General features: G+C 68.6%; 52 protein-coding genes and 1 pseudogene (1 of these 53 only partly in view). 23 read left to right on the top strand and 30 right to left on the bottom strand.

The window, feature by feature from the left end; all coding sequences use genetic code 11:
- From DWB05_RS01845 to DWB05_RS01815, 7 genes are all read right to left on the bottom strand, one after another.
- Window positions 1-472, bottom strand: partial view of a ferritin-like domain-containing protein gene (locus DWB05_RS01845; protein ID WP_114374467.1) — the 5' portion only. It extends 392 nt beyond the left edge of the window; 472 of the gene's 864 nt are visible here — the first part of the coding sequence; it begins with the start codon at window positions 470-472; its stop codon lies off the left edge, out of view.
- A gap of 127 nt (window positions 473-599) precedes the next feature.
- Complete coding sequence (gene atpC / locus DWB05_RS01840) at window positions 600-1,001, bottom strand: ATP synthase F1 subunit epsilon (protein ID WP_114374465.1); 402 nt, start codon at window positions 999-1,001, stop codon at window positions 600-602.
- 17 nt (window positions 1,002-1,018) lie between these two features.
- Window positions 1,019-2,443 (bottom strand): F0F1 ATP synthase subunit beta, encoded by a 1,425-nt coding sequence (gene atpD / locus DWB05_RS01835; RefSeq protein ID WP_114374463.1) that lies wholly within the window; start codon window positions 2,441-2,443, stop codon window positions 1,019-1,021.
- Between the two features lie 53 nt (window positions 2,444-2,496).
- Entirely contained in the window at window positions 2,497-3,384 is an 888-nt protein-coding gene (locus tag DWB05_RS01830) for a F0F1 ATP synthase subunit gamma (protein ID WP_114374461.1), read from the bottom strand.
- 24 nt (window positions 3,385-3,408) lie between these two features.
- A complete protein-coding gene (atpA, locus tag DWB05_RS01825) occupies window positions 3,409-4,941 on the bottom strand; it encodes a F0F1 ATP synthase subunit alpha (RefSeq protein WP_114374459.1) in 1,533 nt (510 codons plus the stop codon).
- 1 nt (window position 4,942) lies between these two features.
- Window positions 4,943-5,584 carry an ATP synthase F1 subunit delta gene (gene atpH, locus DWB05_RS01820; RefSeq protein WP_232818353.1) on the bottom strand — a complete coding sequence of 214 codons (642 nt, stop codon included), beginning with the start codon at window positions 5,582-5,584 and terminating at the stop codon, window positions 4,943-4,945.
- Window positions 5,585-5,718: 134 nt separating this feature from the next.
- Window positions 5,719-6,837 (bottom strand): M20/M25/M40 family metallo-hydrolase, encoded by a 1,119-nt coding sequence (locus DWB05_RS01815; protein WP_114374456.1) that lies wholly within the window; start codon window positions 6,835-6,837, stop codon window positions 5,719-5,721.
- Between the two features lie 57 nt (window positions 6,838-6,894).
- Between DWB05_RS01815 and DWB05_RS01810 the strand changes: the two genes are divergently transcribed.
- Together DWB05_RS01810 and DWB05_RS01805 are read left to right on the top strand one after the other, a co-directional pair.
- Complete coding sequence (locus DWB05_RS01810) at window positions 6,895-8,034, top strand: threonine synthase (RefSeq protein ID WP_198669028.1); 1,140 nt, start codon at window positions 6,895-6,897, stop codon at window positions 8,032-8,034.
- Entirely contained in the window at window positions 8,031-9,146 is a 1,116-nt protein-coding gene (locus DWB05_RS01805) for an alanine racemase (RefSeq protein WP_114374452.1), read from the top strand. The genes DWB05_RS01810 and DWB05_RS01805 overlap by 4 nt, the downstream gene beginning before the upstream one ends.
- Window positions 9,147-9,152: 6 nt before the next feature.
- Here the strand turns inward: DWB05_RS01805 and DWB05_RS01800 are convergent, their stop codons facing one another.
- Both DWB05_RS01800 and DWB05_RS01795 read right to left on the bottom strand, forming a co-directional pair.
- Entirely contained in the window at window positions 9,153-10,364 is a 1,212-nt protein-coding gene (locus DWB05_RS01800; protein WP_114374450.1) for an MFS transporter, read from the bottom strand.
- Window positions 10,365-10,439: 75 nt separating this feature from the next.
- Window positions 10,440-10,964, bottom strand: a complete 525-nt coding sequence (locus DWB05_RS01795) for a DUF2076 domain-containing protein (RefSeq protein ID WP_114374448.1) — start codon at window positions 10,962-10,964, stop codon at window positions 10,440-10,442.
- 108 nt (window positions 10,965-11,072) lie between these two features.
- Between DWB05_RS01795 and DWB05_RS01790 the strand changes: the two genes are divergently transcribed.
- From DWB05_RS01790 to ppdK, 5 genes are all read left to right on the top strand, one after another.
- Window positions 11,073-11,909, top strand: coding sequence for a S49 family peptidase (locus DWB05_RS01790; protein ID WP_232818352.1), 837 nt, complete (start codon window positions 11,073-11,075; stop codon window positions 11,907-11,909).
- A 71-nt stretch (window positions 11,910-11,980) separates the two neighbouring features.
- A complete protein-coding gene (locus DWB05_RS01785) occupies window positions 11,981-12,286 on the top strand; it encodes a hypothetical protein (protein ID WP_114374444.1) in 306 nt (101 codons plus the stop codon).
- Between the two features lie 59 nt (window positions 12,287-12,345).
- Complete coding sequence (locus DWB05_RS01780; protein WP_114374442.1) at window positions 12,346-13,260, top strand: glycine--tRNA ligase subunit alpha; 915 nt, start codon at window positions 12,346-12,348, stop codon at window positions 13,258-13,260.
- A 7-nt stretch (window positions 13,261-13,267) separates the two neighbouring features.
- Window positions 13,268-15,283 (top strand): glycine--tRNA ligase subunit beta, encoded by a 2,016-nt coding sequence (glyS, locus tag DWB05_RS01775; RefSeq protein WP_114374439.1) that lies wholly within the window; start codon window positions 13,268-13,270, stop codon window positions 15,281-15,283.
- 5 nt (window positions 15,284-15,288) lie between these two features.
- Complete coding sequence (gene ppdK / locus DWB05_RS01770; protein ID WP_114374437.1) at window positions 15,289-17,976, top strand: pyruvate, phosphate dikinase; 2,688 nt, start codon at window positions 15,289-15,291, stop codon at window positions 17,974-17,976.
- A 60-nt stretch (window positions 17,977-18,036) separates the two neighbouring features.
- On the opposite strand, the gene DWB05_RS01765 is transcribed toward ppdK, so the two are convergent.
- Both DWB05_RS01765 and ygfZ read right to left on the bottom strand, forming a co-directional pair.
- The gene (locus DWB05_RS01765) at window positions 18,037-18,588 is read right to left on the bottom strand and encodes a methyltransferase family protein (RefSeq protein ID WP_114374435.1); all 552 of its coding nucleotides are present in this window, start codon (window positions 18,586-18,588) and stop codon (window positions 18,037-18,039) included.
- A complete protein-coding gene (ygfZ, locus tag DWB05_RS01760; protein ID WP_114374432.1) occupies window positions 18,585-19,412 on the bottom strand; it encodes a CAF17-like 4Fe-4S cluster assembly/insertion protein YgfZ in 828 nt (275 codons plus the stop codon). The genes DWB05_RS01765 and ygfZ overlap by 4 nt, the downstream gene beginning before the upstream one ends.
- 65 nt (window positions 19,413-19,477) lie before the next feature.
- On the opposite strand from ygfZ, the gene DWB05_RS01755 reads away from it, so the two are divergent.
- Genes DWB05_RS01755 through DWB05_RS01730 form a run of 6 tightly spaced genes read left to right on the top strand, consistent with a single transcriptional unit; the run spans window position 19,478 to window position 26,766 of the window.
- Window positions 19,478-20,455, top strand: a complete 978-nt coding sequence (locus DWB05_RS01755; RefSeq protein WP_114374430.1) for a glycosyltransferase family 9 protein — start codon at window positions 19,478-19,480, stop codon at window positions 20,453-20,455.
- Window positions 20,452-21,303, top strand: coding sequence for a glycosyltransferase family 2 protein (locus tag DWB05_RS01750; protein ID WP_114374428.1), 852 nt, complete (start codon window positions 20,452-20,454; stop codon window positions 21,301-21,303). The genes DWB05_RS01755 and DWB05_RS01750 overlap by 4 nt, the downstream gene beginning before the upstream one ends.
- Window positions 21,300-22,604, top strand: a complete 1,305-nt coding sequence (locus tag DWB05_RS01745; protein ID WP_114374426.1) for an O-antigen ligase family protein — start codon at window positions 21,300-21,302, stop codon at window positions 22,602-22,604. The genes DWB05_RS01750 and DWB05_RS01745 overlap by 4 nt, the downstream gene beginning before the upstream one ends.
- Window positions 22,605-22,621: 17 nt before the next feature.
- Window positions 22,622-23,629: a glycosyltransferase gene (locus DWB05_RS01740; protein ID WP_114374479.1), complete on the top strand. Its 1,008-nt coding sequence runs from the start codon at window positions 22,622-22,624 to the stop codon at window positions 23,627-23,629.
- Entirely contained in the window at window positions 23,629-25,395 is a 1,767-nt protein-coding gene (gene asnB, locus DWB05_RS01735) for an asparagine synthase (glutamine-hydrolyzing) (protein ID WP_114374424.1), read from the top strand. The genes DWB05_RS01740 and asnB overlap by 1 nt, the downstream gene beginning before the upstream one ends.
- 21 nt (window positions 25,396-25,416) lie before the next feature.
- Window positions 25,417-26,766, top strand: a complete 1,350-nt coding sequence (locus DWB05_RS01730; RefSeq protein WP_114374422.1) for a dihydroorotase — start codon at window positions 25,417-25,419, stop codon at window positions 26,764-26,766.
- Between the two features lie 10 nt (window positions 26,767-26,776).
- On the opposite strand, the gene DWB05_RS01725 is transcribed toward DWB05_RS01730, so the two are convergent.
- The 3 genes from DWB05_RS01725 to metX form a co-directional block, all read right to left on the bottom strand.
- Complete coding sequence (locus tag DWB05_RS01725; protein ID WP_114374420.1) at window positions 26,777-27,604, bottom strand: exodeoxyribonuclease III; 828 nt, start codon at window positions 27,602-27,604, stop codon at window positions 26,777-26,779.
- A gap of 1,498 nt (window positions 27,605-29,102) precedes the next feature.
- A complete protein-coding gene (gene metW, locus DWB05_RS01720; protein ID WP_114374418.1) occupies window positions 29,103-29,759 on the bottom strand; it encodes a methionine biosynthesis protein MetW in 657 nt (218 codons plus the stop codon).
- Window positions 29,759-30,898 carry a homoserine O-acetyltransferase MetX gene (gene metX / locus DWB05_RS01715; RefSeq protein WP_114374477.1) on the bottom strand — a complete coding sequence of 380 codons (1,140 nt, stop codon included), beginning with the start codon at window positions 30,896-30,898 and terminating at the stop codon, window positions 29,759-29,761. The genes metW and metX overlap by 1 nt, the downstream gene beginning before the upstream one ends.
- A gap of 162 nt (window positions 30,899-31,060) precedes the next feature.
- Between metX and pheA the strand changes: the two genes are divergently transcribed.
- The 3 genes from pheA to DWB05_RS01700 are packed head-to-tail and all read left to right on the top strand — an operon-like array spanning window position 31,061 to window position 33,916.
- Window positions 31,061-31,930, top strand: coding sequence for a chorismate mutase (pheA, locus tag DWB05_RS01710; RefSeq protein WP_157967035.1), 870 nt, complete (start codon window positions 31,061-31,063; stop codon window positions 31,928-31,930).
- A complete protein-coding gene (gene hisC, locus DWB05_RS01705) occupies window positions 31,927-33,036 on the top strand; it encodes a histidinol-phosphate transaminase (RefSeq protein WP_114374413.1) in 1,110 nt (369 codons plus the stop codon). Before pheA ends, hisC begins: the two co-directional genes overlap by 4 nt.
- Window positions 33,029-33,916 carry a prephenate/arogenate dehydrogenase family protein gene (locus DWB05_RS01700; protein ID WP_114374411.1) on the top strand — a complete coding sequence of 296 codons (888 nt, stop codon included), beginning with the start codon at window positions 33,029-33,031 and terminating at the stop codon, window positions 33,914-33,916. Before hisC ends, DWB05_RS01700 begins: the two co-directional genes overlap by 8 nt.
- A 207-nt stretch (window positions 33,917-34,123) precedes the next feature.
- On the opposite strand, the gene DWB05_RS14555 is transcribed toward DWB05_RS01700, so the two are convergent.
- The 5 genes and pseudogenes from DWB05_RS14555 to DWB05_RS01675 all read right to left on the bottom strand — a co-directional run bounded on the left by DWB05_RS14555 (window position 34,124) and on the right by DWB05_RS01675 (window position 41,557).
- Window positions 34,124-34,483 carry a hypothetical protein gene (locus tag DWB05_RS14555; protein ID WP_157967034.1) on the bottom strand — a complete coding sequence of 120 codons (360 nt, stop codon included), beginning with the start codon at window positions 34,481-34,483 and terminating at the stop codon, window positions 34,124-34,126.
- A gap of 1,461 nt (window positions 34,484-35,944) precedes the next feature.
- Window positions 35,945-37,122, bottom strand: a pseudogene (locus DWB05_RS01695) (IS256 family transposase).
- A gap of 1,461 nt (window positions 37,123-38,583) precedes the next feature.
- Window positions 38,584-39,090 (bottom strand): RNA pyrophosphohydrolase, encoded by a 507-nt coding sequence (locus DWB05_RS01685; RefSeq protein WP_114374407.1) that lies wholly within the window; start codon window positions 39,088-39,090, stop codon window positions 38,584-38,586.
- Between the two features lie 12 nt (window positions 39,091-39,102).
- Window positions 39,103-40,044 (bottom strand): divergent polysaccharide deacetylase family protein, encoded by a 942-nt coding sequence (locus tag DWB05_RS01680; protein ID WP_269815550.1) that lies wholly within the window; start codon window positions 40,042-40,044, stop codon window positions 39,103-39,105.
- A gap of 112 nt (window positions 40,045-40,156) precedes the next feature.
- The gene (locus DWB05_RS01675) at window positions 40,157-41,557 is read right to left on the bottom strand and encodes a S41 family peptidase (protein ID WP_114374403.1); all 1,401 of its coding nucleotides are present in this window, start codon (window positions 41,555-41,557) and stop codon (window positions 40,157-40,159) included.
- 203 nt (window positions 41,558-41,760) lie between these two features.
- Here DWB05_RS01675 and DWB05_RS01670 point away from each other — a divergent pair, with 203 nt between their 5' ends.
- Complete coding sequence (locus DWB05_RS01670) at window positions 41,761-42,015, top strand: hypothetical protein (protein WP_114374400.1); 255 nt, start codon at window positions 41,761-41,763, stop codon at window positions 42,013-42,015.
- 162 nt (window positions 42,016-42,177) lie between these two features.
- On the opposite strand, the gene DWB05_RS01665 is transcribed toward DWB05_RS01670, so the two are convergent.
- Both DWB05_RS01665 and DWB05_RS01660 read right to left on the bottom strand, forming a co-directional pair.
- Window positions 42,178-43,155, bottom strand: coding sequence for a Bug family tripartite tricarboxylate transporter substrate binding protein (locus DWB05_RS01665; protein ID WP_114374398.1), 978 nt, complete (start codon window positions 43,153-43,155; stop codon window positions 42,178-42,180).
- The gene (locus DWB05_RS01660; RefSeq protein WP_232818350.1) at window positions 43,152-43,436 is read right to left on the bottom strand and encodes a cupin domain-containing protein; all 285 of its coding nucleotides are present in this window, start codon (window positions 43,434-43,436) and stop codon (window positions 43,152-43,154) included. Before DWB05_RS01660 ends, DWB05_RS01665 begins: the two co-directional genes overlap by 4 nt.
- Before the next feature lie 308 nt (window positions 43,437-43,744).
- Here DWB05_RS01660 and DWB05_RS01655 point away from each other — a divergent pair, with 308 nt between their 5' ends.
- Together DWB05_RS01655 and DWB05_RS01650 are read left to right on the top strand one after the other, a co-directional pair.
- Entirely contained in the window at window positions 43,745-43,987 is a 243-nt protein-coding gene (locus DWB05_RS01655) for a hypothetical protein (protein WP_114374393.1), read from the top strand.
- Window positions 43,988-44,058: 71 nt separating this feature from the next.
- On the top strand, window positions 44,059-44,463 hold the full coding sequence (locus tag DWB05_RS01650; RefSeq protein ID WP_332871696.1) for a DUF6683 family protein: 405 nt from the start codon (window positions 44,059-44,061) through the stop codon (window positions 44,461-44,463).
- 57 nt (window positions 44,464-44,520) lie between these two features.
- Here the strand turns inward: DWB05_RS01650 and gpmI are convergent, their stop codons facing one another.
- From gpmI to DWB05_RS01625, 5 genes are all read right to left on the bottom strand, one after another.
- Window positions 44,521-46,038, bottom strand: a complete 1,518-nt coding sequence (gpmI, locus tag DWB05_RS01645; protein WP_114374389.1) for a 2,3-bisphosphoglycerate-independent phosphoglycerate mutase — start codon at window positions 46,036-46,038, stop codon at window positions 44,521-44,523.
- A 64-nt stretch (window positions 46,039-46,102) separates the two neighbouring features.
- Entirely contained in the window at window positions 46,103-46,975 is an 873-nt protein-coding gene (locus DWB05_RS01640; RefSeq protein WP_114374387.1) for an ion transporter, read from the bottom strand.
- Window positions 46,976-47,054: 79 nt separating this feature from the next.
- On the bottom strand, window positions 47,055-47,522 hold the full coding sequence (locus DWB05_RS01635; RefSeq protein ID WP_198669027.1) for a 23S rRNA (pseudouridine(1915)-N(3))-methyltransferase RlmH: 468 nt from the start codon (window positions 47,520-47,522) through the stop codon (window positions 47,055-47,057).
- Window positions 47,519-48,577, bottom strand: coding sequence for a nicotinate-nucleotide adenylyltransferase (locus DWB05_RS15320; RefSeq protein WP_157967032.1), 1,059 nt, complete (start codon window positions 48,575-48,577; stop codon window positions 47,519-47,521). The genes DWB05_RS01635 and DWB05_RS15320 overlap by 4 nt, the downstream gene beginning before the upstream one ends.
- A complete protein-coding gene (locus tag DWB05_RS01625; protein WP_114374385.1) occupies window positions 48,574-49,872 on the bottom strand; it encodes a glutamate-5-semialdehyde dehydrogenase in 1,299 nt (432 codons plus the stop codon). The genes DWB05_RS15320 and DWB05_RS01625 overlap by 4 nt, the downstream gene beginning before the upstream one ends.
- A gap of 160 nt (window positions 49,873-50,032) precedes the next feature.
- On the opposite strand from DWB05_RS01625, the gene DWB05_RS01620 reads away from it, so the two are divergent.
- From DWB05_RS01620 to DWB05_RS01605, 4 genes are all read left to right on the top strand, one after another.
- Entirely contained in the window at window positions 50,033-51,052 is a 1,020-nt protein-coding gene (locus tag DWB05_RS01620; RefSeq protein ID WP_114374383.1) for an amino acid ABC transporter substrate-binding protein, read from the top strand.
- A 66-nt stretch (window positions 51,053-51,118) separates the two neighbouring features.
- The gene (locus DWB05_RS01615; RefSeq protein WP_114374381.1) at window positions 51,119-52,324 is read left to right on the top strand and encodes an amino acid ABC transporter permease; all 1,206 of its coding nucleotides are present in this window, start codon (window positions 51,119-51,121) and stop codon (window positions 52,322-52,324) included.
- Window positions 52,325-52,355: 31 nt separating this feature from the next.
- Window positions 52,356-53,504, top strand: coding sequence for an amino acid ABC transporter permease (locus DWB05_RS01610; RefSeq protein WP_114374379.1), 1,149 nt, complete (start codon window positions 52,356-52,358; stop codon window positions 53,502-53,504).
- Between the two features lie 29 nt (window positions 53,505-53,533).
- The gene (locus DWB05_RS01605) at window positions 53,534-54,328 is read left to right on the top strand and encodes an amino acid ABC transporter ATP-binding protein (protein WP_456298220.1); all 795 of its coding nucleotides are present in this window, start codon (window positions 53,534-53,536) and stop codon (window positions 54,326-54,328) included.
- Window positions 54,329-54,422: 94 nt separating this feature from the next.
- Here DWB05_RS01605 and DWB05_RS01600 read toward each other — a convergent pair whose 3' ends face one another.
- The 4 genes from DWB05_RS01600 to DWB05_RS01585 form a co-directional block, all read right to left on the bottom strand.
- Window positions 54,423-54,977, bottom strand: coding sequence for a YqhA family protein (locus tag DWB05_RS01600; RefSeq protein WP_114374377.1), 555 nt, complete (start codon window positions 54,975-54,977; stop codon window positions 54,423-54,425).
- A gap of 81 nt (window positions 54,978-55,058) precedes the next feature.
- Window positions 55,059-55,328: an acylphosphatase gene (locus tag DWB05_RS01595; protein WP_114374375.1), complete on the bottom strand. Its 270-nt coding sequence runs from the start codon at window positions 55,326-55,328 to the stop codon at window positions 55,059-55,061.
- A complete protein-coding gene (locus DWB05_RS01590; RefSeq protein WP_114374373.1) occupies window positions 55,325-56,041 on the bottom strand; it encodes an ATP12 family protein in 717 nt (238 codons plus the stop codon). Before DWB05_RS01590 ends, DWB05_RS01595 begins: the two co-directional genes overlap by 4 nt.
- A partial coding sequence (locus tag DWB05_RS01585; RefSeq protein WP_198669026.1) for a hypothetical protein occupies window positions 56,038-56,283 on the bottom strand: 246 nt, incomplete at its 5' end. The genes DWB05_RS01590 and DWB05_RS01585, both read right to left, overlap by 4 nt.

The raw sequence follows: 56,283 nt of genomic DNA, 5'->3' as shown, positions 1-56,283 counted from the left end.
ATAATTTAAAATGACGATATTCGTCGGCGGCGATCAACGCGCAGATCTCGCGCAGGACGGGCTCCTCCGACCCCTCCTTCAGGGACGTATAGTAGGAGGACGTACCCGTCTCTACCATGCATCGCGCGATGAGTTCCCCTGTCCGGCTGCCGCGAACGGATTCCTTCGCCTCGAGCGGAATCCGGTAGCCAGCCCGGAAGCGGTCGAAGGCGGCCCTGTAGTCCCATCCAGGATCCGCCAGCATGGCCCAACGCCCGAGCGCCTCTCCGTGTTGAACCTCTTCCACCGCCCAGTTCCGGGCCGCTTGCTGGAAGTCGGGATCGTCGTGGAACACGTTGCAGAGGTAGGTCGCATAGTCGTCGCCGTTGCGCTCGACCATTGCCGCCGCCTTGACCAGAGGCACGATCGCCGGATCGACCCTGCTCGGGTCGAATTTGTCCCAGGCGACCTGATCGATGTGCCAGTGCTTCATGGCCTCGCGATCCGTCCCCGTGTTCGTCCTGATGCCGTTGCCGAACCCCGAGGAGGTAGGAGCCGACTCGCCAGCGGTTCAAGACCGCGGCCGTCCCCGACGGCTCGACACCGTCGGACCGATCCGCTCAGCTGCGGCGAAGCGCGGCGAGCTGGGTCTGCCGGAGGGCATCCTCGCGCGCTTCGACTTCGGCGGTCATCGCGGTGCGGGCATAGGCCGCCTCCGCCGCGCGCACGCGCTCCCCGATCCATTCCGCCGTCGCGTTCTCCGCCGGGACGGCTTCCGTCGCGACCACCGTGCAGCGATCGGGCATGATCTCGGCAAAGCCGCCGACGACGACGAATTCGTGCGCGCTCGCGCCGTTCACCTGCGCGCGCACCACCCCCGGCCGCAGCGACACGATCATCGGTGCGTGCCCCGGAAGGGCGCCGATGTCGCCCTCCACCGCCGGAATGATCGCCATGTCCACCTTCTCCGAGAGCAGGAGCTCCTCGGGGCTGACGATCTCGAGGGTGAGCCCATTGGCCATGGCGGCGACGGCTCGCGTCAGGCCGCTTCGGCCGCGAGACGCTCGGCCTTGGCGACCGCGTCCTCGATCGTGCCGACCATGTAGAACGCCGCCTCCGGCAAGTGGTCGTACTCGCCTTCGCAGATCGCCTTGAAGCTGCGGATGGTGTCGGGCAGCTCAACGAACACGCCGGGCTGGCCGGTGAACACTTCCGCGACGTGGAAGGGCTGGCTCAGGAAGCGCTGGATCTTGCGCGCGCGCGCCACGATCAGCTTGTCCTCCTCCGAGAGCTCGTCCATGCCAAGGATGGCGATGATGTCCTGCAGCGACTTGTAGGTCTGCAGAATGCGCTGCACCTCGCGCGCCACCTGGTAGTGCTCCTCGCCGACGATGCGCGGGTCGAGCGCGCGCGAGGTCGAGTCCAGCGGATCGACCGCCGGATAGATGCCGATCTCGGTCAGCGCCCGCGACAGCACCGTGGTGGCGTCGAGGTGCGAGAAGGAGGTGGCGGGGGCGGGGTCAGTCAGGTCGTCGGCCGGCACGTAGATCGCCTGCACCGAGGTGATCGAGCCCTTCTTGGTCGAGGTGATCCGCTCCTGCAGCGCCCCCATGTCGGTCGCGAGCGTGGGCTGGTAGCCGACCGCGGACGGGATGCGGCCGAGCAGGGCCGACACCTCCGAGCCCGCCTGGGTGAAGCGGAAGATGTTGTCGATGAAGAGCAGCACGTCCTGGCCTTCCTCGTCGCGGAAGTACTCCGCGATGGTCAGGCCCGTGAGGCCGACGCGCATACGCGCACCCGGCGGCTCGTTCATCTGACCGTACACGAGGGCCGCCTTCGAGCCGGGACCGTCGAGCTTGATCACGCCCGATTCGATCATCTCGTGATAGAGGTCGTTCCCTTCGCGCGTCCGCTCGCCCACGCCGGCGAAGACCGAGAAGCCCCCGTGCTTCTTGGCAACGTTGTTGATCAGTTCCATGATCGTGACGGTCTTGCCGACGCCCGCGCCGCCGAACAGGCCGATCTTGCCGCCCTTCAGGTAGGGAGCGAGCAGGTCGATCACCTTGATCCCGGTGACGAGGATCTGCGCCTCGGTCGCCTGGTCGACGAATTTCGGCGCATCGCGATGGATGGGCAGCCGCCGCGTCGTCGGCACGGGTCCGCGCTCGTCGATCGGCTCGCCGACCACATTGAGGATGCGGCCAAGCGTCTCGGGCCCGACGGGAACCGTGATCGGGCCGCCCGTGTCGACCACCTCGTTGCCGCGCACGAGCCCGTCCGTCGAGTCCATCGCGATCGTGCGCACCGTGTTCTCGCCGAGGTGCTGCGCGACCTCGAGGACGAGGGTGCGATCGCCGATCTTCGTGTGCAGGGCGCTGAGGATGGTCGGCAGTTCGCCATCGAACCGCACGTCGACGACGGGGCCGAGCACCTGCGTCACCTTTCCGACCTTGTTCGTTGCCATCGTCGTGCTCCTTCGTCCTCAGTCGTGCGCTGCCGTCGTCCTCGCCTGCGGCATCAGACCGCCTCGGCGCCCGAGATGATCTCGATCAGTTCCTTGGTGATGTTCGCCTGGCGCTGGCGGTTGTAGGCCAGCGTCAGCTTGGCGATCATCTGCCCCGCGTTGCGGGTGGCGTTGTCCATTGCTGCCATACGTGCGCCCTGCTCTCCGGCGGCACTGTCGAGCAGCGCGCGGTAGATCTGCACGGAGAGATTTTCCGGCAACAGGCGGGCGAGGATTTCCTCCTCGGAGGGTTCGTACTCGTAGATCGCGGCCGGATCCTTGCCGCTGGAGTCCTCAGACGCCGCGGGTATCGAGGCCGGAATGAGGGTCTGCTCCATCGGCACCTGCACGATCACGCTCTTGAAGCGGTTGTAGATCAGCGTGCAGACGTCGAAGGCGTCCTGCTCAAGCAGGTCGCGCACCTTGCCCGCGATCGCCTGCGCGTCGGCGAAACCGATCCGCGGCTTGCCGATGAAGGTCACGCTGTCCACGATCAGCTTGCCGTGGTCACGCCGCAGGAGGTCGCGGGCGCGGCGTCCGACCGTGATGATCCGCACCTCCTTGCCTTCGGCGAGCAGGGTCCGGATGCGGGAGCGCGCGAAACGAACGAGGCTCGAGTTGAAGGCGCCGCACAGGCCGCGATCGGCGGCCATCACGATCAGCAAGTGGCGCTCGCTGCGGCCCGTGCCGACGAGGAGGCGCGGCGCATCGGGTCGGCCGGCGATGGAGGCGGCGAGCGAGCCGAGCATGCGCTCCATCCGCTCCGCGTAGGGCCGCGCCGCCTGGGCCTGCGCCTGCGCGCGCTTCAGCTTCGACGCGGCGACCATCTTCATCGCCTGCGTGATCTTGCGCGTCGACTTGACGCTGTTGATCCGCGTGCGGAGCGACTTGAGGCTCGGCATGACGGGCGCCGCGAACGAGGCTGATCAGGCGAAGGTCTTGGCGAAGCCGTCGAGGAAGGCCTTGAGCTTCTCCTCGGTCGCCGGCTTGATCTCCTTGTCGGTGCGGATCGCCTCCAGGATCTCGGGCGCCTTGGCGCGCAGTTCGGACAGCATCAGCCGCTCGAATCGGTTCACGTCCGACACCTTGATCGCGTCGAGATAGCCGCGCGTGCCGGCGAAGATGGACACCACCTGCTCCTCGACCGGCATCGGCTCGTACTGCGGCTGCTTGAGCAGTTCGGTGAGGCGCGAGCCGCGCGCGAGCAGGCGCTGGGTGGCGGCGTCGAGATCGGAGGCGAACTGGGCGAAGGCCGCCATCTCGCGGTACTGCGCGAGCTCGAGCTTGATGCGGCCGGCCACTTGCTTCATCGCCTTGATCTGCGCCGCCGAACCGACGCGGCTGACCGAGATGCCGACGTTCACCGCCGGCCGGATGCCCTTGTAGAAGAGATCCGTCTCCAGGAAGATCTGACCATCCGTGATCGAGATCACGTTGGTCGGGATGTAGGCCGAGACGTCGCCCGCCTGGGTCTCGATCACCGGCAGCGCGGTGAGCGAGCCCGAACCGTAGTCCTTGTTCAGCTTCGCCGCCCGCTCGAGCAGCCGCGAATGCAGGTAGAACACGTCGCCGGGATAGGCCTCGCGCCCCGGCGGCCGACGCAGCAGCAGCGACATCTGACGGTAGGCGACGGCCTGCTTGGAGAGGTCGTCGTAGAAGATCACCGCATGCATGCCGTTGTCGCGGAAATACTCCCCCATCGCACAACCGGCGTAGGGCGCGAGGTATTGCAAAGGCGCCGGTTCGGAGGCGGTGGCCGCGACCACGATGGTGTACTCGAGCGCGCCGTACTCCTCGAGCGTCTTGATCAGCTGCGCGACCGAAGAGCGCTTCTGCCCGATTGCGACATAGATGCAGTAGAGCTTCTGACTCTCGTCGCCGGTCGCGTTGATCTTGCGCTGGTTGAGGATGGTGTCGACGATCACCGCCGTCTTGCCGGTCTGGCGGTCGCCGATGATCAGTTCGCGCTGGCCGCGCCCGATCGGGATCAGCGCGTCGATCGCCTTGATGCCCGTCTGCATCGGTTCGTGCACGGAACGGCGCGGTACGATGCCCGGCGCCTTGACGTCGACGATGCGGCGTTCGGTGGCCTGGATCGGCCCCTTGCCGTCGATCGGGTTGCCTAGCGGGTCGACGACGCGGCCCAGCAGCCCCTTGCCGACGGGCACGTCGACGATGGCGCGCGTGCGCTGCACCATGTCGCCCTCGCGGATCGCCGTGTCGTCGCCGAAGATGACGACGCCCACGTTGTCCACCTCGAGGTTGAGCGCCATGCCCTTCAGCCCCGAGGCCGGGAACTCGACGAGCTCGCCAGCCATCACGTTGGCGAGGCCATAGACGCGGGCGATGCCGTCGCCGACGGACAGCACCTGGCCGACCTCGGCGACATCCGCCTCGGTCTCGAAGCTCTCGATCTGCTGCTTCAGGATCTGCGAGATCTCTGCCGGGCGGATCTCCATCTCAGGCGGCCCCCTTCATGGCATGCGCGAGCCGCTGCAGGCGGCTCCTGATCGAACTGTCGTAGAGGCGGGAGCCGATCTTCACCACGAGGCCCCCGAGGATGGTCGGATCGACGCGCTCAACAAGCCGAACGCGCGCGTGGCCGGCGCGGTTCAGCGCGGCGAGGATCTGCGCCCGCTGCGTGTCGTCAAGCGGTACCGCGGAGACGACCTCGGCCGTCTCCTCGCCGCGACGTTCGGAATCGAGGGCGCGGTAGGCGGCGATGATGCGCTCAAGCAGGGCGGCGCGACGGTTCTTCACCACCACGCCGACGAAGTTGCGCACCTCGCGCGGCACGCCGATGCCCTGCTGCGGGTCGTCAAGCGCGGCCAGCATAAGGGCAAGCTGCCGCTCGGCCGGCAGACGCGGGTCCTCGAGCAGGCGACGGAACCAGGGCTTCGTCTCGATCGCGCGCGACAGGGCGGCCAGCCCGTCGAGGATGCGGTCATGGATGCCGGCGTCGCCCCTCTCGTACGCATCCCGCGCCAGTGCCATCAGACCCGAGGCATAGCGCGAGGGGATCGCGTCCACGGCGGCGCGGGCTTCGCGGGCAAGGCGCAGCGCGGCGGCGACGTCTTCGACGATCGGATTCGATTCCGGCACCCGAACTCGGCCCCTGACAGGAACGCCGCCCGCGAGCGGGGCGGCAAACACGCCTCATCTCGCGGCGAAGCCCCGACGCGAGCGCGCGAGCGGGTAACACAGGCGTCCCTGCGGCGCAACAGGCCCCGGGCCCGTCAGGGCAGAGCCGCGACCCGCTCGGCGAGGCGCAGCAGGAGGGCAGGAGCGGCGGCGAGGTCGGCGATCGCGACCCTTTCCTCGGCGGTGTGCGCGGTCATCAGCTCGCCGGGACCGAGCACGATCGTCGGTGCGATCCGCTGCAGGTGCACCGCATCGGTGCCGAAAGGCGCGGTGACGGCGTCCCGTCCCGTCTCCGCCACGGCGGCGCGCACGAGAGGATGCTCCGAGGGGAGCTCGGGCGGCTCACCCTCCCAGCGTTCCGCGAGCTCCACCCGGGCGCGCTCCGCCGCCGCCCGCACGGCGGCGACGATCGGGCTCGGATCGGTGCGCCGCCCATAGCGGAACTTGACGTGCGCAGTGGCCAGTCCGACCGCGACGTTCGGTGCCGCCCCGTGGTTGTCGATGACGATGTTGAAGTCGCAGAACGGCGGGTCGTAGGCCGCATCGAGGAAGGCGGGATCCTCGCGCAGCCGGGCATGGATCGGCAGCAGCTCGGCGAGGAAGGGGATGAGCCTGAGATTCGCGTTCTCGCCGCGGCCGGAGGCGGAGTGCGCCTGCACGCCGCGCGCGGTGGCGGTGAACTGCACGTGCACGCGGTGGCCGCGCACGCAGCGCATCCCGGTCGGCTCCGCGACGACGATCCCCTTCGGCCGCGCGCGCCGCACGAGCTCCGAGCGTTCCGCGATCAGCCTCGCCCCGTCCTTCGTCGTCTCCTCGTCGAAGGTGAGGAGCAGGGTCACGGCGAGATCACGCGGTGCGGCGCGCGCGGCGACGATCGCGGCGGCGAGCGGGCCCTTCATGTCCACCGCGCCGAGGCCGTGCAGGAAGCCGTTTTCGATGACGGGGCGGAAGGGATCCCGCAACCAGCCGGCAGGCGGCACGGTATCCATGTGCGCGGCGAAGGCCACGCCGCCCTCCCCCGGGCCGCGATGCGCGACCAGCGCGCGCTTGGGCACGCCATTCGGGTCGGTCCAGTCCAGCCGCTCGACTTCGAAACCCGCGAGTTCCGACTCGATCCGCTCCGCCACGGCGAGGTTGGACACGCTCGATCGGCTGTCGATCGCGATCAGGTCGGCGGCGAGACGGAGGATCGGGTCGGCATCGTCGTGCGGCATGGCGGGGAGATGGGGTGCCCTTGCGGCCGATCCAGCCGTCGGCCAAGGTCCCGCCTCGTGTCGTCTCCCGCCTATCTCGACCCGCGCACGGGACGCACGTTCCCGCTCGAGCGCCCGCGCTGGCGGTCCGACGACGGCAACCCGCTGATGATTACGCCGCTGCCGGGGATCGGGCGCGACGACATCGAGCTGGATCTCCGTTCGCTCTGGCGCTATCGGGCGGCGTTCCCCTTCGGCCCCGAGGTCGCGCCGATCACGCTCGGCGAGGGATGTTCGCCGCTGATCAAGGTTCGGCTCGACGGCGCAGGCGTCCTCGCCAAACTCGAATGGTTTTCCCCCACCGGCAGCTTCAAGGACCGCGGCGCCTCGGTGATGCTCTCGGGGCTTCGCGCCCAGGGGATCACGGAGGTGCTGGAGGATTCCTCAGGCAACGGCGGGGCGGCAATCGCGGCCTATGCGGCGGCGGGCGGGATGCGGGCGAAGATCCTCGTTCCCGCCGCCACCTCCCCGGCGAAGACCGTGCAGATGGAGGCCTGCGGGGCCGAGGTCGAGCGCGTGAGCGGAACCCGGCAGGACTGCGCCGATGAGGCCGTGCGCCAGGCGGAGCGCATCTTCTACGCCTCGCATAACTGGCACCCGTTCTTCCTGCAGGGGACGAAGACCCTGGCCTACGAGCTTTGGGAGGACCTGGGCTTTCGGGTTCCCGAGGCGGTGATCGCGCCCTGCGGGGCGGGCTCGATCGTGCTCGGCCTCGAGATAGGCTTCGGCGAACTCCTGCGCGCGGGCGCGATCGAGCGCATCCCCCGCCTCTTCGCCGTCCAGCCCGAGGCCTGCGCGCCGATCGCCGCCGCCTTTCGCGCCGGGGTCGATCACCCCGTGGCGTGCGAGATCCGACCGACCATCGCCGAGGGCACGGCGATCGCGCGGCCGCTCAGGCTGCGCGAGGTGCTGGGTGCCGTGCGTGCCACCGAGGGGGGCGTGATCGCCGTCGCCGAGGCGGAGATCGTCGCCGCCTTCCACGCGCTCGCCGAGCGGGGGCTGTTCGTCGAGCCGACCTGCGCCTCGGCGCTCGCGGGCTGGCGCAAGCTGCGCGCCGCCGGCACGCTCGCCGAGCGGGAGGAGACCGTGCTGATCCTGACCGGGACGGGGCTGAAGGCGGTGCCCCGGATCGCCGAGCTGATCGGGGCGCGGTCATGACCGGCCTTCGCCTGCGGGACCTGCCGACCCCCGCCCTCCTGCTCGACCGCGCCGCACTCCTGCGCAACCTCGCCCGCTTGCGCGAGGCTGTCCGTCGCCACGGCGTGGCGCTTCGGCCCCACCTCAAGACCGCGAAGTCGGTCGAGGTCGCCCACCTCGCCGCGCCGGGCGGGGGGCCGATCACCGTCTCGACCCTGGCCGAGGCGCACCACTTCCTCGCGGCAGGCTTCCGCGACCAGATCTACGCGGTCGGCATCGCGCCGCAGAAGCTCGACGCGGTAGCGGCGCTGAATGCGCGCGGGGCCGCGGTGAAGGTCATCACCGACGACCTCGAGGTGGCGCGGGCCATCGCCGCCCATCCCGGTCCGCTCGCCGCCCTGATCGAGATCGACGTCGGCGAAGGGCGCGGCGGGGTCAGACCGGATGACGAACGGCTACCGGCACTCGCCGCCGCCTTGGGCGCGCGCCTCGCCGGCGTGCTCGGTCACGCCGGCCACTCTTACGCCGCCTTCGACGCGGAAGCCGCCGCCGCGGTGGCGGAGACCGAACGGGCGGGGCTCGTCCGTGCCGCCGAGCGGCTCCGTGCGCTCGGCCACGCCGTGCCCGTCGTCTCTCTCGGCTCCTCGCCGACGGCTCAGCATGCCCGCTCGCTCAAGGGCGTGACCGAGGTCCGCGCCGGGGTCTACATGTTTGGCGATCTCCTGCAGGCGCAGCTCGGCGTGGGCTCGGTCGCCGACATCGCCCTCTCCGTGCTCGCTTCCGTGATCGGCCGTCGCCCCGAGCGCAACGCGGTGCTGATCGACGCCGGCGCGCTCGCCCTCTCCACGGACCGCTCGACCGCGGCCGCGCTAAAGGATTTCGGCTACGGTCTCGTCGTCGGCGAGGATGGCGCCCCCGCTTTCGGCGAGGCGATCGTCACCCGCGTGTGGCAGGAGCACGGCCTGGTCGAAGCCGCGGCACCGCTGCCCTTCGACCGCCTCCCCGTCGGCGCACGCGTCCGCGTCCTGCCGAACCATGCCTGCCTGACGGCCGCGGCCCACGCCCAGTATCACGTGGTGGACGGGGCGGAGGACCGCGTCGTCGCGGTCTGGCCCAGGGTGAACTTCTGGTAGAAGGACCTACTCCGCGGGGGCGGGAACGACGCGACGTGAAGCCCGCGCGCCGTGCACCGTGAGCACGGCGGCGGCAAGCACCACACCGCAGGCGACGAACATCACGGAAGGCAGGTCGACGTCCATCAGCAGCCCAAGGGGCGCCGGCGCCAGGGCCTGGCCGAGCGGCAGCCCCGACGAGACGAAGCCGAACACCTGGCCCGCCGTGCCCGGTGGCGCGGTCTCGCGCACGATCAGGTCGCGCGAGGGCATCACCACCCCAAGCCCGAAGCCCGCCCCAGCCGCGAGCGCGATGATGCCCGCCGCACCGAGCGGAAGCAGGCCGAGGGCGGCGACCAGCACCCCGGCGGAGAGCATCATCGCCGTGACCACCGCGACGTGACGGCCCGTGCGATCGGCGATCCAACCCCCGGCCAGCGTGCCGAGGGTGGAGGAGACGAGCCAAACCGTCATCGCCGTCGCCGCCGTGGCGATGCTCACCCCGTGCAGCTTCGGCAGGGCGGCGACCATGTAGGTCTGCGCGCCGAACCCGCCCATCGCGATCAGGGTCATGAACAGGAAGAGGAGGAGAATGGGACGGGAGGAGAGCAGCCGGTGCGCCGGCGGCAGCTCGCGGCGCGGCTTGGCTTCGCTGCGCAGACGGCGCGCGAACAGCGCGATCGCCACCACGCACGGGATGCCGGCCAGAGCCGCCGCCACCAGCGCCCCGCGCCAGCCGAGCCAGGCCTCGAGCAGGATCATCGCCGGCGGCCCGGCGGCGAACCCGGCATAGCCCGCCGCCGTGTGCAGGGAGAAGGCCCGCCCCATGCGCTCCTGCCGGATCGAGCCCGAGAGGATGGCGTAGTCGCAGGGGTGGATCGTTGCGTTGCCGAGCCCGCCGAGGACCGCGGCCAAGATCAGCATCGTCATGCCGTCGGCGGCGGCGAAGCCGAGCGTGCCCAACACCATCAGGGCGTTGCCGGCCACCAGCCACGGCGCCGCTCCCGTCCGGTCGGCCCAGACGCCGATCGGGGTCTGGCCGAAGGCGGTGACGGCGGACAGGACGGCGATGGCGGAACCGAGCGCCGTGTAGGACAGCCCGAGCTCCGCCCGCATCATCGGCAACAGCGGGGGGAGGACGAGTTGATAGAAGTGCGAGAGGAAATGCGCCGCCGCGATCAGCGCGATCACCGCGCCGTCGTGCCGGCTCCGCCCGCCTGTGCTGTCGCGCTCCGCCACGGCCGAACGCTGCGGGCCGCCGCGATCCCGGTCAAGCCGAAGCTCGCGCGGCCCTGGGGCGCGTCGGCCGCGGGCTCAGAGCTCCTCGTCGAAGACGGCGGAATCGAACCCGGTCTCGTGATAGCGGGAGAGCTCCTCCGCCCCCTCGGCCGCCTGGGCCTCGCCGCCGAGCCCCATCATCGAGGCGATGGCGTTGCCGATCATCAGCCCGCCGAGCACGCCGAGCGCGCTCGCCGCCGCGGTGCCGAGAAAACTCGGCCGCCCCGGCTGCGCGTTGAACAGCCCCGGACGCCAGCCCGGCGCATGGACGGCGGCGGGAGGTCGCGTCTGCGCCGCGCCGCCGCCCAGAAGCCCGCCGAAAAACCCCTTCGGCTGCTGCGCCTGCTCGAGCTGCCATTCGAGCTCGCGGATCCGGTTGGTCGCCTCCGCGAGCGCGTGCTCGCCGAAGAACGCCATCTGCGCGATCCGGTAGCGCGCCTCTGGATACCGCGCGAAGAGCTCGGCGAGCAGGCGATCGGCCTCCGGGTCGATCGGGTCGTTGCGCGCCGAGACGGCGCGCTGCACGAACTCGGTGATCAGTCTCCGTTCCTCTTCGGTCATCCCGGCCTCCTTCCCTGGCGGCCGGGAGATGGTCCGCACCTGCCGCCCGATCAAGCCGAGCGGCGCTTCCCGGAAGCGTCCGTCCTTGCGACGGCGACCGGCGCGTGCATGTCTCGCCGCATGGCCTCCTTGCTTCGCCGGATCCTCTCCCCGCCGCCGGTAGTCGCCGTCGTCCCGCTCGCGGGCCTGATCGCGCCGCGCGCCGGCTTCGGCCGAATGACGCTCAACGTGGAGACCGTGGGGCCTACGCTCGCCCGCGCCTTCCGCGCCCGCCGCCTCGCCGAGGTGGCGCTGATCATCAACTCGCCCGGGGGCTCGGCGACCCAGTCCGACCTGATCGCGCAGAGGGTGCGCCAGCACGCCGCCGAGGAAGGGGTGAAGGTGACGGCCTTCGTCGAGGACGTCGCCGCATCGGGGGGCTACTGGCTCGCCTGCGCCGCCGACGAGATCCTGTGCCGGGAAACCTCCATCCTCGGCTCGATCGGCGTCATCTCCGCCTCCTTCGGCTTCGCCCGCCTGTTGGGCCGGATCGGCGTGGAACGGCGCCTTTACACGGCGGGGGAGCGCAAATCCCTGCTCGACCCCTTCCTGCCCGCGCGCGAGGAGGACATCGCTCGGCTGAAGTCGGTGCAGGCGGACCTGCACGAGCGGTTCAAGGCCTGGGTGCGGGAGCGGCGGGGCGGCAAGCTGCGCGGCGAGGAGGCGTTGCTGTTCTCGGGCGAGGTCTGGACCGGGGCGAAGGCGGTAGCGCTTGGGCTGGCAGATGGGATCGGCGAGGTGCGTTCCACCATGCGGGCGCGGCACGGCGAGGAGGTTCGCTTCGCGGTGTACGGCACCGGCCGGCGGCCGTGGTGGACCCGGCTCCTGCCCAGTCCCGAGGGGATCGTCGGGGCGGCGACCGCAGCACTCGAGGAACGGGCCGCCTATGCCCGGTTCGGGCTGTGAGCGGGCGCGGTTCACCCTAGGCGCGGGATGGCCTAGAACGCGGGCAGGGTGAACCTGAGGGTGCGGCGCGCGTGATCCGTCTCCTGCTGCTCGGCCTCGTGCTGGCCGGGGTCTGGTACCTCTATCGGATGGTGACGAAGCAAGGCCCTGCCGCGCCGACCCTGGGTCAGTCCGCCGGCACGGCGGCCGCGGTCGAGGGGGAGAAGGCCGAGGCGGCGTCGGAACCGGGCGAAGAGGCGGAGGAGATGCAGGAATGCCCGGTCTGCCGCGCCTACCTGCCGAGCAGCGCGACCGACGGCTGCGGCCGCCCCGACTGCCCGATCCCGGCGCTTGCCGCGGCACGGGCGAGCGAACCGCGCGGCGGAACCGCGGCATGAACCGCCATACGCGCGCCGCCTTTCCGTGCGCTTAGCTGCGAACGCTGCCTCCCGCCACCATGACCGTCGCCGTCCGCCCCGCCCCGCGTTCCTTCCAGGAGGTGATCCTGCGTCTCAACGCGTTCTGGGCCGACCGCGGCTGCGTCATCCTGCAACCCTATGACCTCGAGATGGGGGCCGGCACCTTTCACCCCGCCACCACGTTGCGGGCGCTCGGCCCCGCCGCCTGGAACGCCGCCTACGTGCAGCCCTGCCGTCGCCCGGCCGATGGCCGCTACGGTGAGAACCCGAACCGCCTGCAGCACTACTACCAGTACCAGGTGATCCTGAAGCCCGCCCCGCCCGACCCGCAGGGCTTGCTGCTCGACTGCTACCGCGATCTCGGCCTCGACCCGCTTCGGCACGATTTCCGCTTCGTCGAGGACGACTGGGAGAGCCCGACCTTGGGCGCCTGGGGGCTCGGGTGGGAGGTGTGGTGCGACGGGATGGAGATCACCCAGTTCACCTATTTCCAGCAGGTGGGCGGCATCGCTTGCGAGGTGCCCTCGGTCGAGCTCACCTTGGGGCTCGAGCGGCTGGCGATGTACATCCTCGGCGTCGAGAACGTGTTCGACCTTCCCTTCAACGATCCCGCCGCGGCCGCCCCCCTCTGCTACGGCGACGTGTTCCTCCGCGCCGAGCGCGAGTTCTCCGCCTACAACTTCGAGCATGCGGACACGGCCACACTGCTGCGCCAGTTCGAGGATGCGGAGCGGGAATGTTCCGCCCTGATCGCGAAAGGGCTCGCCTTTCCGGCCTACGATCAGTGCATCATGGCCTCGCACCGCTTCAACCTGCTCGATGCGCGGGGCGTGATCAGCGTGGCCGAGCGCGCCGCCTTCATCGCCCGCGTGCGGGCCCTGGCGAAGGCGTGTTGCGAGGCCTGGCTCGCGGGCGAACGCGCCGGCGGACAGCCCGCGCTCGCCGTGGGGTGACGGTACGATGCCGGAACTCCTGCTCGAGCTCTTCTCCGAGGAGATCCCGGCCCGCATGCAGGCGCGCGCGGCCGAGGATCTGGCGCGGCTCGTCTCGGCTGCCCTCGCTTCTCTCTCGCCCGCGGACGTGCGGACTTTCCACGGTCCGCGGCGGTTGGCCCTGGTGGCGCAGGTCGCCGCCGCCACGCCCGAGGAGCGGACGGTCGAGCGCGGGCCGCGCGCCGGCGCGCCCGAAGCCGCGCTCGCCGGCTTCCTGCGCAAGCACGGGGCAACGCGCGAGGCGGTGCGGGAGGAGGGCGGCTATCTCGTTCTCGACCGCATCGTGCCCTCGGTTCCGGCCGCAGAGGTGGTGGCGCGCGAACTGCCCTCCCTTCTCCGCCGCTTTCCCTGGCCGAAGTCGATGCGCTGGTCGGGCAGATCGTCCTTCACCTGGGTGCGTCCGCTCAGGCGCATCCTCTGCCTGCTCGACGGGACGGTCGTCCCCTTCGCCCTCGCCGAGGGTGATGACGACGGGCATGGGTTGCGTGCGGGGAACGAAACGGAGGGGCATCGGTTCCTCGCCCCCGGCGCCTTCGCCGTCGGCGGCTTCGCCGACTACCGGGCCGAGCTTGCCGCCCGGCACGTCATCCTCGATGCGGCGGAGCGCGAGGCGCTGATCCGTCGCGACGCCGCGCGCCTGGCCGAGGCCGAGGGGCTCTCCGTCGTCGAGGATCCCGCCCTCGTCGCCGAGATCGCCGGCCTCACCGAGTGGCCGGTGGCGCTGATCGGGCGGATCGACGAGGCGTTCATGGACCTACCACCGGAGGTCCTGCGCACCTCGATGCGCGTGAACCAGCGCTATCTTTCGCTGCGCCGTCCGGACGGCTCGGCAGCGCCGCGCTTCATCGTCATCGCGAACATCGCCGCCGCCGACGGCGGGTCCGCGATCGTCGCCGGCAACGAGCGCGTGCTGCGCGCGCGGCTGGCGGATGCCCGGTTCTTCTGGAACGAGGATCTGAAGCGCCCGCTCGAAACGCTGCTGCCGAAGCTCGCCGAGGTGACGTTCCACGCCAAGCTCGGCTCGCAGCGCGACCGCGTCGATCGCCTCGTGCGGCTCGCAGGCGAGCTCGCCCCTCTGGTGGGTGCGGATCGCGCCAAGGCCGAGCGCGCCGCGCTGCTCTGCAAGGCCGATCTCGTCTCCGGCATGGTCGGCGAATTTCCCGAACTGCAGGGGGTGATGGGCCGCTACTACGCGCTCGCGCACGGCGAGGACGGCGAGGTGGCGAACGCGATCCGCGACCACTACGCGCCGAGGGGCGCGGAGGACGAGGTGCCGGCGGAGCCCGTTTCGATCGCGCTCGCCCTTGCCGACCGCCTCGACCAGCTCGCCGGCTTCTTCGCCATCGGCGAGAAGCCGACGGGTTCGGGCGATCCCTTCGCTTTGCGCCGCGCCGCCCTCGGCGTCGTGCGCATCGTGCGGGACAATCGCGTCAGGCTCGATCTGGGCCACTTCGTGTCGGCCGACGTGCTCGACTTCATCGCCGAGCGGCTGCGCGTGCAGCTCCGCGCCGAAGGCAAGCGGCACGACATCGTCGCCGCCGTGCTGGGGCGGGGTGTGGACGGAGATCTCGTTCGCGTGCTGTCGCTCGCCGACGCGCTCGAGACCTTCCTCGCCTCGGAGGATGGAGCGAATCTCCGCACCGCGCATGCCCGGGCGGTGAACATCCTGCGCATCGAGGAACGGAAGGACGGCCGCAGCCACGACGATCCGCCCGAAGCCGCGCTCTTCGCCGCCGCCGAGGAGCGGGCGCTCGCCGCCGCACTCGACGCGGTGGAGCCAACGCTTGCGCGCGAGCTCGCCGAGGAACGGTTCACGGAGGCGATGGCCACGCTCGCAGCACTCAGGGCGCCGCTCGACGCCTTCTTCGACCGCGTCACCGTCAACGATCCCGATTCCGCCTTGCGGGCGAACCGCCTCAGGCTTCTCTCCCGCGTGCGTCGCGCGATGGCGCGCGTGGCGGACTTCTCCAAGCTCGAAGGATGACCGTGATGGATACCGTCACAGCGGCGAAGTGGGTCTATGCGTTCGGCGCGGGCCGCAACGAGGGGCGGGCGGACATGCGCAACCTGCTCGGCGGCAAGGGGGCCAATCTCGCCGAGATGGCGGCGATCGGCCTGCCCGTGCCGCCCGGCTTCACCATCACCACCGAGGTCTGCACCGCATTCTACCGCAACGACCGCCGCTACCCCGAGGGGCTTGAGACGCAGGTCGACGAGGCCTTGCGCGGCATCGAGGAGGCCGTCGGGCTCCGGTTCGGCGACCCCGAGCGCCCTTTGCTCGTCTCCGTCCGCTCCGGGGCGCGCGTCTCCATGCCGGGGATGATGGACACCGTGCTCAATCTCGGGCTGAACGACGAGACGGTCGAGGGGCTTGCACGGATGAGCGGCGATGATCGTTTCGCCTGGGATTCGTACCGCCGCTTCATCCAGATGTTCGGCGGCGTCGTGCTCGGCGTCGATCACCACCGCTTCGAGGAGATCATCGACGAGGTGAAGCTCGATCGGCGCATCACCGCGGACACGGCGCTCACCGCCGACGATTGGCGGCGCGTTGTCGCCGGCTACAAGGCGATCGTGCGGGAGGCCACCGGCAAGCCGTTCCCGCAGGATCCGCGCGCCCAGCTCTGGGCCGCGATCGGCGCGGTCTTCGGCTCGTGGATGAACGCGCGCGCCATCACCTACCGCCGCCTGCACGACATTCCCTCGGACTGGGGCACGGCGGTGAACGTGCAGGCGATGGTCTTTGGCAACATGGGCGACGACTGCGCCACCGGGGTGTGCTTCACCCGCGACCCCTCGACCGGCGAGAACGTCCTCTACGGGGAATATCTCGTCAACGCGCAGGGCGAGGACGTGGTGGCCGGCATCCGCACGCCGCAGCCGCTGTCGCGCGCCGCCGCCAAGCCGGGCGAAGTCTCCATGGAGGAGGCGATGCCCGAGGTGTACGCCGAACTGTTGCGCGTGCGCGAGGTGCTGGAGCGGCACTATCGCGACATGCAGGACATCGAGTTCACGGTGCAGAAAAAGAAGCTCTACATGCTGCAGACGCGCAACGGCAAGCGCACGGCGGCGGCGGGGCTGAAGATCGCTGTCGACATGGCGAACGAGGGGCTGATCAGCCGCGCGGAGGCGATCCAGCGCGTCAGCCCCTCGGGCCTCGACCAGTTGCTGCACCCGACGCTTGATCCGAGCGCGAAGCGAACCCTGCTCGGCAAGGGGCTGCCCGCCTCTCCCGGCGCCGCCTCGGGCGCGGTCGTGTTCTCGGCGGATGAGGCCGAAGCGCGGGCGCAGAAGGGCGAGAGCGTGATCCTGGTGCGGATCGAGACGAGCCCCGAGGACATCCACGGCATGCACGCCGCGAAGGGCATCGTCACCACGCGCGGCGGCATGACGAGCCACGCCGCGGTGGTCGCGCGCGGCATGGGCAGGCCCTGCGTGGTGGGTGCCGGCGGGCTCGTCGTCGACTACGCGTCGCAAACCCTCTCTGGGGGCGGACAGGTGGTGCGCGCCGGCGAGACCGTCACCATCGACGGGGCATCGGGCGAGGTGTTCCTCGGCGCGGTGCCGATGATCGAGCCGAAACTCTCCGGCGACTTCGCCACCCTCATGTCCTGGGCCGACGAGGTGCGCACGCTGAAGGTGCGCACCAACGCCGAGACCCCGCCCGACGCGGAAACCGCCCGGCGCTTCGGCGCGGAAGGAATCGGGCTCTGCCGCACCGAGCACATGTTCTTCGACCCCGAGCGCATCCTCGCCGTGCGCGAGATGATCATGAGCGCGGACGAGGCCGGGCGCCGGCGCGCGATCGCGCGGCTGCTGCCGTTCCAGCGCAAGGACTTCGCCGATCTCTTCCGCATCATGGCGGGGCTTCCCGTCACCATCCGCCTGCTCGATCCGCCGCTGCACGAGTTCCTGCCGCACGGCGAACACGAACTCGCCGAGGTCGCCGAGGCGCTCGGCGTCGATCTCGCCGCCGTGCGCCAGCGCCTGATTGAGCTCTCCGAATCGAACCCGATGCTCGGGCATCGCGGCTGCCGCCTCGGCATCTCCTACCCCGAGATCTACGAGATGCAGGCACGCGCCATCTTCGAGGCCGCGCTCGACATCGCCGAAGAGACCGGGGCGGCGCCGATCCCGGAGATCATGATCCCCCTTGTCGGGCTGAAGAAGGAGCTCGAGATCACACGCGGCCTGGTCGAGGCGACGGCGGAGGCGGTGTTCGCCGAACGGGGGCGGCGCCTCGAGTACAGTGTGGGCACCATGATCGAGCTGCCGCGCGCCGCGCTGATCGCCGACCGCATCGCCGAGGTCGCCGACTTCTTCTCCTTCGGCACCAACGACCTCACCCAGACCGTGTTCGGCCTCTCGCGCGACGATGCCGGCAAGTTCCTGCCGCTCTACGTCGAGAAGGGAATCCTGCCGAAGGACCCGTTCGTCACGCTCGACGTCGAAGGCGTGGGCGAGATGGTGCGCATCGCGGTGGAAAAGGGACGTCGCACCAGGCCCGCGCTCAAGCTCGGCATCTGCGGCGAGCATGGGGGGGATCCGGCCTCGATCGCGTTCTGCCAGCGTGTCGGGCTCGATTACGTCTCCTGCTCGCCCTACCGCGTGCCGGTCGCGCGGCTCGCCGCCGCGCAGGCCGCGCTCGGCGAGGGCGGCGTCGACCGCACGGCCTGAGGCGGACGGACCGGGTGCGAGGATGGCTGCTCGCCGCCAACCCCGGCTTGCGCCGCGTCGTCAGATCCAGCGCCTGACGCGACGCAGATAGGCGCGGTAGGGATCGCCGAAACGGGCTTCCAGATAGGGCTCCTCGCGCGCGATCACGAGCCGGTCCATCAGCGCGACGAAGACCGGCACGAAGAGCAGCGTCCAGCCGCTCGCCAGCATCAGGCCGAGACCGGCCAGCAGCAGCACGAGCCCGAGATACATCGGGTTGCGCGTGAAGGCGTAAGGCCCCGAGGAGACGAAGCGTCGCGCCGGGCGGAAGGTGGGGATCGCGGTGCCGGCGCGATGGAAGACCCAGGCCGCCCAGCCGGCGAGCAGCATGGCGAGCGCGACCAGCAGACCGCCGAGGCCGAAGCGGAGCGGGGCCGGCCAGGGCGTGGTGACGAGGGGGGCGAGCCGATCGAGGACGAGCGCAACACCGAGGACGGCCGGAAACAGGATCGGCGGATGGACGGCGACGGGCGGCGGCGACCCGTCCATCACGTCCGGTCCGTCCGCCGCTTCGGCTTGCTGGCGCGCGTGATCGGCGCCCGCGTCGGTCTCGACCTCCCGCCGCCCCGTCATGCCGGGCTCTCGGCCGGAAGTCGCATCCAGGCCGGGATCGCGGGCCGGAGCCGTGCCTCGCCGCACATCAGCGGCTCGGGGCCCGCCAGGGCGTCGAGACGAAGGAAGGCGAGCGCCCGATCCTCCCGGCCCGATCGGATCGTGCCGACCTCAGCCCCGTCGCGCAGGACCGGCGTGCCGGGCGCTGGCAGCGGGCCCTCGACCCGCACGGGAACCAATCGCTTCTTCACCAGGCCGCGGTACTTCGTGCGCGCGGTCAGCTCCTGGCCCATCCAGCACCCCTTGGTCCAGGAGATGCCGTTCAGCTCGTCGAAGCCCGCCTCCAGCAGCACGGTCCGCCCGCTCTCAAGGTCGCGGGAACCCTCCGGCAGGCCGAGAGCGAGACGGTGGTGGTCGTAGTCCTCCGCCGTCGCGTCGGGTCGCAGGGCACCCGGGGAAGCCAGACACCGCCACCCCGCCTCGGGCAGGCGCGGATCGCGCGCGGCAAGCCCGACCGGCGCGCCGTCACGCCAGGCGGCGAATACCGTCCAGCGATCGCTCTCGTCAGCAACGTCCACCTTCGCCCGCAGCCGGTAGCGCGCGAGATGCGACGCGAGCCACGCCGCCTGGGCGCGTTCGCACTCGAGCAGGATCCGCTCGCCATCGGCGAGGAGGAAGAAGTCGGCGAGCCACTTGCCCTGCGGGGTGAGCAGCGCCGCCCACACGGCGGTCTCGCTCGCGCCGACGCGCGCGACGTCGTTGGAGACGAGCCCCTGCAGGAAAGGTCGTGCGTCGGGCCCGGAGACGGCCACGACGCCCCGGGCGGGCAGTTCGGCGATCGGCATGGACGGGAGATGGCGCGCGCCACCACCTCGCGCAATCCCGTCTCGGCTGTGCTAGACGCCCGCGCATGAGCCGGATCCTGTTCGTCACCGCAACCCGGATCGGCGATGCCGTGCTTTCGACGGGCCTCATCGACCATCTGCTGCGCACACACGCCGAGCCGCGCATCACGCTCGCCTGCGGTCCGGCCGCTGCCGGCCTCTTCGCCCACATGCCGGGCAGGGAGCGGGTGATCACGCTCGAGAAGCGGCCCTTCGCCGGGCATTGGCTCGGCCTCTGGGCGGAGGTGGTGGGCACGTGGTGGGACCTGGTGGTGGATCTTCGGGGCTCGGCGCTCGCCTGGCTGGTGCCGGCAGGGCGGCGCGCCGTGATGGGCGCGCGACGGAAAGACCTTTCGCGGCTGGCGCAAATCGGGTCCGTGCTGGGCCTCGACCCACCGCCTGCGCCGGTGGTGTGGACCTCGCAGCAGGATCGCGCGCGGGCCGAGATGCTGATCCCGCCCGGGCCGCCGGTGATCGGGCTCGGCCCGACGGCGAACTGGCGCGGCAAAGTCTGGGCGCCCGAGCGGTTCGTTGCGCTGTTTGATCGGCTGTCGGCGGCGGACGGGCCCTTGCCGGGGGCGCGGGCGGCGGTCTTCGCCGGCCCCGGCGAGGCCGAGGCGACACTCGCCCGCCCCGTTCTCGCCGCCCTGCCGCGCGGGCGGACGATCGACCTGGTCGGCCGCCTCAGTCTCACGGAAGCCGCCGCCTGCCTCGCGCGCTGCGCCCTCTTCGTCGGCAACGATTCGGGGCTGATGCATCTCGCCGCGGCCGCCGGCGCCCCGACGCTCGGGTTGTTCGGCCCCTCGCCCGTCGAGCAGTACGCCCCGACGGGGCGGCTGACGGCGGTCGCCCGCACGCGGGTGCCGATGGCCGAGCTCATCTCGGCCCCCGGCTTCGACCACCGCACCACGGCGAGCCTGATGGGGTCCCTGCCGGTCGAGGACGCCTACGAGGCCGCGGCTGCCCTGCTCGAGCGCGCCCGGCCGGCCCTGGCAGCGACATGAGCGGGCCGCGCCTTTCCGCTCTCGTGGTGGCGCGCAACGAGGAGGCTCGCCTGCCGGGCTGCCTCGCCAGCCTCACCTTCGCCGACGAGATCGTGGTCGTGCTCGATCGGACCACCGACCGTTCGGCGGAGATCGCGCGCGGTTTCGGCGCCCGTGTGCTCGAGGGAGCCTGGGAGATCGAGGGGGATCGGCGGAACGCAGGGCTTGCCGCCTGCGCAGGCGACTGGATCCTGGAGATCGATGCGGACGAGCGCGTCCCGCCGGACCTCGCGGCCGAGATCAGGGCGGTGATCGCAGCCTCCGCCCACGATTGGCACGAGCTGCCGGTGGACAACTGGATCGGCGATCGTCTCGTGCGTCATGGCTGGGGCGGCAGTTTCGGTACCACCGCGGTGCCGCGGCTGTCGCGCCGCGGGGCGAAGCGGTGGGGACGTCAGCGCGTGCACCCCGGCCTGGAGTGGCACGGGAGCCGAGGGCCGCGACTTCGCCACGCGCTGCAGCACCAGGTGGATCGCGACATCTCCGACATGCTGCGCCGCCTCGACCGCTACTCCTCCGCCCGGGCGGCGGATCTGCTGGAGAAAGGAGACATCGGCACGCTCGCGGGCAACCTGCGCCGCTTCGTCTCCCGCTTCTTCAAGTGTTACGTCTCGCGCGGCGGCTGGCGCGAAGGAGGGTGGGGGGTGCTGATCGCGCTCTGTGCGGGGCTCTATCCGCTTCTCGCCCACCTCAAGGCGAGGCTCGAGCCGGAGCGGCATCGTCCGCCGTCCGATGTTCCGGCCGGGCAGCGGCACCCGCCAGCGGGACCGGCCGCGGGTCCGGCTCGGCAGCCCGCCCCCGCAGCATGAGCGCGCCACGCCTGACCGCGCCCGCGCCGCCCGCTCCGGCTGCGCCTTGGCACCAAGCCGTCGCCCTGGGCGAAACCGCATTCGGGTGGCTGGCCGCCGCCCTCCCCTTGATCCTCATCTACGCCCGCGGGTTCGGCGACGTCTACCTGTCGGTCGTGGCGCTCGCTTTCCTCGCGGTTCTCGCCGTGCGGCGCGACGCCACGCCGCTTCTCGCCATCCATGCCTGGCCGGGGCTTGCGGCCTGGCTTTGGTTTGTCGTCGCCACCGCGCTCACGGCCGACCTCGACCGTCTCGGGGTGGCCCTCGCCTGGGGCCGGGTTCCGGTAGCGGTGGTGGCCCTCGGCTCCTGGGTGCTCGCCTCGGGTCGCTTCCGCCGCCCGCTGCTCGCCGCCTGCGGCCTCGCCGCCGGCTGGATCGCCCTCGAGGTCTGGCTTCAGGCGTTGACCGGGCGAAGCCTCTCCGGCTTCACCCGCGCGGTCGGCGGCGAGCACACGGGTCCGTTCCGCCGCCCGCGCGCCGGGGCCTATCTCGTGCGCATCGTCTGGCCGCCGCTCGCCGCGGCGTGTGGTCGGCTCGTGCGGGCCGGCCCGTTCGGCGTCGGCGCGGCGAGCCTGCTGATCGCCCTCTTCGTCGCCACGATCTTCGTCATCGGCCAGCGCATGCCGCTGGTGCACGCCGCGATCGGCGTCGCCCTCCTCGCGCTCGGCATCCCCCGCCTTCGCCTACCCGCCCTGATCGGGGTGATCACGCTGGTCGCGATCGCGGCCATCGCGGCCTCCGCCTTCCCAACCGCCTTCACCCGCCAGGTGACCCAGTTCGTCGACATCATGTCGGGCTTCCCGGACAGCCATTACGGCCAGATCCTGCGCCGCGCGCTGGCACTGGCCGAGGCCAGTCCCTGGACGGGCTGGGGGGCGGATGGGTTTCGTACCTTCTGCGCCGATCCGCGCTTCTTCATCGGCTGGGGTGGGGTGGGAGACGGGGGAGGGGCGCAGATGTGCGTCCCGCATGCGCACCACCCCTATCTCGACATGCTGGTCAATGCCGGCGTGCCCGGCCTCGTCCTGTTCGCGATTGCGGCGCTCGGGTGGCTGGTCGCGGCCGGCCGAGGCCTCCTGCCGCGGCCGGAGCCGCTCCGGCTCGGGCTGTTCGTCTCCGTTCTCCTGCCGCTGTGGCCGCTCGGATCGGTGCACGCCTTCACCTCGCAGCCGACCTCGACGCTTTGGGCGCTGATGACGGGATGGGCGATCGTCGAGGCGTTGCATTCGCGCGAGCCCGCGCGGGAGAGCGCTCGGGTGTGAGCCGGCTGGCCATGGTGATGGCCGGGGCGGCGATGGGCGGAGCGGAAACGTTCTATGTCCGCATCGTTTCCGCCCTCGCTGCTGCCGGCGAGGAGGTGCTGGCGGTGATCCGGCGCGACCCCGCACGGGCGGCTGCCTTGCGCGCGGCGGGGCTCGCACCGGTCGAACTCGCCTTCGGCGGCCCGCTCGATCTCCTCACCGGGCGGCGTCTTGCGCGTGAGTTGCGAGCCTTCGCACCGGGGTTGGTGATGAGCTGGATGAACCGCGCCGCCCGCTTCACGCCCGCAGGGCCCTGGACGCGCGTCGGGCGCTTGGGCGGCTATTACGACCTCTCCTACTGGCGCGGCTTCGATCATCTGGTGGGGAACACGCGGGGGATCGTCGCCTGGATCGTCGCCCAGGGCTGGCCCGAGGATCGGGTGCACCACCTGCCGAATTTCGTCCCCGACCTTGCGGGAGCGGAGCCCGTGCCGCGACGTGCGCTCGAGGTGCCCGACGATGCGCTCCTTGTGCTTGCCATGGGTCGGCTGCATCGCGTGAAGGGGTTCGACACGCTGATCGCCGCGCTTGCCCGGTTGCCACGCGCAGTGGCGGTGATCGCCGGAGAGGGGCCGGAACGATCCGCGCTCGAGACGGTGGCGCGGCGGTCAGGCGTTGCTGATCGCGTCCGCTTCCTCGGCTGGCGAAGCGACCAGGCGGGGCTTCTCGCTGCCGCCGACGTGTTCGTCTGCCCCTCGCGCCAGGAGCCGCTCGGCAATGTCGTGCTCGAGGCCTGGTCGGCCGGCCGTCCCGTCGTCGCCTGCCGGGCGGCGGGGCCCGAGGAGCTGATCGAACCGGGCAGGACGGGGCTGCTCGTGCCGGTCGACGATCCCTCGGCCCTGGCCGAAGCCATCCGTCGGGTGGCGGAGGAGCCCGGCCTTGCGCGCGCGCTTGCCGCGGCCGGCCGCGCCGCCTGGGCGGCCGAATTCGCGCCCCCGCCGGTGGTGGCGCGCTGGCGCGACCTGCTCGGCCGGCTCTCGCGCTGATGTGCGGCATCGCCGGCCTAGCGCGCCTGCCGGGCAAGTCCTTGCCGCCTGACCTTGCGGGCAGGCTGGACGAGGCGCTTGCCCATCGCGGGCCGGACGGTGCGGGGCGTCATCAGGCCGGCAGTGTCCTCCTCGTGCATCGGAGGCTCGCCATCATCGACCTCGCGGGCGGTGCCCAGCCGCTCCATGCACCGGACGGCACGGCGCTGATCGCCAATGGCGAGATCTACTCGTATCGCGAACTGCGCAGCGACCTGCTCGCCGATGTCCGCTTCGCCACCGACAGCGACTGCGAGGTGCCGCTGCACCTCTTCGTTCGCGAGGGGGAAGGGTTCGCCGCCCGGCTGCGCGGCATGTGGGCGATCGCGATCCACGAGCCGCGGTCGGATCGCCTCGTGCTCTCGCGCGACCCCTTCGGCATCAAGCCGCTCTACCTCGCCGAAACCCCGCTCGGCCTCGCCTTCGCGTCCGAACCGCGCGCCCTCGTCGCGGCCGGGCTCATCGCGCCCGAGATCGAGCCCCGCGCGCGCGACGAGCTCCTCGAGCTGCAATTCACCACCGGTCGCGGAACGATCTGGCGGGGGATCGAGCGCGTGCTTCCGGGCGAGACGCTGACCATCGCGGCCGGCCGGGTGATCGCGCGGCGTCGTTGCCATGCCCTGCCGGCGGGTGGCCCCGAGGAGATCGGCGAGGAGGAGGCGCTCGCGCGCCTGGATCGCGCACTGGAGGAGAGTGTCGCCCTGCATCAGCGGAGCGACGTGCCCTACGGGCTCTTCCTCTCGGGTGGCACCGACAGTGCGGCGGTGCTCGCCCTGATGCGACGATTGGCCGAGCGCCCCGTGCTCGCCTTCACCGCCGGCTTCGACGATCCCTCCGCCGCCGACGAGCGGGCGGCGGCGCGCGCGGCGGCGCGGGCGGCGGGGGCGGCGCACGAGGAGATCACCGTCACGGAGGCCGATTTCCTCCGCCATCTGCCGGCGATCGTCGCGGCGATGGACGATCCGGCCGCCGACTACGCGATCGTTCCGACCTGGCTGCTCGCCCGGCGGGCCCGGGCAGAGGTCACGGTGGTGCTGAGCGGGGAGGGGGGTGACGAACTCTTCGCGGGCTACGGCCGCTATCGGGCGGCGATGCGGCCGTGGTGGCTGGGCGGGCGGGCGATGCACTCTCGCGGCATCCTCGAGCGGCTGGGGCTGCGGCGCTCCCCAGCGCGGTCGTGGCGGTCGGGGCTCGAGGCGGCGATCGGAGGGGCGGCGACACCCGGCCGGACGTGCCTGATGGCGGCCCAGGCCGCCGACATCGCGGAATGGCTGCCGAACGACCTGCTCGCGAAACTCGATCGCTGCCTGATGGCGCACGGGGTGGAGGGCCGCACGCCGTTCCTCGATCCGGCAGTGGTCGCGGCCGCTTTCCGGCTGCCCGACCGGCTGAAGGTGCGGGGCCGGACCGGCAAGTGGATCCTGCGCGCCTGGCTCGAGCGGCACTTCCCCGACGCCCGGCCCTTCGCGCCGAAGCAAGGATTCACCGTCCCCGTCGCCGCCTGGATCGCACGCTCGGGCGACCGCCTCGGCGCGCTGGTCGCGGCCGACCCGGCGGTGGCCGAGCTCTGCGAGCCCGACCGGGTTCGCGCCCTCTTCCGTGCGGAGGGCAAGCACGCGGGCTTCGCCGCCTGGACGCTGCTCTTCTACGCCCTCTGGCACCGGGTGCACATTCGCGGCATCGGCTCGGGCGGGGATGTGTTCGACGTTCTCGCCGCGACCGGATGAAACCCGCCTGAGGAGTCGTCGATGGCAGAGCCGCATTTCGACCTGATCATCCGCGGCGGCATGGTGGTGTTGCCGTGGGGGCTCGAGGAGACGGACATCGGCGTGCGGCAGGAGCGGATCGCTGCCCTCGGCGTGGCGTCGCGCGCCTCCGCCGAGACGACGATCGACGCGCGCGGTCTCATCGTCCTGCCCGGGCTGATCGATGCCCACGTGCACCTGCGCGAGCCGGGCGCCGACGAGGTCGAGACGATCGCGACGGGAACCAGGGCAGCGGCGCTCGGCGGCCTAGTCGCGGTGTTCGACATGCCGAACACGCAGCCGCCGATCACGGATTCGGAACGGCTCGCCTGGAAGCGCCAACACATCGAGGGCCGCGCCTTCGTCGACATCGGCCTCTATGTCGGCGCGACCAAGGGCAACATCGCCGACCTCGCCGATCTCGAGGCTGAAGCGGGGGTCTGCGCGATCAAGGTGTTCGCCGGCTCCTCGACGGGCGACCTCCTGGTCGAGGACGACGACTCGATCGAGGCGGTGCTGCGCTCCGGCAACCGCCGTGTTGCCTTCCACGCCGAGGACGAGGACCGGTTGCGCAGCCGTGCGCACCTCTTCCGCGAGGGCGAGCCCTATCATCGTCACATGGAGTGGCGCGACGTGGAGACCGCCTTCCTCGGCACGCGACGCATTGTCGCGCTCGCGCGCAAGGTGGGGCGACGGGTGCACATCCTGCACGTCTCGACGGCGGAGGAGCTGGCTTGGCTGGCCGGGCAGCGCGACCACGCGACCGTCGAGGTCCTGGTCAACCACCTCACCCAGGCCGCGCCCGAGGCCTATGACCGGCTGGGAGGCTTCGCAGTGATGAACCCGCCGATCCGCGAGCGTCGGCATCTCGAGGCGGCCTGGGCCGGGGTGCGCGACGGCACGGTCGACGTGGTCGCCTCCGACCATGCGCCGCACCCGCGCGCGGCGAAGGCCCTTCCCTGGCCGCGCTGCCCGGCGGGGTTGACCGGCGTGCAGACCATCGTCCCCGTCATGCTCGACCACGTGCATGCGGGCCGCCTGTCGTGGTCGCGCCTCGCCGACCTGATGTGCGCCGGCCCCGCGCGGGTTTACGGCATCGTCGGCAAGGGGCGGATCGCCGCCGGCTATGATGCCGACTTCACCATCGTCGACCCCCGCTTGCGGCGCACCATCACGGACGAGTGGATCGTCTCCCCCTGCGGTTGGACCCCCTTCGCCGGCATGACGGTGACCGGCTGGCCGGTGATGACCGTGCTGCGCGGGCGCGTGATCATGCGCGAGGGTGAACTGTTGGGCCCCCCCGCGGGGCGCCTGGTGCGATTCGGCGAGACCCTCGTTCCCGAGCCGGCGTGAGGCCGCCCGCTCAGACCAGCATCTCGACGCAGACCGGCACGTGATCGGAGGCGAGCGGCCAGTCGCGCGCGTCCTTCAGCACCTCGCCGCTCTTCAGCGTGCCGATCATGTCGGGCGTGACCCAGATGTGATCGAGACGCCGTCCGCGATCGGACAGCCGCCAGTCGCGGTTGCGGTACGACCACCACGTGAAGAGTTTTTCCGGTGGCGGAATGAAGTGGCGCATCGCGTCGACCCACCCGCCGGCGGTGGCCTGCCAGCGGCCCAGCGCCTCGGTCTCGACCGGGGTGTGCGAAACCACGTCCAGCAACTGGCGATGGCTCCAGACGTCGTCGGGAAGGGGCGCGATGTTGAGGTCGCCGGCGATGATCTGCCGCGGGCTGCCGCCCGCGCCGTTGGCGAACCAGTGCGTCGCTTCGGCGACGAAGTCGAGCTTGTGGCGGAACTTCGGGTTGCTCTCAGGATCAGGGATGTCGCCGCCGGCGGGAACGTAGAAGTTGTGCAGCCGAACCGGGGCGCCGGGGATGTCGAGATCGACCGTGAGGTGTCGGCTCTCGCCCTTGCCGCACCAGTCCGGGGTGTCTGGCACCACGCTGAGCGGGATCTTCGAGAGCACCGCCACGCCGTTGTAGCCCTTCTCGCCGCGGAAGGCGATGTGGCGGTACCCGGTGGCGCGAACCTCGCGCAGGGGAAACTCCTCGTCCGCAACCTTCGTCTCCTGCAGACAGATCACGTCTGGCTCGAGGCTGACGGCGAGATCGGCGAGCCGGGCGAGGCGGAGACGGATCGAGTTGATGTTCCAGGTGACGAGGCGGAGTCGTTTCGGACGTCGGGCCATGGTCTCGTGGAGCGGGAAGCTGGAGCCTTGAAACTTAGCCACGAGCGTTGCCACTGAGATGCACCGGCTGTGCGACCCTCCTTTGCGAGATTTTCGTCGGCGTAGACGGGCGAACCGTTCAACACCGATCCGAGTCGCTGGTTCACCCCGACGCCGGCTGCGCAGTCTGGTGACACTGACTATCGCAAATCCCTAGTCTGCCACCCATCTCCCGATGACTGCTGCGCTGGGAGCCGGATCAGACGGCACATCGGATGCGACGATTGGGCCAAGGGGTTTCAGGGGAGGGCCCTGATCCGATTGGGGCTGGGAAAAAGCGCCGGGCGGCGCGGGTTGCGCCGCTGATCGACTAGCCGGCCTTGGGGCGGATCCCGCTTCCGCTGTGCTGGCTCGCCTTTGGCCAGTCCTGGCGTTCCTCCGATTGGATTGTTCCGCGACTTTGTGCTGGCGCGGTGGTCGCAGATCCCCGCTGTTCGGTTTCACAAGGCATTTCGGCGATTGCCCTTCTCCCCTGCAGGAGCACTCAGGCTGCTACCCTCAGGTCTCCTTCAGCGTCTCTGCGGTTTCGGACTTGTCGACGGGACGCCCAACTAGCGCCGCTCTTCCGTTTCCACCACCAACTTCTGGCATATGAGCCGAGCTCAGCTGATTAAGCGTCTGTTCTTTACAGCCAATCGGCACAGCGCTGCACAGGGGATCACGTTGAACAGCAGCACGCCAATGGCCGCGACCATGCTCAACGGCTCGGTCAGCTGGACCTTCGCCAACAAGGAGGAGGTTGGTCGCCAAAATCTTTGAGTTGGCTTCACCCGCCAGGGACACAAGAACCTCTTAGCCTCAACAGGGACGTTGCAGTCGACCTCGGCGACAGGCCCGAGCGCCAAGGCCTAGTGACGAGCGCTGTTAAGTCTTAGGATCTTGCCGCAGGTCCGCCGCTCACTCACAATAAACGCACGTGTTTGCCAAAAAATTCTTGAATAATCTTCAATGCTCGTAAATGATGAAAGAAACAAGGAGTGCTGATGGTGCTAGGAATGACAGTCTGTTGTACGCAACGGAATTGGCCATAACAGTTCCGGATGACCATCGTGCTTGCCCTGGTTCCTGCACGGGCGTCGACGCCATCTTCCGCACGGTGGAGCGTAGTCCAACCTCTCGGCGTGGACCAGCCGCCACAACTCAATCGCGACATCAGAAATCGCGGCGAAGAAGCAGACTTCGTCGCGCTCCAGCACCATCCCCGAGAGATATCTTTCATCAAAATCATTGAAGCACCTCGAAAACCAACCCTTCGTGGACATTCGTAAGAAGCCCGCGGCTTTTAAAATCATAGCCCTTATTTTAGAAAATAGATGTAACAGTATCACGAAAATCAAGATTTTTACACGACAACGGTCCTGCCAAACATCAGGCCATTAAGAACAAATCAAGAAAACTACATACACGATACCAACATCTGAAACTTGCAATAATCTTCTTGCCAAAATTCAAAAACATATCACTTAGGTTGCTTCTTAGAAAGAAGAAACAATCCCTGTTCAGCAAATATATTGGCAAGCCAGCGATTACGACGCCAAGGAAGCTTGCGCCCGGCCCCATCAACGCCCATCCAGAGCTCCACAAAGTACCCGTCTTCCTCACAAAGTCGAAAAAAATCTAGGATCGTACACAGATGAATATTTGGTGTATCATACCATGGTCGATCAAGGACAGCCGTACGCGGCATTCGTCCGGATACGAGAAGTTTGAGCCGGACAAGCCAATGACCAAAATTTGGGAACGAGACGATGGCCCGCCGACCAATACGCAACATTTGATGAAGGACTTCCCGCGGCCGCTCAGTAGCCTGAAGTGTGCGAGAGAGGATCACATAATCAAAGGCCTGATCAGGATAGAAAGTCAAGTCAGTATCAGCATCACCATGGATGACTGACAAACCTTGGCCAACTGCCGCTGTCACCAATCCCATGTCAATTTCAATTCCACGGCCATCAACCTCCCTTTCATGAACAAGAATGTCAAGTAGCGTGCCATCGCCACATCCGATATCCAGAACACGAGACCGCGGTTCCACCATTTGTGCAATTAGACGCAAGTCCAAGCGATCAGAAAGCGGCCGACCAGTTCGGGCAGAAGGAATGGGCAAATCAGGCATCAGCGCCAGCGTTCTGCTGCACCAGCGAGAAAGCCAGCAACCGTGCGGAACAGCACCGGTTCATCTAGCAAGAAAGCATCATGCCCCTTATCGGACGCGATTTCGACAAAAGATACATTGGCCGCTACTGCATTGAGAGCCCTCACGATCTCGCGGCTCATCGAGGTCGGAAAAAGCCAGTCGGAAGAAAAAGAGATAATACAGAACCGTACGGGCGTATGCCGAAATGCTTGCGCCAACGAACCTCCATGCTCGGCGGACAGATCAAAATAATCCATTGCCCTCGTGATCGTGAGATACGAATTTGCGTCGAAACGACGCACAAATGTAGATCCCTGATATTGGAGATAGGATTCGACTTCAAATAAGTCGTTTGAAAACGTTAGCATTGGACCTGTTCGCAGGCGTCGACCAAACTTTCGATTTAGCGCTTCTTCTGAGAGGTAGGTGATGTGAGCAGTCATTCTAGCTACCGCTAGCCCCCTTGCCGGCACAACGCCATGTTCCCAATAGCGCCCACCGTGAAAGTTGGGATCTGCATGGATCGCTTGCCGGCCGATCTCGTGAAAAGCGATATTTTGTGCCGAATGATAAGCCGCAGTGGCAATCGGTATGGCAGAAAAGACTTTGGAAGGAAATAGGGAAGCCCACTGTAGCACTTGCATTCCACCCATTGAACCGCCAATTACCGAAAACAACTTTGTAATTCCTAGCGCCTCAACAAGTTTCGCCTGGGCTCGGACCATGTCACGAATGGTGACTGGAGGAAAATCGATACCCCATGGCCGACCTAACGGCTTTCCACTTTCGTCTGTCATTTCAATATTTGGCCCAGTTGAACCCATACAACCACCCAACACATTCGAGCAAATTACGAAAAAATTGTCAGTATTTACTGGCCTTCCCGGCCCTACAAGATGCTGCCACCAGCCTGGCTTTCCCGTGACAGGGTGTGTTTCGGCTACGTATTGATCTCCAGTAAGAGCATGACAGATGAGAATTGCATTTGAGCGGGTTTCATTTAGCCGTCCGTATGTACGATAGGCAACGCGAAGAGGACGGATTCGGGCGCCACAATCGAGCGTGATTCCCTCCTCGAAGACAATTGCTTGGTGCGACAGGGTATCCGCTTGGTCCATGGCCTCGCCCACCATCGCAGACGATTAAACCAAGCCGGTATCGCGGGCCACAGACGACTTGCGTCAGCAAGCCGTTCCGGTATGGCTCCCAAAGCAATGTCCCCCGAGCTCCCGCCGCGTGACGCGACCCCTGAGCGACTTGGGGTCTCCACCCCGGACACGTTGTCGAAGATCCGGCAAGAGATCGACCGACTGGACGATCAGATCCACGACCTCATCGTCGCGCGTGCCGATCTAGTAACGCGTTTGGCCAAATCGGGGGCAAAACAGGGCATACCCTATCGCCCAGCACGTGAAGCCCAAATCCTTCGAAGGTTGCTTAAACGTCATCGCGGCCCCCTCCCTGCGGAAGCCCTAATGGGAATTTGGCGCGAAATCCTCTCCAGCATGACGCTCATCCAAGCGCCCATGTCGGTCGCCGTCTGGAGTGCCGATCACGCGCCGCAGTATCTCGCGCTCACGCGAGATCATTTCGGCGCAGGTGTCCGGGTTCGGGCGCTGCAATCCTCGGCCCAGGTCCTTGCGGCTGTCGAGACGGGACAAATGTCGCTTGGCGTACTGCCGGTTCCGGGCGACACGGCGGCGGCTGAACCGACGGAAGTGCCCTGGTGGCTGAGATTCCTGCGTGGTGATGCCCATGACTTGTCGATTGTTGCGCGCCTCCCTTTGCTCACCGCTTGGGCTGAGGCCCCCCAAAAGGTCGCCGCTTTCGTTGTGGCTCGCCTCGTGCCAGAGCCCTCGGGAAATGACGACTCGCTCGTTGCTTTCGAGTGTTCCCCATCGTTGGACGACACAGCGATCGGAAACCTCGTTTCTGACGCAGGGTTCCAGCTCCGCAGCTTGGTCGTCTATCGGGGTGAGCCAGCCGCGGTTGCTTGTCTTGCCGAAGTGGCAGGGCATGTTTCAGCGGCGGCGCCACGTTTGTCCGACCTGGCGCGCCGCGGGGCTTTGCGGCCGTGTGTTCTCGGCGCTTGGCCGGTACTCTCCGTCAACGTGGCCAGCTCTGTTCCAACGGAGGATCCAACTCGATGAAGCCTTTGCCTCGCCCCTCAATCCTGAACATCGAGCCTTACAGGGGTGGCGAGGCCGAGCTGCCTGGGGTGAACAGGGTCATCAAGTTATCGTCTAACGAGGGTGCGCTGGGCCCCTCTCCCGCAGCGATTGAGGCGTATCGGCGCGAAGCATGCGAAATTCATCGCTATCCGGATGGCGGCGCTTCTGCGTTGCGGAGAGCAATCGCCATAGTCTGGAACCTCGATGCAGAACGCATCGTTTGCGGTGCGGGCTCCGATGATCTCTTGTGCCTTCTCGCTCAGGCCTATGGCGGGCCAGGCACCGAAACGATTGTCACCCGCCATGCCTTCGCCATGTATCCGATTTACGCGCATTATGCTGGATCGACAGTCGTGACGGTGGACGAACGCGAGTACACGGCCGACATCGATGCGATCCTCGCAGCAGTTACAGCTCGCACAAGCTTGGTCTTTCTTGCGAACCCAAACAATCCAACAGGGACCTTCGTCCCTTGGGGTGAGATCGTTCGCCTGCGCCAAGCGCTCCCCGAGTCCGTCCTGCTCGTGCTCGATCTAGCTTATGCGGAATACCTAGCGGACCCTGCGGTTCCAGAAGTCATCAAGCTGATTGACACGACCGCCAACACGGTCATGACAAGAACTTTCTCGAAGATCTATGCGCTGGGGGGGCTCCGGCTAGGCTGGGCTTATGCGCCGAAGCATGTCGTCGATGTATTGAACCGCGTCCGCAGTCCTTTCAATGCCTCTCGCCCTGCGCAGGCAGCGGCCATCGCAGCGCTTGCTGACAGTGATCACTTCCAAGCAAGTCGAACACATAATTTCCAGATGCGGGCCTGGCTCTCCGAAGCTCTGGAAAGTGTCGGGATCCCCGTGCGGGGGACTGAAGGAAATTTCGTGGTTGCAGATTTCGGCTCGATTGGGCGCAGCGCCGATGCAGCGGATCAAGCGTTCCGGGCGTGTGGCATCATCGTGCGGAAACTGACGGGCTACGGCCTGCCCGGCATGCTCCGCATCACGGTTGGTACCCCTGCTGAAATGGAGGCTGTCGCGGAGGCTGCTGCGAAGTTCATGCAGGGGTTCGATCGCGCACTCTCCCATGCATAAAGTGTTGTTTCGCCGTCTCGCGCTCATTGGCGTGGGGCTGATCGGATCTTCGCTTGCGCGCGTCTGCCATGTCCGAGGGGATATCGCAGCCGAAGTCGTTGCTACAGCTCGAACGGCAACCACACGTCAAAAGGTTCTCGAGCTCGGCCTGGCGGACAAAGTCTTCGACTCGCTCAAAGAAACAGTTGCTGAGGCCGATTGTGTAGTGTTGTGCACGCCTGTCGGTTCTTATGGCGAAATTGCCTCGGCTATTGGGCCGGCCCTCTCAATCGGCGCAATATTGACCGATGTTGGTTCGACAAAGCAAAGCGTGATACGCGACGTAGGCCCTTTCGTCCCTGAAGGGGTGCACTTTGTTCCCGGCCACCCTATTGCGGGAACCGAACACTCGGGACCTGAGGCGGGGTTCGCCGACCTGTTCAAGGGTCGATATACAATCCTTACCCCTCCACCCGGAACGGATGAGACTGCAGTCGAAAAAGTTACAGAACTTTGGCGCCGCGCAGGCTCAATTGTTGAAATTATGGAACCAGCTCATCATGATCGTGTTATGGCAATTGTAAGTCACTTACCTCACCTGATTGCCTTTACTATTTGTGGTACAGCTGATGATCTTGAACATCAATCAATGAAAGATGTGTTGCGCTTTGCCGCCTCCGGATTTCGAGACTTCACACGAATTGCAGCATCTGATCCTGTCATGTGGCGAGATATTTTTTTGAATAATAGGGAAGCACTATTAGAGATGACGCAGCGTTTTGTTGAAGATATGACGGCAATGGCGCGAGCGGTACGATGGGGTGAGGCAGAATATATTGTTGATAAGATAGAGCGGGGGCGTCATATTAGAAAAAAACTGATTGCGCTTAAACAAGCATAGGTGGAAACTTCTGAGCTTGACGGCTTATCCAGTATTACAGAAATGTGGCTTGATTTTTACTCTGTGCATACGAAATCAAAAGCAATTTTTTTTGTTTTGTTTTGTGTTTGCTGTGCAAAGAATTCTCCAGGTATACGGGGGTTTGGGCGCGCGTGCGGCTGTTTTCGGGCAGTATCTGTCCATATCTTAGGTTAGTTCATTTTCTTTTCAGTCTGCATCTTGTCCTCCAGCCACGAGTGGGTCAGCGCGCTTTTTCGGCGTGAAGATTTGAGAGGGATGTTTGACGGCCTTGTGGAGCCCTCCGACGGGGCGTTCGGCCGGCTTGCACAGCAGTCTCTTAAGTTCGACGAAGGCGCACTCGATCCGGTTGAAGTCGGGGTTGTCGGCCGGGAAAGAAGAGCGGCCGCTACTTCTTCCACTCCCGGGCTGACCTTGCTGCTGTTGTAACCGCCGGATTGTTGGGGGTGACGAGATCGCTTGGCCTGAGTTCGGGGTCAGCACCTGCTCGACGGAGGCCTGGAATGCTCTGCCGTCGATCAGGCCATCGAGCACCATGGCCGCGACCATGCCGTGGTTGCGCACGCCAGCGACAGAGGTGGTGATCGTCCTGTGCCCGCGCGGGACCGGGCAACGCCGGCGCTCGCCGCGCGGGGTCCGGCCATGGGGCCGGGCCCTGGCGGTCGAGGCCCCGTCAGGCGCTGCGCTTGGACCGGTGGCGTTTGCGCCCACCCATCTGGGAAGACCAATGAATCTGGACTCCAACTGGATTAGGTTCTTCAACCAGGCCCAGCGTTGGCTAAAGACGTCGGGACGATCCTGTTCAAAGGCCGGGGCGGACTTTTGTTAGGCGGGATGTAGTTACGGCCAGACCGTGCTGATTGCAATCGAAAGACCGCGTTCTTTGGCCAGCTCGATCTGGATCTCCGCCGGTGCAAGATCAGGCCGGGGCGCCACCGAGCCCTGCTTCCGAGAACGAGAAAGCGTGGCACCCGAGAACGGTACGCGTCACCCTGACCCCGAGCGATGGGCCGCCGCAGCTTGAGGGGGAGGCCCCTGCGACAACGGCAGCCACACCTGCTCCCGCAGAACGACCGAAAGCTCCTTTATGGCAGCCTCCCAAACCGTGGTTGCAGACACAGAATGAACCGGCGCCGCGTCGGGGAGTTCCCGCCCCCCAATGATCCCATCCGCGAGCAAAGCACTGTAGGCGGCGCTGGAAGAGCAGTATATTTTTTCTAACGTCGTCCTCGCCAAGCTCTACGATCGCAAGACCGCGGTCACCGCGGCCGACCTGCTGAACGACCGGGTTACCCTGTCCTTCGAGGAGCACGACTTGCGCATTGACCACATGTTAAGCGATCGCGGCACCGAGTTCTTCGGCAGCAATGATCGTCACGATGACGAGCCTCCCTCACGGTTGAGAGGACTCAAGGTGACCAGGCGGCATATCGACCACAACCTGAATCAGACCGAAGGTCCCGCACACCAACGGCATCTGCGGGCGCTCCGACAAGACCTCGCTCGATAAGTTCTCCTGTATAGCCTTCCTGAGAAGCTCAAGCGCAGCCTTAAAGAGCTGCGGGCGAATTTCTGTGCCCACCTACGGGAACATGCCGAACAGCCAACCCACCGGGGACGTCGGTTCCTCGGCAAGGCACGATGCAGCTCATTCTGGGGACCGTCAGGTCGCCCAGGGGACACAGCCTGCCGTTGGCAGGTAGATAAAACGAACGTGGCCGTCCCAGCATCATCCAATACGAGAACTTTGCGAGACGTCGGTTTGAGGCTGGTTTGGCGCGTTGCGGTGGGACGGCTGGACGGTTGAGGGGGTGATCGGGGCGGGGTGGGGGGTTTTGGGCGCTGTTTTGCGGATTTCGGCCCCGGTTCGGAAGGACTGTAGGCCGGTTCGGAGGGACTGTAGACAGAATTCGCTCGTCAGGCGGCGGGCAGGCTTGCGGGGCGGCGGCGGCGTGTCCCTTGGCGTCGTGTAGCTGGCAGTGGCCAGGGTGATCCCTGGCAGGGCCGAGGTCATCCCTCGACAGGGGCGAGGCTCACGATAGCCTCACCGCTGACGCTGGCGACGCTTTCCAGCGTCATGGAGAGACAGGTTGAGCCGCCCCTTGGTACTTCTGCTGGAGCAGGATCGCGCCGACCAGCTGGCTGATGGCGGCCTCGTTTGGGAAGATGCCGACGACCTCGGTCCGGTGCTTCACCTCGCCGTTGAGGCGCTCGAGTGGGGTCGTCGAGTGCAGCTTGGCGTGGTGCTGGTCGGGGAAGCCCACGTAGGCGAGCGCGTCGGCCTCGGCGCCATCCATCGGGACGGCGACCTTGGAGAGCTTGGGGCGGAGCTGGTCGGTGACAAGGCGCCATCGCTTCGGGGCGGCTTCGGCGTCGCTCTGAGCGAAGGCGGTGGCCATGAACGCCGACACGATTTGCACCCGCTACGGCCGGCGTGGGCCAGCGCGTTGCGCACAATGTGCATGCGATAGCGTTGCCCCGTGGCGCAGAGGACGCAGGTGATGACGGCCTTCAGCCCCTCGTACGCCTCCGAGATCAGGAGCTTCACGCCCCGCAGGCCGCGGCGGGTGAGCTTGCGGAGGAACTCGGTCCAGAACGGATCGGCCTCCGAGGGGCCGATGATGTCCATGCCCAGCACCTCGCGGCGCCATCGGTGTCATCGGTGTTGACGCCGACCGCGATGATGCCAGCGACCGAGCCGAGACGATCCTGCCGTCCTGGCGCACCTTCACGCAGGTCGCGTCGATCCACAGGCAGGGCGACTCGCCCTCGATTTGGCGGTTGAGGAAGGCGTCGACCTGCTCGTCGATCTCTTCGCCCAGTCGGCTGACCTGGCTTTTCGCCACGCCCGTCATGCTGAGCGCCTTGACCGGATCGTCGGCCGAGCGTGGCGATACCCCGTGGATGTCGGTCTCCTGAGTCACCGCCGTCAGCGCCTGCTCCGCCAGGCGACGCGGTTCAGCGGCCCTTGTGCAGCTTCGGGATGCGCCGCTCCACCGTGCAGCCCGGGTCTCCCAGGCCCCGCGCGGTAGCCGTTGCGCGGTGCCAGACGGTCGGCGCTCTTCTCGCCATGGCTGCGCCGGTAGGCCGCCGACCTCCATCCCCATCAGCCGCTCCGCGGCGAAGCCGATCATGTCCCTAGGCAGTTGCGCATCGGGTGCCTTCTCGACGAGGCTCCGCAGCGTCATCTTCTCGCCGGTCGACGGGGCTCTCCGGGCCGGGTTGGCTCTCGCAAACCCGACCCTGAGAGAGTCCACCCGTTGCCCCCCGCCCCGCCGCCCGCCCACGACGGCACCATGGAACAGCGAGCGGGCGGGCGGCAGTGCTACCGGCGAGCTAAAACCGTTTGCCGGAACCCGACCGTAGGCCGCACAGAGCAGGGGCAGGTGGGTCTACTTGCGGACAATGCCTTGATAACGCGCCTAACGCCGGCCATTGCTGCGCTTGAGCGTAACGAACAGCGCTCGACACCGGTGCGGATCGGCGTCAGCACCATGTCGGTGCAGCGCTGCCAAAGGCAAAGCGTGTGCGCGGTTAGGCTGCGATCGGGATCTCATCGACGATCCAGGCCTCCGCCAGGGCCAATCAGCGACGAAGGCCGTGTCCCCTGGACGACCGCTCTTGCTGACGCCCCCGCGTCTTGTGGGCCCGATCGACAAACACCGCCCGCTGATCGCCCTGGATCAGCGCGTCCGCAACCGTGCATCTCGGCGCTCGTCAGCGCGACCCGGCACACGAGCTCGGAGCCCTGGCCGACGGCGACGTCAACCCTGACGGGCTCCCATCGCGCGAGCGCGATGGGACACGATGCCGAAGACGCTCTTCGCCCCCTTCGCGTGAAGCCCGTGCCAGGGTCTTGCGGAGAGACCAGGGGGGAGGGCGGGTCGCGCAGGGGACAGACCTCGCTCCCGCTGGCCAGCGGACGGCTGATCGAGACCCCGAGCAGGGTGGCGTCGATCAGCGTGTCGCTCTTCAGCATCAGACCCTGGGCGGCCAGCTGCCGACTGGCCTACGCGAACAGACGCCTGTTCAGCCCATGCGCCACCGGCCGGCCGCGGAAGCGGCAGAGGATTGTCTGCCCCCTGGTCGACTTGCGTTCCGGTCGGGCGTGTCGTCGGCCAAACCGAAGCTGCAGAAGCGCCGAAGGAACAGACCATCGGAGGAGGCCTCCTCCAGCTCGGGATCAGGGACGTTAGGGCATCAGCCCGAGTACTCCGCCCGGGGGAGCGAGCAGGTATCCGTGCGCCAGCAAAAGCGCCCGGAAAAGGGCGATCGGCGGGAAGCCGACCTTGCGCGGAGGCAAGCGCAAACAGGCCAGCCTCCGCGCCAAGGCGCGCAGTGCACCCGGTCGACCTAGGCGATCGATCGGCGCTGCGATCCGCTCCCGCCCGCGGTTCATGCCTACACCCGGCGGCAGACGACCCTCCATCAAGCTTCCTTGACCCAACCGACGCTGCCCCACCGGCAAACCCCTCGCAACGCGAGGAACGAACACAAATCGAATACGAGGCCGCGCCGAAAGGGTTTCGCAGAGGTCTCAATACCGAATCTGCAGACGACATCGGCGCGAGGCGCCGACGAGTGAACCAAGGCTACACCCGCCGCGCCTGCACCAACCACCTTTCAGATTGAAATGTGAAGGTCGAGACTCAACTGCGCTCTTGGACCGATCGGACGAGGTGAGCGAAGGCGCGCACAAGCTCCTCGTAGATCGGTCGCTTGAATGAGACGGCGAGGGTGGGAAGGTCGTAGAGGTCAACCCAGCGCCAAGCGTCGAACTCGGGCTGGGGGTCAGCATCGAGTCGGATATCGGCCTCGCTGCCGAGGAAGCGCAGGGCAAACCATTTCTGCCGCTGTCCGCGATAGCGCCCTCCGAGTGCTTTTCCGACCAGCTCAGGGGGAAGGTCGTAGGTCAACCAATCGGGGTGTTCGGCGAGGATCTCGGCACGGTCGGTCCCGATTTCCTCGGCGAGCTCGCGAAAAACGGCAATCCTTGGATCCTCACCTTCGTCGATCCCTCCCTGCGGAAGCTGCCAGCCACCCGGCGCCCCTTCCGCATTCGGAACGTCGGCCCTGCGGCAAACAAGCACTCGTCCCCGCGGGCCGAAGAGCACGGCGCCGACATTGCGCCGGTAGGGAAGCGTCGCCGGATCCATGGCCTCCCGCCACTAAGGTCGTGCCTGCGCCGTCGGACGCGTAACGACGGCACTCACCGGCGCAAGGAGGACACCACGGAACTCGACGCCCTGGCTCCACGCGGCGAGTCGCTCGAGCGTGAGTTGGGAGGGACCGGCGATGCCCAAGGCAACCCCCCGCTCCCTTGCCAAGCGTTCGAGATCAGCCAACCGGGCCTCGATTTCGGGTCGTGACATTCGCTCATCCACAACGAGATCAGCCGTGCGCGAGGGAACCGCCGTCGGAGCACGCTCGCCGGGCCGAGCCTCGATGAAGAGAAGACCCCGTTGCTGCAGGACCTCGTAGACAGGACGCATCGCTTCAGTCGCGGTCATGAAGCGCTCGCCGCGTAAGACGGCGGACGCCGCATTGGTGACCCCGACATAGCCCGTGCCGCGCCCAAGCACCCATTGCAGCCGCGCCAGGTTCTCGGGTGGCGGATTGCCGGTCATCAGGGCGCGCGGCCCGGGATCATTCAGGGGGAAGTTCGCCGGCTCCATCGGGATGCCAAGCAGCACCTCATGCCCCGCCGCGCGCGCCGCCGCCATCTGGGTGTCCAGGTTCAGCCCGTAGGGCGAAAAGGCGAGGCTGATCGCCCCAGGGAGCTGGTCGATGGCGAAGCGCGTCGCCGTCTCGCTCATGCCGAGCCCGACCACGAGGATGGCGAGGCGAGGCCTGCGGTCGGACTCATCGAACGGGCGGGCGAAGCTCCGCCACGCCGGTTGCGCCGCTGGGGCCGGCTCGTTCCCCGGGGCTCCGTCGGCACCGGGGCGACGCTCGGGCTCGATCGGCGGACCGCGACGGGCTTCCGCCGGGGGGTCTTGCGACGGCAGCGGGGCAGACGGGCCTTGTACCGAAACGGCGGGCGCCGCCTCGACGGTCTCGGGCGGCGCGGTGCCGAACTCCGCCCAAAGGGCGAGCCCCCCCGCGACCATGAGCACCACCGCCCAGAACGCAGCCAGGGCGCGCCACCCGCCCTTCCCTACTCGACCCTCGGCCACCGTGCGGCCCGTCGGCTTGCTTTAGGCCTTTGGTCCTTTGGCCAATTCAGTTCGACGCCCGGCGCATCACCGCGAGCCCGCGCACCAGCTCCACCGCCCGTTGCAGCTGGTAGTCGCGGGCGATGTCGCCGAGCTGGATCGGCGGCTGCCCCTCGGTGGGCCGCGGCGGCGGGTTGGAGGACGCCTCGACGAAACCGGGCGGCAGCGCGGGCGGCGGCACCGGACTTTGCCGGGCGGCCTGAGCCTGGTCGTTGCGCAGCGCCCGGTTGAGGTTGGCCTCGCGGTCCCGCGCCTCCGCCCGCGCTTCGCCTTCGAACAGTTCGACCAGCACGTCCGGCTCGATTCCCGTCGCCTGGATCGAGCGGCCGGAGGGGGTGTAGTAGCGCGCCGTCGTCAGCCGGATGGCACCGTTGCCCGGCAGCGGCATCACCGTCTGCACGCTGCCCTTGCCGAAGCTGCGGGTGCCGATCACCACCGCCCGGCGATGGTCCTGCAGGGCACCGGCGACGATCTCGGAGGCCGAAGCCGAGCCGCCGTTGATCAACACCACGATCGGCAGGCCCGCGGCGATGTCGCCGGGCCGGGCGTTGTAGCGCTGGGCGTCCTCGGGCCGCCGCGCCCGGGTGGAGACGATCTCCCCCTGCTCCAGGAAGTCGTCGGAGACCGCAACCGCCTGGTCGAGCAGCCCGCCCGGATTGTTGCGCAAATCGAGCACCAGCCCGCGCAGCCGCGTACCGGCCTGACTGCGGAGTTGCTGCACGGCGCGCCTGAGCCCCTGGTCCGTCTGCTCGTTGAACGACGTGATGCGGATGTAGCCCACGTCGTCGTCGATCAGCCGCGACCGCACGGACTGGATGCGGATCACGTCGCGCACGATCGTCATCTGGATGGGTTGGGGAACCCCTTCGCGGCGGATGGTGAGGCGAATTTCCGTCCGTGGCGGCCCGCGCATCCGCTCCACCGCCTCGTTCAGGGTCAGGCCCTGCACGGTGCGCCCGTCAATGTGGGTGATCAGGTCGCCCGGCTTCACCCCGGCGCGCGCCGCCGGCGTGTCGTCGATCGGCGAGATCACCTTGACGAAGCCATTCTCCTGCGTGACCTCGATGCCGAGACCGCCGAACTCGCCCCGCGTCTGCACCTGCATGTCGCGGAAGGTGCGCGGGTTCATGTAGCCCGAGTGCGGATCCAGGCTCTGCAGCATGCCGTTGATCGCGGCCTCGATCACCTCGCGGTCGTTCACCGGCTCGACGTATTCGGCGCGGATCCGCTCGAACACGTCCCCGAACAGCGACAGCAGGCGATAGGTCTCGGCCCGCGAGCCTTCCTGCGCCTGGGCGCCGAGGCCGAGCCGGTCGCCGAGCCAGACCCCCGGCGGCCCGTTCAGGGCGGCCCCTGCGCCGAAGGCCAGGGCGGCGGCGAGAAGAGCGCTGCGGAAGGTGACCTGCATGCCGGTCCGGTTCCTCGTGGCGCGGGATCCCCCCGCGCGAACATCCTGCGACCCAGCAAGGTATCGTTCGGCGCCGGCGCCGATCAAGGCGCGCGAGGCCCCGGGCGCAACACGATTGCGGCAGGACCGCCGCTTCGGGGGTACGCGCCCGACGCGTCGTGGCAGCGCTCGACTTTAGGAACAAAGTCCTTTAGGCTCTCGTCATGCCGACGGTGCTGAAACTCTCCCCGCAACGCCAGCTCACCCTCTCCAAGGCTCTGGTGGAGACGCTGGGGCGGCCGCGCTTCTTCGAGGTGGAGCTACGGGCGGAGGCGCGGGAGCTCGTGCTTCGCCCGGCCGACAAGCTCACCTTAGAGGAGGCCGAAGTGGCCTACGGGCGGCACGGCATCACCCGGGCGGTGCTGATCGAGGCCTTGCGGATCGTGCGCAGCCGCGAGAGGGCGGAAGACGGCGGGTGAGGACGGTTGCGCCTCGGGGATAAGGGACCGTGCGCCGGCGCCCGCCTGCCGCGGGGCGCGCCCTTCCGCCCTATCCGCCGTGGCGTCCCGCGCGGCATCCAGGCGTCCGAACGTGTCTTGGATACGCCCAGCTGTCGGTCACCCGCCCGTGGAAGGCTGGAGTCATTCCGGCTCGATTCCGGCCGCGCGTGCCAGCGTCGTCCACTTCACGATCTCGGCCGCGATGAAGGAACCAAACTCGTCCGGCGTCGAGGTAAAGCTCTCGAACCCGAGGACCGCGCATTGCGCGCGCACCGCCTCAGTGTCCCAGGCACGGGCGAACGCGGCATGGATCGCGTCGCGGATCGGTCGGGGAACGCCGGCCGGTGCCACCACTCCCGCCCACGCGACGAAATCGAAGCCCTCGAGACCCTGCTCGTGAAGGCTCGGCAGATCGGGAAGGAGGCGGCTGCGCTCGCGGCTGGTTACACCGAGCGGAACGAGGCGGCCAGCTTCGACCTGCGAACGGGAGGCCGCGACGTCGACCACCATGGCATCGACCCGGCCCCCGACCACGTCGACGATCGCGGGCGGTGTCGAGCGGTACGGTACGTGCACCATCTCGACGCCGAGCATGCGCGCGATGGTCGCTCCGCCGACGATGCCCGTGGAGTTGCCGGAGGCGTAGGTGACCTGGCCCGGGCGCCGGCGAACCTCGGCCGCGAACTCGGCGAAACTGCGCGCCGGGAAGTGCGAGCCGACGACAAGCCAGAACACGTAGTTGCCGAGCCGGATGATCGGCGTGAAATCGCTCACCGGATCGTAGTCGAGGCGTTTCATCAACGCCTTGTTGGCCGCGTGCGGCGTGTTGGTGGTGACCATGAGCGTATGCCCATCCGCCGGCGCGCGGGCGACCGCCGCCGCGGCCGGAGCGCCGTTCGCCCCCGGGCGGTTCTCGATCACCAGGCGCTGCGGCCAGATCGGCTCCATCACCTTCTGCAGCAGGCGAGCCACCTGGTCGGTGCCGGACCCGGCGGCGAACGGTACCACGACCTGCACGGGGCGCGAGGGCGACCAGCCCTGGGCGAAGACACGCCCGGCGAACGGCAGGGTGGCCAGGGCTCCGGCGACGACGCGGCGCGAAACGGCCTCGCTTGTCACGACACTGCCTCCTCGGCCAGCCGGACCCGCGCGCGATCCTCGCCGTACGGGGGCGCGTAGATCACCAGGACCTTGACCGGTCGGTCGCCGATCACCGTGAAGCGGTGTGGCTTGTCGGCCGGAAAGAAGCAGGCGTCACCGGGACCGATCTCCTCCTCGCGGCCGTCGCACTCGACCCGCGCCCGCCCTTCCAACATGAAGCACACCTGTTCGATCCCCGGATGGGCGTGCCGACGGGCCTCGCCCCCGGGCTCGAGCTCACCGAGCACGACCTCGAGCATCCGGGCCCCGACCGTGTCGGGACCGATCAACCGCCTGTTGCGTGTTCCGGCGTGGTTCGCCGGCTGGTAGGGCTCCATTGTCCCCGCGCGCACGACGAAGGGGCATCCGCCCGAAGCCATCGCTGCCTCCCAGGTCTTTCGCGTTTTTCTTGAGACTAGGGGACGGTCATGACCACGGCAACCGGCCGTGCTCGCCCGGCCGCGCCACCGCCTGCGGCGCGGCAACGTCCGGGCGTCACGCGATCCGCTTTCGCCTGATGACTGCGGGTCGGTTAGAGTTGGGCCCTCCGCGAGCAGAGTCTCGTCCGATGCATCGCCGCACCGTCGTCCTCGTCGCCGCCCTCGCCTCGCTCCTCGCCGGAGCGGGCCCCGCCCGCGCGGAATTCCAGAATTTCCTCTCGCCCGGTATGTCCTACGACACCATGGCGCTGGCGAACGCGAGCTTCATCCTGTCGCAGGCGCAACAGAACACCCGGCTGCAGGACCTTGCGCTGGACCTGCGCGGCCAACGGCCGGCTCCGCGCCAAGCCGCGCCCTCCGCCGCCCCCTAGGCCCGCGCCTTCGCCGCCACCGACTTCCGCCCCCGCCGCCGCGTCAGCGTCGCCGACCAGTTCGCCGGCCCATCGCTCCCCCCGCGCATCGCTCGCAGCTCCGCGCCCTGGCCGAGGCCGTGTTCGCGGAACTCGAAAACCACCCCGAGTTCCGGCGCAACACCCTGACCTACGCGGTCGGCCTCGCGATCGGCGCCGCCCTCGCCATCGAACGTGGAAAGGACCTGACCGACGCCGAGTCGCTGCGCGTTCTCGACACCGTGCACGGCTTCCTCACCACCGGCTCCGACATCACCCGCCGCACCCCCGAGGAGAGGACGGCGCTCTACGACACCTGTCTCCTCATCACCGGGCTGATGGCGGTGTTCGAGGCCGATGCCCAAGCCAACGGTCATGCGGAGACACGTCAGGCGGCGCGGCAAGTCGCGACCGCCGTGCTCACGCTGTTCGGCTTCGCGGCGCAGGCGGCGCGCTGACGGGGCTACGGGGATAGGGGCCTGCGGGGGAAGGGATTCGCTCCCTTCCACCGCCCCCTATCCCAGCAGACTCGTCCCCGTCATCTCCGCCGGCTTCGCGAGGCCCAGCAGCGCCAACAGCGTGGGCGCGACGTCGGCCAGCCGCCCATCGCGCAGCCGGGCACCTTCGGGCCCGTTGAAGAGGATCACCGGCACCGGGTTCGTCGTGTGCGCGGTGTGCGGCCCGCCCGTTACGGGGTCGCGCATCAGTTCGGCATTGCCGTGATCGGCCGTCACCAACAGCACCCCGCCCACGTCCGCGATCGCGGCGGCGATCTCGCCCAGGCCCCGATCCACCGCCTCGCAAGCCGCGATCGCCGCCGCGAGATCTCCCGTGTGCCCCACCATGTCCGGGTTGGCGTAGTTGAGCACGATCAGGTCGAAGCGGCCGGACCGGATCGCCGCCACCGCGGCCGCCGTCACCTCGGCGGCGCTCATCTCCGGCTTGAGGTCGTAGGTCGCCACCTTCGGTGAGGGGATCAGCACCCTCTCCTCGCCCGGGAACACCGCCTCCCGCCCGCCGTTCAGGAAGTAGGTGACATGGGGATACTTCTCGGTCTCGGCGAGGCGAAGCTGGGTGCGGCCCGCGGCGGCCACCACCTCGCCCAGCACGTTGACGAGCGGTTCGGGCGGAAACAGCGCCGCCATGAACCGATCGAGCGCCTCCGAATAGGGCGTCATCCCCACCGCGGCGGCGAAGCGCGGCAGGCGCGGGCGCGGGAAGGCGTCGAACGCGGGGTCGAGCAGGGTCGTGAGGATCTGCCGCACGCGGTCTGCCCGAAAGTTGAAGCATAGGATAGCGTCGCCATCGCGCATCCCGGCGAAGTCGGCGATCACCGTCGGCAGGATGAACTCGTCTGACAATTCCCGCTCATAGGCCGCCCGGATCGCCGCCGCCGCGCTCTCCGCCCGCTCGCCCTGGCCGAGCACCATCGTGGCCCAGGCGCGCTCGACGCGGTCCCAACGATGGTCGCGATCCATCGCGTAGTAGCGCCCCGAGAGGGTGGCGACGCGCGCGGCTGCGGGGAGAGCGCTTTCGAACCGGGCAAGGAACGAGTCGGCCGACCGCGGCGGGGTGTCGCGCCCGTCCGTCCAGGCATGCACCGCGACCGCGACCCCCTCCCCCGCCAGCGCGCGCGCCAGCGCCACCGCGTGGTCCTGATGGCTGTGCACCCCGCCTGGAGAGACGAGGCCCATCAGGTGCACCACTCCGCCCGTGGCGCGCACGCGCGCGATGAGCTCGCGCAACGCAGGGCGCTCCGCGATCGACCCATCGGCCACCGCGGCGTCGATGCGCGGCAGGTCCTGCAGCACCACCCGCCCCGCCCCGAGGTTGAGGTGGCCGACCTCGGAGTTGCCCATCTGGCCTTCGGGCAGACCGACATCCGCTCCCGAGGTGCGCAGGAAGGCGTGCGGGCAGGTCTGCCAAAGCCGGTCGAAGGTGGGCGTGTGCGCGAGGCGGACGGCGTTCGCCTCCTCCTCCTCGCGCCAGCCCCAGCCGTCGAGTACGACCAGCATGACGGGGCGGCGGGTCATGCCGCGCGGCCTAACCCGCCCGAACGGTGACGGCAAGCGCGCGCATTCGCGTGCCGCGCCGGGCTCAGCGCCTGGCTTCGGCGAGTGCGGCGCGCAAGGACGCCACCTCCTCGCGCAAGGCCCGCACCTCCTTCAGGATGGTGAGTGCGTCGCCGTGCAGCTCGGCGCGCATCTCCGTCTGCGCCTCGAGCTGCGCCTCATCGGCCTGCTCGCGCGCCTTGCGCAGCGTCTGGATGCTCTCGACGATGATGCCGATGAAGAGGTTGAGCACGACGAAGGTCGCCACCAGCACGAAGGGCACGAAGAAGGCCCAGGCCTGCGGGTGCTCCTCCATCACCGGCCGGGCCACGCCGGTGGACCAGGATTCGAGCGTCATCACCTGGAATAGGGTGAACATGCTCTCCCCGATGGTGCCGAAGAGCTCGGGGTGGGTGTCGCCGTAGAGCTTGGTCGCGATCACGGCGGCGACGTAGTAGAGGATCAGGAGCAGCATCGCGATCGCGCCGATGCCCGGGATGGCGTGCAGCATCGCCTCCACCACGATGCGCAGCCGGGGCATCATCGAGATCAGCCTGAGCACGCGCAGCACGCGCAACGCGCGCAGCACGGAGAGCGGGCCGGTGGCCGGCATCCAGGCGATGGCGACGACGAGGAAGTCGAACACGCCCCACGGGTCGCGGAAAAATCGGCCGCGAAAGGCGTAGATGCGCAGCGCGATTTCCGCCGTGAACACGCAGAGGAGCGCGACGTCGAGGCCGGTGAGCCACGCACCCCAGCGGCTCATGACGGAGGGGGCGGTCTCGAGGCCGAGGATCACGGCGTTGAGCACGATGAGCGCCATGATCGCATTCTGCACCGAGGGGCGAAGGATGAACCGCGCGGCACGGGCGCGGAGAGACGAACCGGCCTCGTCCTCCGCGGTGAGGACTTCCTGCATCGTGACGACCCCGAAGCTTGGATGACGGATCGGGGCGGGAGATGGCCCAGGCCTGCGGCGAAAGGAAGGTGGGGCGCGATCAGGGCCTGCCGGCGCGATGGTAGGGGTGGCCGGCGAGGAGGCTCGCCGCGCGATACAGTTGCTCGGCGAGCATGGCGCGCACCAGGAGATGCGGCCAGGTGGCGCGGCCGAAGGCGAACACCCAGGCCGCGCGGTCGAGCACGGCGCGATCGAGCCCCTCGGCGCCGCCGATGGCGAAGGCCGCGGTCCGGCCGGCCTCGGCCAGGCGGGCGAGGCGGGCGGCGAAGGCCGCCGAGGCGAGGTCCTCGCCGCCGAGGTCCAGCGCGATGAGGTCGGCCCCCGCGGGAAGGGCGCGCAGGATCGCCTCCCCTTCCCGGCGGCGGATCTGGGCGGGGCCGCCGCGGGCCTCCGCGATCTCGACGAGGCGCGGAGCGGGCCTCAGCCGGGCGGCATAGCGGTCGAACAGCGCCTGCTCCGCGCTCCCCCTGCCCCGCCCGACCGCGAGCACGACGAGAGGCGGGATCACGCCCGCCGTACCTCCCCGTGCGACGCCTCCTCGCCGGGCAGGCTCATCCCCCACATCTTCTCGAGGGCGTAGTGGGCGCGCGTCTCGGGTCGAAACAGGTGGACCACGACGTCGCCGACATCGAGCAGCACCCAATCGGAACTCCCCAGGCCCTCTGCCCGCACGCGCAGTCCCTCGCCCTCGAGCAGATCAAGCAGGTGTTCCGCCATCGCTTTCAGCTGCCGTCCCGAGAGCCCGGAGGCGATCACCATCCGGTCGGCGAAGGCCGCCTTGCCAAGGATGTCGAGCACGACGACATCCTCGGCCTTGTCGTCCTCGAGACGGGCGACGATGCGTTTCACCAGTGCATCGAGCGCAGCCTCAGGCAGTGCGGCTGCGCGCCGGCGACGGGGTCGGGGCACGGCTGCCTTGCCGGCGCGGATGGCGGTGGCCGAAGCCGGGTGCTCGCGCATGGGCAGCAGGGTCCAGGCGGGCGGTGTCGCGAACCGGAGGGCGCCCGCGCGCGCAGGGGGAACGAAACGGGATCGGAACAGACGCGCCGCGCGCGACGCGACGGCGGCACGCGTGAAGCCAGGGCGCGGAAACACCGCGACAGGAACGTGACGGAAGATCGCGCGCCAGAACTGCCAGCGCGGGATCTGGATCAGGTTGTCCGCTCCCATCAGCCATACGAAGCGAACGCGGGGAAATCGCGCCCGCAGCCGCCGAATCGTGTCGATCGTGTAGCGGGTGCCGAGACGGGCCTCGAGGTCCGTCGCGATCAGCCGCGCGTTGCCGGCCACGACATCGCGCGCGGAGGCGAGGCGTCGGTCCAACCGCGCCATGCCGCGTGCCGGCTTGAGCGGATTGCCCGGCGAGACGAGCAGCCAGACGGCATCGAGACGCAATCGTTTCCGTGCCGTCTCGGCAATCGTGCGATGCCCCTCGTGGGCCGGGTTGAACGAACCGCCGAGCAGCCCGATGCGCACCTTCCGCCCGTCACCCCACCGTCCCGGTGCGCCGGGTTTGGCGAGCGGCGCAGGCCGGCGGGAACGGCCGCGGCGGACTGCCGTCATGCGCGGACTTGGCCCGTGCCGATCACGTGGTAGCGGAAGGTGACGAGCTGGTCGGGCCCGATCGGCCCGCGGGCATGGATGCGGCCCGTCGCAATGCCGATCTCGGCGCCGAAGCCGAACTCCCCGCCGTCGGCGAACTGGGTCGAGGCGTTGGCAATGGCGATCGCACTGTCGATCCCGTTCAGGAACGTTTCGATCGCCAGCGTATCTTCCGCCACGATCGCGTCCGTATGCTCGGAACCGAAGCGGCAGATATGCGCGATGGCGCCCTCCACGCCATCGACGATCGCGACATTGAGGATCGCATCGAGCCACTCGGTGGCGAAGTCCTCTTCCGTCGCCGCCGGAAGGTCGGGGCGCAGGGCGCGCGTTCGCGGGCAGGCGCGGAACGCGCAGCCGAGAGCGGCGAGATCGTCCAGGATGGGGTCGAGGTGCGTGGCCGCGCAAGCGGCATCGACGAGGAGCGTTTCGGTTGCGCCGCAGATCCCGGTGCGGCGCATCTTCGCGTTCGCCACGATCGCGCGCGCCTTGGCGAGATCGGCCGAGGCGTGAACGAAGGTGTGGCACAGCCCCTCGGCGTGGGCGAGCACCGGCACGCGCGCCTCGGCCTGCACGCGGGTCACGAGAGATTTCCCGCCGCGCGGAATGATGACGTCGATCAGCCCCGACGCGCCGAGCATGGCGGCGACGAATCCCCTGTCCGCCGTTGGCGCCACCTGCACGGCGGCCTCCGGCACGCCGGCCGCGGCGAGACCCGCGACGAAGGCAGCGTGGATGGCGCCGACCGAGCGGAGGCTTTCCGACCCGCCGCGGAGTACGATCGCATTGCCGGATTTGAGCGCAATCGCCGCGGCATCCGCCGCCACGTTGGGGCGGCTTTCGAAGATCATGCCGATCACCCCCAGCGGTTGTGTGACGCGGCGGATGCGCAACCCGTTGGGGCGCGTCCATTCCGCGAGCACGCGCCCGACCGGGTCAGGCAACCTCGCCACCGTCTCAACCCCCGCTGCCAAGGCCTCCACCCGCGCGGGCGTCAGCGCCAACCGGTCGAGGAAGGCGCCGCTCTGGCCGGCAAGACGCGCCGCCGCGAGGTCGGCCGCGTTCGCCTCGAGGATGGCCGACTCGGCCTGCCGGAGCGCGCGCGCGGCCTCGCGCAGCCCGGCCGCACGGGTCTCGGCCGGCAGGCGGGCGACAAGGCGGGCAGCATCGCGCGCGGCCTTGGCGAGGACGGCGAAGTCGCCAAAGGCATCGGCCTGCGGTCGGAGTTCGGGGGCGAGGTTGACCAGAACAGCCATGGCGCGACCCTAACGCAGCCTCGCCGTTGGCGGAACGGCCGCCCCGACCATTGATCGAAACGCAAATCTGCCCCACGTTACCGGCATGCCGCGCCGGAGAGCGCGGTCGGGCGCCCGGCACACGGCAGTGAGGCACGAACGAACTGGGGACGAGGGTTCCATGCACACTGCCATGCGCGCCGGTGCCCTGGCACTGGCCATCGCCCTGCCGGCCGCCGAAGCGGTCGCGCAACAATCGCCGACGCTGGACGCGATCCGCGCCCGCGGCCAGGTGGTCTGCGGCGTCACCACGGGGGTTGCCGGCTTCTCCAACCCGGACAGCCAGGGGGTGTGGCGCGGGCTCGACGCCGACGGCTGCCGTACCGTCGCCGCCGCCATCTTCGGCGACGCGAACCGCGTGCGCTTCGTTCCGACGACGAGCCAGAACCGTTTCCCGGCCCTGCAGTCGGGCGAGGTCGATCTCCTCTACCGCAACACGACCTGGACGCTCGGCCGCGAGGCCTTCTTGGGCTTCCAGTTCGCGGGGATCAACTTCTACGACGGCCAGGCCTTCATGGTGAAACGCGCGCTCGGCGTCACCTCGGCCAAGCAGCTCGACGGGGCCACCGTCTGCGTGCAGCCGGGCACCACGACCGAGCTCAACCTCGCCGACTTCTTCCGCACCAACCGGATGAGCTTCCGCCCGGTGGTGATCGAGAGCCTCGAGGAGATCCGCGCCGCCTTCATCTCGGGCCGCTGCGACGTCTACACCTCCGACGCCTCGGCCCTCGCCTCCTTCCGCTTCACCCAGGGGCCGAACGCGGAACAGTACGTGATGTTGCCCGAGATCATCTCGAAGGAGCCGCTCGGCCCCGTGGTGCGCAAGGGCGACCAGCGCTTCTTCGACATCGTGCGCTGGTCGCTGTTCGCGCAGATCGCGGCCGAGGAGCTCGGCGTGACCAGCGCGAACGTCGATCAGATGCTGACGAGCCAGGTGCCCGACATCCAGCGCCTGCTCGGGGTGACGGGCGGCATCGGGCAGATGATGGGGCTCGACAACCGCTGGGCCTACAACATCATCAAGCAGGTGGGGAACTTCGGGGAGATGTGGGAGCGCAACATCACGCCGATGGGCGTGCCGCGGGGCATCAACGCGCTCTGGACTCAGGGCGGGCTCATGTACGCGCCGCCGATCCGCTGAGGAGGCAGGGGACGGGCGGGAGCGGCGCGATCGCCTCCCGCCCCTCCCCATCCGCGACCGACGCCGATGCAGACTCCGACCACCACCGATCCCCGCTTCCTCCGCGCCCCGCCACGGCGGGGCATCGCCCTTTCCTGGCGTGACCCGACAGTGCGCGCGGTCTTCTGGCAGGTGGTCATCCTGGGCCTCGTCGGGCTCGGAATCTGGTGGCTGGTCGACAACACCATGCGCAACCTCGAGGTGCGCAAGATCGCGACCGGTTTCGGCTTCCTCGAACGCGAGGCGGGGCTTCCGATCGGCGAGAGCCTGATCCCCTACTCCCCCGCCGACACCTACTTCCGTGCCCTCACCGTCGGCGTGCTGAACACGCTGCGCGTGGCGATCATCGGCGCGGTGCTCGCCACCATCCTCGGCACAGTGATCGGCATCGCGCGGCTGTCCCGGAACTGGTTGGTGGCGAAGTGCGCGGCCGTCTACGTCGAGGTGCTGCGCGACCTGCCGCTGCTGTTGCAGCTCCTGTTCTGGTACGCGTTGCTGCAGGGGTTGCCGGGGCCACGCCAGGCGCTCAACCCGTTCGGGTCGGTCTACCTCTCGAACCGGGGCATCAAGTTCCCTTGGATCGAATGGCAGGAGGCGCACACCGCGGCGCTGATCGCGCTCGTCGTCGGCGCGATTGTGACCTGGGGCCTCTCGCGCCTCTTCACCGCACGGCAGATGGCCACGGGGGTTCGGCCGCGCCTTTGGCCGTGGGCCATCGTGCTGCTGGTCGGGCTTCCCCTCGGCGTGTGGTGGGCCATGGGCGCGCCGTTCACCGTGGATCGCCCCGTGCTCAGGGGTTTCAACTTCCGCGGCGGCGGCACCATCACGCCCGAGTTCGCGGCCCTGCTGTTCGGCCTCGTCCTTTACACCGCGGCCTTCATCGCCGAGATCGTGCGCGCGGGCATCCTCGCCGTGCACCAAGGGCAGTGGGAGGCGGCTGCCGCCCTCGGGCTCAGCCGCGGCCAGCAGCTGCGCCTCGTCATCCTGCCGCAGGCGCTGCGCGTCATCATCCCGCCGATGACCAGCCAATACCTCAACATCACGAAGAATTCGTCGCTCGCGGTCGCCATCGGCTATCAGGACATCGTCTCGATCGCGAACACGACGATCAACCAGACCGGCCAGGCGATCGAGGGCATCGCCATCATCATGATGGTGTACCTGACGATCTCGCTCTCCATCAGCCTGTTCATGAACTGGTACAATGCGCGGATCGCGTTGAAGGAACGGTGAGACCGCAGATGCTCGTCACGGGATCGGATCGATGACGCCGCCCTCCGCCGAAGCAGCCACGCTCGGCGCCGCGCCGGCGATCGAACGGCGGCCGCCGAGTTTCGCCCTCGGCCCGATCGCGTGGCTCAGGGCCAACCTGTTCTCCTCCTGGCTCTCCACAGCGGTCACGCTTCTCCTCGCCTACTTCCTCGTTTCCTGGACCCTCTCCTTCCTCAATTGGGCGGTGGTGAACGCGATCTGGGACGTGCCGGGGACGGGGCAGCAGGTCGATACCTCCGCCTGCCGCGCGGCACGCGGCGAAGGCGCATGCTGGGCGCTGATCGGTGAGAAGTACCGCTTCATCCTGTTCGGCCTCTATCCGTTCGACGAGCAGTGGCGGCCGGCCCTCGTCGTCGTCATCTTCGTCGCCCTCTACGTCATCTCCGCCATGCGCCGCTTCTGGCGCAAGGAACTCGCGCTCATCTGGCTCGCCGCACTGACGGCGATCGGCGTGCTGATGTGGGGGGGCGTGTTCGGCCTGCCGTATGTCGAGCAGGAGCGCTGGGGCGGGCTCGTCATCACCCTCATCCTCGCCACCTTCGGCATCGCGTTCGCTTTCCCGCTCTCCATCCTCGTCGCTCTCGGGCGGCGGCAGACCTCGATGCCGGCGGTGAAGGCGCTCTGCGTCGTCTACATCGAGCTCATCCGGGGCGTGCCGCTCATTTCGCTCTTGTTCATGGCCTCGGTGATGTTCCCGCTGTTCCTCCCCGAGGGGATGAACATCGACAAGCTGCTCCGCGCGCAGATCGCGATCATCCTGTTCGCCGCCGCCTACCTCGCCGAGGTGGTGCGCGGCGGGCTGCAGGCGATCCCGAAGGGCCAGTATGAGGCCGCAGACGCGCTCGGGCTCACCTACTGGCAGAAAACGGGGCTCATCATCCTGCCGCAGGCGCTCAAGATCTCCATCCCGCCGCTGGTGAACACCTTCATCGGCATGTTCAAGGACACCTCGCTCGTGCTGATCATCGGCATCTACGATCTGCTCAACACGGCGAAGACCTCGATCATCGAACCGGCCTGGCAGGGCTTCGGGGTGGAGGCCTACCTGTTCGTCGCCGCGATCTACTTCGTGTTCTGCTTTGCGATGTCGAAGTACAGCCAGGACCTCGAGCGCGAGCTCGACAAGGGGCGCAGGCGGTGAGAGGGGACGAGGCGAGCGGAGGAGCGGCGATGGCTGAGGTGGGCGAGCTCGGCAAGGTGCAGGTGCGAAGCGCGGTGCAGCCCGACGCCAAGCCGATGATCGAGCTGCGAAAGGTGAACAAGTGGTTCGGCGCGCTCCATGTGCTGCGCGACGTCTCGCTCACCGTGCGCGAGCGCGAGCGGGTCGTCGTCTGCGGACCCTCCGGGTCGGGCAAGTCGACGATGATCCGCTGCATCAACAGGCTCGAGACGCATCAGGAAGGGCAGATCATCGTCGACGGCATCGAACTGACCGACGACCTGCGGAACATCGACGCCATCCGCCGCGAGGTCGGAATGGTGTTCCAGTCCTTCAACCTCTTTCCGCACCTCACCATCCTCGAGAACTGCACGCTTGCGCCGATCTGGGTGCGCAAGATGCCGAAGAAGGAAGCCGAGGAGCTCGCGATGGAGTTCCTCACCCGCGTGCGCATTCCAGAACAGGCGAAGAAGTATCCGGGCCAGCTGTCGGGCGGGCAGCAGCAACGGGTGGCGATCGCGCGCGCGCTCTGCATGCGGCCCAAGATCATGCTGTTCGACGAGCCGACCTCCGCACTGGATCCGGAGATGATCAAGGAGGTGCTCGACGTGATGGTCGAGCTCGCCGAATCGGGCATGACCATGGTGGTGGTCACGCACGAGATGGGCTTCGCCCGCACGGTGGCCGACCGCGTGGTTTTCATGGACCGCGGCGAGGTGGTGGAGGTGGGGCCACCGAAGGAGTTCTTCGGCAACCCGAGAAGCGAACGGCTGCGCACCTTCCTCAGCCAGATCCTTGGCCACTGAGGCGACCGAGGGCGGGCGGGCAGCGTCGAGGGTGGCGCGGGGCGATCGTGACGGGGCGGTGCGGAACGGCTCCCCGGGACTGCGGGGCGAGACGTCAGGCCTCTGTCGCGGCAGCTGGCAGTTTGGCGTTCGTGCCGGCTGCCTTCGCCTTCTCCTTCTTCCCGTAGCCCTCGAGCCGGTCCATCACCGCCATGGCGATGATGCCGACCAGGAACACGCCATGGATCGCCATCATCCAGGTGATCTGGCGGTCGGTGTAGCTGTCGACGTTGAGAAAGATCTGCAGCAGGTGAATGGAGGAGATGGCGACGATCGCCACCGCGAGCTTGATCTTCAGGTTTGAGGGATCGACCGCGCCCACCCACTCGAGGCTCGCCGCATCGTCCTTGCCCGACAGGCGCGCCACCAGGCTGTCGTAGGAAGCGATCAGCATCATCACCACGAGGCCGGCGACCAGGGCGGAGTCGAGCAGATAGAGAAGGCCGAGCAGCGTCTCGCCGTCGCTCATGGTGAACAGGCCCTCGAAGTACTTCTTCAGCTTCCACAGGAAGCGCACGGCATAGAAGCAGAGCGCGACCGCGAGCCCGACGTAGAAGACGACGAGCACCCAGCGGCTGGCCAGGATCAGACGGTTGAGGAGCGTGATCATCGCTGGATCTCCGGGCGCGGAGTGGTAGCCGCCGCGCTGACTTGAGGCCAGCCCCCTGCCGCCACCGCCCCTGCGGAAGCCTCAGCCGCGCTGTACGAAACCAGGCGGCACCGTCGCCTCAGTCTCCTCCACCACGACCTCGTTCACCCGCGCGGCGACGGGGCCGCGACGGAGGGCGCAGACGAACTGCGCGACCGCGTCTTCCCCGCCTTGGGCGACCGCCTCCACCCGTCCGTCCGGCAAATTGCGCACCCACCCATCGAGCCCGAGCCGGGTCGCCTCCCGCACAGCGAAGGCGCGGAACCCCACCCCCTGCACGCGGCCGGAGACGAGGATGCGCACCGTCTTCATGCCGGGGCTTCGATGCGCGCGAGACCCATCAGACGGTGGGCAGTCGTCACCTCGGCTGCGATGCCGGCCAATCGCGCCTCCGCTTCCGCATCCTTGCCCCATTGCTCCGCCTGGTAGGCCTCCTCGAGGAAGGCAATCGCATGCGCCTCGTCGGGGCCGAGCCGGCCATGCGCGAGCGCAAGCCCGAGCACGAGCGAGCCGAGCGCCGGCACGACGACGCCGAGGGCGGCGAGCGAAAAGGCGTTCTCCCGGGCGAGCGCCGCACGGAGTGCGGCCAGAGCCGCGGGGCTCTGCACGACATGAGCAAGCCCCGACGTCACCACGAGCGGGGCGTCGAGCGCGAGCGCTGCCCAATCCAGGAGAGGCTGCCAGGCTCGGGCCTGCCGGGCAGCAAGTTCGGGCGGGTGCGCCGTGCGGTAGCACAGCAGGTCGGTCTCGCCGTATTTCGCCAGCGCATCGATGGTCGGGCCCGGGTCGGGTGCGATGCGATCGAGCGCCGTCGCCACCATGCGGGTGAGCACGAGCTCGGCGAGGCGGATCTCCGCCCCGGCTTCGCCGGCCGCCGCCCACTCCTCGGCCACGGCCTCGGCCACGGCGCGGGCGGGGACCCGGAAGGGCGCGCCGCCGGGGGTGCGCATCGGCCGCCCATCGAGCAGGACAAGCCAGCCGTCGTCTCCCTCCATCACCCCGGTCGTCGTCCAGAACCGCCTCATCGGCCGAGCCTCGGCAAAATCTGCTGCAGGGGCGCGGGCAGGCGGTCCTGAGGCTCGCGCTGCGCCGGGGCGGACGGCGGCGTCGCCGGCGCCTCGGCCGGTCGTTCCGCCGGCGCGGCCTCCGCCGGCGCGGCTTCCGCAGCCGGCAGGGCTCCCGCCCGCCCGCCGCGCGCCACCGCGAGCTGGGTCGCGCAATCCTCGGCGGCCCCCGCACCGGCCGCTCCGCCACGCGCCGCGCCCAC

The organism is Elioraea thermophila (ex Habib et al. 2022) (assembly GCF_003336755.1).
GTDB classification, from domain to species: Bacteria; Pseudomonadota; Alphaproteobacteria; order Acetobacterales; family Acetobacteraceae; genus Elioraea; species Elioraea thermophila.
Note: the sequence above shows the minus strand (reverse complement) of the source record. Positions and strands in the feature narration are given on the sequence as shown.

Coding starts and splice junctions, on each gene's coding strand:
- DWB05_RS01755 (WP_114374430.1), top strand. CDS start 19,478: ATGAGCCGGATCCTGTTCGTCACCGCAACCCGGATCGGCGATGCCGTG.
- DWB05_RS01790 (WP_232818352.1), top strand. CDS start 11,073: ATGTCTCGCCGCATGGCCTCCTTGCTTCGCCGGATCCTCTCCCCGCCG.
- DWB05_RS01655 (WP_114374393.1), top strand. CDS start 43,745: ATGCATCGCCGCACCGTCGTCCTCGTCGCCGCCCTCGCCTCGCTCCTC.
- DWB05_RS15320 (WP_157967032.1), bottom strand. CDS start 48,577: ATGACGGCAGTCCGCCGCGGCCGTTCCCGCCGGCCTGCGCCGCTCGCC.
- ygfZ (WP_114374432.1), bottom strand. CDS start 19,412: ATGCCGATCGCCGAACTGCCCGCCCGGGGCGTCGTGGCCGTCTCCGGG.
- DWB05_RS01815 (WP_114374456.1), bottom strand. CDS start 6,837: ATGCCGCACGACGATGCCGACCCGATCCTCCGTCTCGCCGCCGACCTG.
- atpC (WP_114374465.1), bottom strand. CDS start 1,001: ATGGCCAATGGGCTCACCCTCGAGATCGTCAGCCCCGAGGAGCTCCTG.
- hisC (WP_114374413.1), top strand. CDS start 31,927: ATGAAGCCTTTGCCTCGCCCCTCAATCCTGAACATCGAGCCTTACAGG.
- DWB05_RS01675 (WP_114374403.1), bottom strand. CDS start 41,557: ATGCAGGTCACCTTCCGCAGCGCTCTTCTCGCCGCCGCCCTGGCCTTC.
- DWB05_RS01805 (WP_114374452.1), top strand. CDS start 8,031: ATGACCGGCCTTCGCCTGCGGGACCTGCCGACCCCCGCCCTCCTGCTC.
- DWB05_RS01725 (WP_114374420.1), bottom strand. CDS start 27,604: ATGGCCCGACGTCCGAAACGACTCCGCCTCGTCACCTGGAACATCAAC.
- asnB (WP_114374424.1), top strand. CDS start 23,629: ATGTGCGGCATCGCCGGCCTAGCGCGCCTGCCGGGCAAGTCCTTGCCG.
- DWB05_RS01660 (WP_232818350.1), bottom strand. CDS start 43,436: ATGCTCGAGGTCGTGCTCGGTGAGCTCGAGCCCGGGGGCGAGGCCCGT.
- DWB05_RS01620 (WP_114374383.1), top strand. CDS start 50,033: ATGCACACTGCCATGCGCGCCGGTGCCCTGGCACTGGCCATCGCCCTG.
- DWB05_RS01730 (WP_114374422.1), top strand. CDS start 25,417: ATGGCAGAGCCGCATTTCGACCTGATCATCCGCGGCGGCATGGTGGTG.
- DWB05_RS01700 (WP_114374411.1), top strand. CDS start 33,029: ATGCATAAAGTGTTGTTTCGCCGTCTCGCGCTCATTGGCGTGGGGCTG.
- ppdK (WP_114374437.1), top strand. CDS start 15,289: ATGGATACCGTCACAGCGGCGAAGTGGGTCTATGCGTTCGGCGCGGGC.
- DWB05_RS01685 (WP_114374407.1), bottom strand. CDS start 39,090: ATGGATCCGGCGACGCTTCCCTACCGGCGCAATGTCGGCGCCGTGCTC.
- DWB05_RS14555 (WP_157967034.1), bottom strand. CDS start 34,483: ATGGTCGCGGCCATGGTGCTCGATGGCCTGATCGACGGCAGAGCATTC.
- DWB05_RS01595 (WP_114374375.1), bottom strand. CDS start 55,328: ATGAAGACGGTGCGCATCCTCGTCTCCGGCCGCGTGCAGGGGGTGGGG.
- metW (WP_114374418.1), bottom strand. CDS start 29,759: ATGCCTGATTTGCCCATTCCTTCTGCCCGAACTGGTCGGCCGCTTTCT.
- DWB05_RS01795 (WP_114374448.1), bottom strand. CDS start 10,964: ATGACCGAAGAGGAACGGAGACTGATCACCGAGTTCGTGCAGCGCGCC.
- DWB05_RS01590 (WP_114374373.1), bottom strand. CDS start 56,041: ATGAGGCGGTTCTGGACGACGACCGGGGTGATGGAGGGAGACGACGGC.
- metX (WP_114374477.1), bottom strand. CDS start 30,898: ATGGACCAAGCGGATACCCTGTCGCACCAAGCAATTGTCTTCGAGGAG.
- DWB05_RS01605 (WP_456298220.1), top strand. CDS start 53,534: ATGGCTGAGGTGGGCGAGCTCGGCAAGGTGCAGGTGCGAAGCGCGGTG.
- DWB05_RS01740 (WP_114374479.1), top strand. CDS start 22,622: ATGGCCGGGGCGGCGATGGGCGGAGCGGAAACGTTCTATGTCCGCATC.
- DWB05_RS01615 (WP_114374381.1), top strand. CDS start 51,119: ATGCAGACTCCGACCACCACCGATCCCCGCTTCCTCCGCGCCCCGCCA.
- DWB05_RS01750 (WP_114374428.1), top strand. CDS start 20,452: ATGAGCGGGCCGCGCCTTTCCGCTCTCGTGGTGGCGCGCAACGAGGAG.
- gpmI (WP_114374389.1), bottom strand. CDS start 46,038: ATGACCCGCCGCCCCGTCATGCTGGTCGTACTCGACGGCTGGGGCTGG.
- DWB05_RS01780 (WP_114374442.1), top strand. CDS start 12,346: ATGACCGTCGCCGTCCGCCCCGCCCCGCGTTCCTTCCAGGAGGTGATC.
- DWB05_RS01625 (WP_114374385.1), bottom strand. CDS start 49,872: ATGGCTGTTCTGGTCAACCTCGCCCCCGAACTCCGACCGCAGGCCGAT.
- DWB05_RS01600 (WP_114374377.1), bottom strand. CDS start 54,977: ATGATCACGCTCCTCAACCGTCTGATCCTGGCCAGCCGCTGGGTGCTC.
- DWB05_RS01765 (WP_114374435.1), bottom strand. CDS start 18,588: ATGACGGGGCGGCGGGAGGTCGAGACCGACGCGGGCGCCGATCACGCG.
- DWB05_RS01680 (WP_269815550.1), bottom strand. CDS start 40,044: ATGGTCGCGGGGGGGCTCGCCCTTTGGGCGGAGTTCGGCACCGCGCCG.
- DWB05_RS01640 (WP_114374387.1), bottom strand. CDS start 46,975: ATGCAGGAAGTCCTCACCGCGGAGGACGAGGCCGGTTCGTCTCTCCGC.
- DWB05_RS01745 (WP_114374426.1), top strand. CDS start 21,300: ATGAGCGCGCCACGCCTGACCGCGCCCGCGCCGCCCGCTCCGGCTGCG.
- atpA (WP_114374459.1), bottom strand. CDS start 4,941: ATGGAGATCCGCCCGGCAGAGATCTCGCAGATCCTGAAGCAGCAGATC.
- atpD (WP_114374463.1), bottom strand. CDS start 2,443: ATGGCAACGAACAAGGTCGGAAAGGTGACGCAGGTGCTCGGCCCCGTC.
- DWB05_RS01610 (WP_114374379.1), top strand. CDS start 52,356: ATGACGCCGCCCTCCGCCGAAGCAGCCACGCTCGGCGCCGCGCCGGCG.
- DWB05_RS01670 (WP_114374400.1), top strand. CDS start 41,761: ATGCCGACGGTGCTGAAACTCTCCCCGCAACGCCAGCTCACCCTCTCC.
- DWB05_RS01830 (WP_114374461.1), bottom strand. CDS start 3,384: ATGCCGAGCCTCAAGTCGCTCCGCACGCGGATCAACAGCGTCAAGTCG.
- glyS (WP_114374439.1), top strand. CDS start 13,268: ATGCCGGAACTCCTGCTCGAGCTCTTCTCCGAGGAGATCCCGGCCCGC.